Origin of the sequence: Amycolatopsis sp. WAC 04197, assembly GCF_003947475.1 — a bacterium.
GTDB lineage: Bacteria > Actinomycetota > Actinomycetes > Mycobacteriales > Pseudonocardiaceae > Amycolatopsis > Amycolatopsis japonica.
Map to the genome: position 1 here is coordinate 786,414 of NZ_QHJK01000001.1, position 56,960 is coordinate 843,373.

Annotated in this window: 54 protein-coding genes and 3 tRNA genes (2 of these 57 cut by a window edge); 39 read left to right on the forward strand and 18 right to left on the reverse strand. The window is 67.8% G+C overall.

Features of this window, described 5'->3' with window-relative positions:
• Positions 1-124 carry the 3' portion of a GNAT family N-acetyltransferase gene (locus DMC64_RS03910; RefSeq protein ID WP_233629555.1) on the forward strand. 392 nt of this gene lie to the left of the window's left edge, so the window shows 124 of its 516 coding nt (coding positions 393-516); its start codon lies off the left edge, out of view; its stop codon occupies positions 122-124.
• On the opposite strand, the gene DMC64_RS03915 is transcribed toward DMC64_RS03910, so the two are convergent.
• The 3 genes from DMC64_RS03915 to DMC64_RS03925 are packed head-to-tail and all read right to left on the reverse strand — an operon-like array spanning position 109 to position 2,442.
• Complete coding sequence (locus DMC64_RS03915; RefSeq protein ID WP_125732105.1) at positions 109-531, reverse strand: PPOX class F420-dependent oxidoreductase; 423 nt, start codon at positions 529-531, stop codon at positions 109-111. The genes DMC64_RS03910 and DMC64_RS03915 overlap by 16 nt on opposite strands.
• A gap of 17 nt (positions 532-548) precedes the next feature.
• Positions 549-1,763, reverse strand: coding sequence for a DUF4241 domain-containing protein (locus tag DMC64_RS03920; RefSeq protein WP_125732107.1), 1,215 nt, complete (start codon positions 1,761-1,763; stop codon positions 549-551).
• 40 nt (positions 1,764-1,803) lie between these two features.
• Positions 1,804-2,442, reverse strand: coding sequence for a TetR/AcrR family transcriptional regulator (locus DMC64_RS03925; protein ID WP_125732110.1), 639 nt, complete (start codon positions 2,440-2,442; stop codon positions 1,804-1,806).
• Positions 2,443-2,538: 96 nt separating this feature from the next.
• Here DMC64_RS03925 and DMC64_RS42640 point away from each other — a divergent pair, with 96 nt between their 5' ends.
• A complete protein-coding gene (locus tag DMC64_RS42640) occupies positions 2,539-2,682 on the forward strand; it encodes a hypothetical protein (protein WP_158634204.1) in 144 nt (47 codons plus the stop codon).
• Between the two features lie 47 nt (positions 2,683-2,729).
• A complete protein-coding gene (locus DMC64_RS03930; RefSeq protein WP_037332786.1) occupies positions 2,730-3,110 on the forward strand; it encodes a VOC family protein in 381 nt (126 codons plus the stop codon).
• A 60-nt stretch (positions 3,111-3,170) separates the two neighbouring features.
• Here DMC64_RS03930 and DMC64_RS03935 read toward each other — a convergent pair whose 3' ends face one another.
• Genes DMC64_RS03935 through DMC64_RS03950 form a run of 4 tightly spaced genes read right to left on the reverse strand, consistent with a single transcriptional unit; the run spans position 3,171 to position 5,659 of the window.
• Positions 3,171-3,560, reverse strand: a complete 390-nt coding sequence (locus DMC64_RS03935) for a VOC family protein (RefSeq protein WP_037332784.1) — start codon at positions 3,558-3,560, stop codon at positions 3,171-3,173.
• A complete protein-coding gene (locus DMC64_RS03940) occupies positions 3,557-3,847 on the reverse strand; it encodes a helix-turn-helix transcriptional regulator (protein ID WP_037332783.1) in 291 nt (96 codons plus the stop codon). Before DMC64_RS03940 ends, DMC64_RS03935 begins: the two co-directional genes overlap by 4 nt.
• A gap of 43 nt (positions 3,848-3,890) precedes the next feature.
• A complete protein-coding gene (locus DMC64_RS03945) occupies positions 3,891-4,535 on the reverse strand; it encodes a response regulator transcription factor (protein ID WP_037332781.1) in 645 nt (214 codons plus the stop codon).
• Positions 4,526-5,659, reverse strand: coding sequence for a sensor histidine kinase (locus DMC64_RS03950; RefSeq protein ID WP_125732834.1), 1,134 nt, complete (start codon positions 5,657-5,659; stop codon positions 4,526-4,528). The genes DMC64_RS03945 and DMC64_RS03950 overlap by 10 nt, the downstream gene beginning before the upstream one ends.
• A gap of 153 nt (positions 5,660-5,812) precedes the next feature.
• Here DMC64_RS03950 and DMC64_RS03955 point away from each other — a divergent pair, with 153 nt between their 5' ends.
• Entirely contained in the window at positions 5,813-6,463 is a 651-nt protein-coding gene (locus DMC64_RS03955) for a DedA family protein (protein ID WP_125732111.1), read from the forward strand.
• 44 nt (positions 6,464-6,507) lie between these two features.
• Here DMC64_RS03955 and DMC64_RS03960 read toward each other — a convergent pair whose 3' ends face one another.
• The 6 genes from DMC64_RS03960 to DMC64_RS03985 form a co-directional block, all read right to left on the reverse strand.
• Positions 6,508-7,668, reverse strand: coding sequence for an alkaline phosphatase PhoX (locus DMC64_RS03960; RefSeq protein ID WP_037332776.1), 1,161 nt, complete (start codon positions 7,666-7,668; stop codon positions 6,508-6,510).
• The gene (locus DMC64_RS03965; protein WP_125732113.1) at positions 7,665-8,168 is read right to left on the reverse strand and encodes a helix-turn-helix transcriptional regulator; all 504 of its coding nucleotides are present in this window, start codon (positions 8,166-8,168) and stop codon (positions 7,665-7,667) included. Before DMC64_RS03965 ends, DMC64_RS03960 begins: the two co-directional genes overlap by 4 nt.
• A complete protein-coding gene (locus DMC64_RS03970) occupies positions 8,165-8,365 on the reverse strand; it encodes a hypothetical protein (RefSeq protein ID WP_125732115.1) in 201 nt (66 codons plus the stop codon). The genes DMC64_RS03965 and DMC64_RS03970 overlap by 4 nt, the downstream gene beginning before the upstream one ends.
• A 166-nt stretch (positions 8,366-8,531) precedes the next feature.
• Positions 8,532-10,934, reverse strand: a complete 2,403-nt coding sequence (lon, locus tag DMC64_RS03975) for an endopeptidase La (protein ID WP_125732117.1) — start codon at positions 10,932-10,934, stop codon at positions 8,532-8,534.
• A gap of 166 nt (positions 10,935-11,100) precedes the next feature.
• Positions 11,101-11,949 (reverse strand): SAM-dependent methyltransferase, encoded by an 849-nt coding sequence (locus DMC64_RS03980; RefSeq protein ID WP_125732119.1) that lies wholly within the window; start codon positions 11,947-11,949, stop codon positions 11,101-11,103.
• 19 nt (positions 11,950-11,968) lie between these two features.
• The gene (locus DMC64_RS03985) at positions 11,969-12,907 is read right to left on the reverse strand and encodes a GNAT family N-acetyltransferase (RefSeq protein ID WP_125732121.1); all 939 of its coding nucleotides are present in this window, start codon (positions 12,905-12,907) and stop codon (positions 11,969-11,971) included.
• A gap of 280 nt (positions 12,908-13,187) precedes the next feature.
• Here DMC64_RS03985 and DMC64_RS03990 point away from each other — a divergent pair, with 280 nt between their 5' ends.
• From DMC64_RS03990 to DMC64_RS04015, 6 genes are all read left to right on the forward strand, one after another.
• Complete coding sequence (locus DMC64_RS03990) at positions 13,188-15,803, forward strand: bifunctional diguanylate cyclase/phosphodiesterase (protein WP_125732123.1); 2,616 nt, start codon at positions 13,188-13,190, stop codon at positions 15,801-15,803.
• A gap of 79 nt (positions 15,804-15,882) precedes the next feature.
• Positions 15,883-15,955, forward strand: a tRNA-Thr gene (locus tag DMC64_RS03995).
• A 49-nt stretch (positions 15,956-16,004) separates the two neighbouring features.
• Positions 16,005-16,077 (forward strand) — tRNA-Met (locus DMC64_RS04000).
• A gap of 45 nt (positions 16,078-16,122) precedes the next feature.
• Positions 16,123-16,287, forward strand: coding sequence for a 50S ribosomal protein L33 (gene rpmG, locus DMC64_RS04005; RefSeq protein WP_005152047.1), 165 nt, complete (start codon positions 16,123-16,125; stop codon positions 16,285-16,287).
• Between the two features lie 88 nt (positions 16,288-16,375).
• The gene (locus DMC64_RS04010) at positions 16,376-16,825 is read left to right on the forward strand and encodes a MaoC family dehydratase N-terminal domain-containing protein (RefSeq protein ID WP_072028953.1); all 450 of its coding nucleotides are present in this window, start codon (positions 16,376-16,378) and stop codon (positions 16,823-16,825) included.
• Complete coding sequence (locus DMC64_RS04015) at positions 16,822-17,226, forward strand: MaoC family dehydratase (RefSeq protein ID WP_125732125.1); 405 nt, start codon at positions 16,822-16,824, stop codon at positions 17,224-17,226. Before DMC64_RS04010 ends, DMC64_RS04015 begins: the two co-directional genes overlap by 4 nt.
• Before the next feature lie 75 nt (positions 17,227-17,301).
• Here DMC64_RS04015 and DMC64_RS04020 read toward each other — a convergent pair whose 3' ends face one another.
• Positions 17,302-18,234: an SGNH/GDSL hydrolase family protein gene (locus tag DMC64_RS04020; RefSeq protein WP_125732836.1), complete on the reverse strand. Its 933-nt coding sequence runs from the start codon at positions 18,232-18,234 to the stop codon at positions 17,302-17,304.
• A gap of 118 nt (positions 18,235-18,352) precedes the next feature.
• On the opposite strand from DMC64_RS04020, the gene DMC64_RS04025 reads away from it, so the two are divergent.
• Entirely contained in the window at positions 18,353-18,568 is a 216-nt protein-coding gene (locus DMC64_RS04025) for a hypothetical protein (RefSeq protein ID WP_037332758.1), read from the forward strand.
• 37 nt (positions 18,569-18,605) lie between these two features.
• Here DMC64_RS04025 and DMC64_RS04030 read toward each other — a convergent pair whose 3' ends face one another.
• Both DMC64_RS04030 and DMC64_RS04035 read right to left on the reverse strand, forming a co-directional pair.
• Positions 18,606-19,502: a TIGR03619 family F420-dependent LLM class oxidoreductase gene (locus DMC64_RS04030; RefSeq protein WP_125732127.1), complete on the reverse strand. Its 897-nt coding sequence runs from the start codon at positions 19,500-19,502 to the stop codon at positions 18,606-18,608.
• A complete protein-coding gene (locus DMC64_RS04035; protein WP_125732129.1) occupies positions 19,499-20,728 on the reverse strand; it encodes a pyridoxal phosphate-dependent aminotransferase in 1,230 nt (409 codons plus the stop codon). Before DMC64_RS04035 ends, DMC64_RS04030 begins: the two co-directional genes overlap by 4 nt.
• 207 nt (positions 20,729-20,935) lie before the next feature.
• Between DMC64_RS04035 and DMC64_RS04040 the strand changes: the two genes are divergently transcribed.
• From DMC64_RS04040 to DMC64_RS04065, 6 genes are all read left to right on the forward strand, one after another.
• Positions 20,936-21,008: transfer RNA gene (locus tag DMC64_RS04040), tRNA-Trp, on the forward strand.
• Between the two features lie 27 nt (positions 21,009-21,035).
• Entirely contained in the window at positions 21,036-21,488 is a 453-nt protein-coding gene (gene secE, locus DMC64_RS04045; protein WP_037332751.1) for a preprotein translocase subunit SecE, read from the forward strand.
• A 76-nt stretch (positions 21,489-21,564) separates the two neighbouring features.
• Positions 21,565-22,419: a transcription termination/antitermination protein NusG gene (gene nusG / locus DMC64_RS04050; RefSeq protein ID WP_125732131.1), complete on the forward strand. Its 855-nt coding sequence runs from the start codon at positions 21,565-21,567 to the stop codon at positions 22,417-22,419.
• A gap of 78 nt (positions 22,420-22,497) precedes the next feature.
• Complete coding sequence (gene rplK / locus DMC64_RS04055; RefSeq protein ID WP_005152062.1) at positions 22,498-22,932, forward strand: 50S ribosomal protein L11; 435 nt, start codon at positions 22,498-22,500, stop codon at positions 22,930-22,932.
• 82 nt (positions 22,933-23,014) lie between these two features.
• On the forward strand, positions 23,015-23,728 hold the full coding sequence (gene rplA, locus DMC64_RS04060) for a 50S ribosomal protein L1 (protein WP_037332749.1): 714 nt from the start codon (positions 23,015-23,017) through the stop codon (positions 23,726-23,728).
• A gap of 77 nt (positions 23,729-23,805) precedes the next feature.
• The gene (locus tag DMC64_RS04065; protein WP_037332746.1) at positions 23,806-24,570 is read left to right on the forward strand and encodes an alpha/beta fold hydrolase; all 765 of its coding nucleotides are present in this window, start codon (positions 23,806-23,808) and stop codon (positions 24,568-24,570) included.
• Positions 24,571-24,735: 165 nt separating this feature from the next.
• On the opposite strand, the gene DMC64_RS04070 is transcribed toward DMC64_RS04065, so the two are convergent.
• Positions 24,736-25,581, reverse strand: coding sequence for a hypothetical protein (locus DMC64_RS04070; protein ID WP_125732133.1), 846 nt, complete (start codon positions 25,579-25,581; stop codon positions 24,736-24,738).
• Positions 25,582-25,910: 329 nt separating this feature from the next.
• Here DMC64_RS04070 and rplJ point away from each other — a divergent pair, with 329 nt between their 5' ends.
• The 13 genes from rplJ (at position 25,911) to DMC64_RS04135 (ending at position 38,969) form a co-directional block, all read left to right on the forward strand.
• The gene (gene rplJ / locus DMC64_RS04075; protein WP_016331060.1) at positions 25,911-26,462 is read left to right on the forward strand and encodes a 50S ribosomal protein L10; all 552 of its coding nucleotides are present in this window, start codon (positions 25,911-25,913) and stop codon (positions 26,460-26,462) included.
• A gap of 48 nt (positions 26,463-26,510) precedes the next feature.
• Positions 26,511-26,903, forward strand: coding sequence for a 50S ribosomal protein L7/L12 (gene rplL, locus DMC64_RS04080; protein WP_125732136.1), 393 nt, complete (start codon positions 26,511-26,513; stop codon positions 26,901-26,903).
• A gap of 499 nt (positions 26,904-27,402) precedes the next feature.
• Entirely contained in the window at positions 27,403-28,572 is a 1,170-nt protein-coding gene (locus DMC64_RS04085; protein ID WP_125732138.1) for an ABC transporter ATP-binding protein, read from the forward strand.
• Between the two features lie 38 nt (positions 28,573-28,610).
• Positions 28,611-29,363, forward strand: coding sequence for an ABC transporter permease (locus DMC64_RS04090; protein ID WP_125732839.1), 753 nt, complete (start codon positions 28,611-28,613; stop codon positions 29,361-29,363).
• A gap of 3 nt (positions 29,364-29,366) precedes the next feature.
• A complete protein-coding gene (locus DMC64_RS04095; protein ID WP_016331063.1) occupies positions 29,367-30,203 on the forward strand; it encodes an ABC transporter permease in 837 nt (278 codons plus the stop codon).
• Complete coding sequence (locus DMC64_RS04100; protein ID WP_125732140.1) at positions 30,200-31,537, forward strand: MCE family protein; 1,338 nt, start codon at positions 30,200-30,202, stop codon at positions 31,535-31,537. The genes DMC64_RS04095 and DMC64_RS04100 overlap by 4 nt, the downstream gene beginning before the upstream one ends.
• A gap of 169 nt (positions 31,538-31,706) precedes the next feature.
• The gene (locus DMC64_RS04105) at positions 31,707-32,738 is read left to right on the forward strand and encodes an MCE family protein (RefSeq protein ID WP_125732141.1); all 1,032 of its coding nucleotides are present in this window, start codon (positions 31,707-31,709) and stop codon (positions 32,736-32,738) included.
• Positions 32,735-33,721: an MCE family protein gene (locus tag DMC64_RS04110; protein ID WP_037332735.1), complete on the forward strand. Its 987-nt coding sequence runs from the start codon at positions 32,735-32,737 to the stop codon at positions 33,719-33,721. Before DMC64_RS04105 ends, DMC64_RS04110 begins: the two co-directional genes overlap by 4 nt.
• Positions 33,718-34,896, forward strand: a complete 1,179-nt coding sequence (locus DMC64_RS04115) for an MCE family protein (RefSeq protein WP_125732143.1) — start codon at positions 33,718-33,720, stop codon at positions 34,894-34,896. The genes DMC64_RS04110 and DMC64_RS04115 overlap by 4 nt, the downstream gene beginning before the upstream one ends.
• Positions 34,896-36,098 (forward strand): MCE family protein, encoded by a 1,203-nt coding sequence (locus tag DMC64_RS04120; protein WP_125732145.1) that lies wholly within the window; start codon positions 34,896-34,898, stop codon positions 36,096-36,098. The genes DMC64_RS04115 and DMC64_RS04120 overlap by 1 nt, the downstream gene beginning before the upstream one ends.
• Complete coding sequence (locus tag DMC64_RS04125) at positions 36,098-37,363, forward strand: MCE family protein (protein WP_037332727.1); 1,266 nt, start codon at positions 36,098-36,100, stop codon at positions 37,361-37,363. The genes DMC64_RS04120 and DMC64_RS04125 overlap by 1 nt, the downstream gene beginning before the upstream one ends.
• 31 nt (positions 37,364-37,394) lie before the next feature.
• Positions 37,395-37,916: a hypothetical protein gene (locus DMC64_RS04130; protein ID WP_037332725.1), complete on the forward strand. Its 522-nt coding sequence runs from the start codon at positions 37,395-37,397 to the stop codon at positions 37,914-37,916.
• A 162-nt stretch (positions 37,917-38,078) separates the two neighbouring features.
• Positions 38,079-38,969: a hypothetical protein gene (locus tag DMC64_RS04135; protein WP_125732147.1), complete on the forward strand. Its 891-nt coding sequence runs from the start codon at positions 38,079-38,081 to the stop codon at positions 38,967-38,969.
• Positions 38,970-39,154: 185 nt separating this feature from the next.
• On the opposite strand, the gene DMC64_RS04140 is transcribed toward DMC64_RS04135, so the two are convergent.
• The gene (locus DMC64_RS04140; protein ID WP_233629557.1) at positions 39,155-40,321 is read right to left on the reverse strand and encodes a hypothetical protein; all 1,167 of its coding nucleotides are present in this window, start codon (positions 40,319-40,321) and stop codon (positions 39,155-39,157) included.
• Positions 40,322-40,968: 647 nt separating this feature from the next.
• Between DMC64_RS04140 and DMC64_RS04145 the strand changes: the two genes are divergently transcribed.
• From DMC64_RS04145 to DMC64_RS04185, 9 genes are all read left to right on the forward strand, one after another.
• Positions 40,969-44,469, forward strand: coding sequence for a DNA-directed RNA polymerase subunit beta (locus tag DMC64_RS04145; RefSeq protein ID WP_037332717.1), 3,501 nt, complete (start codon positions 40,969-40,971; stop codon positions 44,467-44,469).
• 91 nt (positions 44,470-44,560) lie between these two features.
• A complete protein-coding gene (locus tag DMC64_RS04150; RefSeq protein WP_125732149.1) occupies positions 44,561-48,472 on the forward strand; it encodes a DNA-directed RNA polymerase subunit beta' in 3,912 nt (1,303 codons plus the stop codon).
• Positions 48,473-48,642: 170 nt separating this feature from the next.
• Positions 48,643-50,391: an SdrD B-like domain-containing protein gene (locus tag DMC64_RS04155; RefSeq protein ID WP_233629558.1), complete on the forward strand. Its 1,749-nt coding sequence runs from the start codon at positions 48,643-48,645 to the stop codon at positions 50,389-50,391.
• 188 nt (positions 50,392-50,579) lie between these two features.
• The gene (locus DMC64_RS04160; protein ID WP_233629559.1) at positions 50,580-51,704 is read left to right on the forward strand and encodes a serine hydrolase; all 1,125 of its coding nucleotides are present in this window, start codon (positions 50,580-50,582) and stop codon (positions 51,702-51,704) included.
• A gap of 677 nt (positions 51,705-52,381) precedes the next feature.
• Positions 52,382-54,226, forward strand: a complete 1,845-nt coding sequence (locus DMC64_RS04165) for a selenium-binding family protein (RefSeq protein WP_233629560.1) — start codon at positions 52,382-52,384, stop codon at positions 54,224-54,226.
• Positions 54,227-54,307: 81 nt separating this feature from the next.
• Positions 54,308-56,068 (forward strand): hypothetical protein, encoded by a 1,761-nt coding sequence (locus tag DMC64_RS04170; protein ID WP_125732153.1) that lies wholly within the window; start codon positions 54,308-54,310, stop codon positions 56,066-56,068.
• Between the two features lie 25 nt (positions 56,069-56,093).
• Positions 56,094-56,327 carry a hypothetical protein gene (locus tag DMC64_RS04175; RefSeq protein ID WP_016331078.1) on the forward strand — a complete coding sequence of 78 codons (234 nt, stop codon included), beginning with the start codon at positions 56,094-56,096 and terminating at the stop codon, positions 56,325-56,327.
• Between the two features lie 26 nt (positions 56,328-56,353).
• Positions 56,354-56,587 (forward strand): hypothetical protein, encoded by a 234-nt coding sequence (locus DMC64_RS04180; protein ID WP_125732155.1) that lies wholly within the window; start codon positions 56,354-56,356, stop codon positions 56,585-56,587.
• A 55-nt stretch (positions 56,588-56,642) separates the two neighbouring features.
• Positions 56,643-56,960: the 5' portion of an MmpS family transport accessory protein gene (locus tag DMC64_RS04185; RefSeq protein WP_125732157.1), read on the forward strand. It continues 174 nt past the right edge of the window; 318 of the gene's 492 nt are visible here — the first part of the coding sequence; it begins with the start codon at positions 56,643-56,645; its stop codon lies beyond the right edge, outside the window.

The window sequence follows — 56,960 nt, forward strand, 5'->3', positions numbered from 1 at the left end:
GCCGTGGAACAGCGGTTCCCTGCGTGCGGCCGAGAAGGCGGGCTATCGCTGCGAAGGACTCCTGCCCGCCCATCACGAGATCGGCGGCGTCCTGAAGGACATGCTCCTCTACGTGTCGCCGTGAACCGCCCGCCTCGACGGATACCAAGCCTCCCCCGCGGGTTCGCCAGCCATGTTCCAGCTCCACGAAACCTTCGGCGTCACGCGCGAGTAGATGCCCGGGCCGACGATTCCCATCCGTTCGATCGGGTCGGCGGCCTCTCCGTAGATCCGGACACCGCGCGCGATGAACGGGTCGAGTGAGACGAGGTCGTCGACGAGCAAGGCGACTTTACGTTGTCCCGCTTGGATATTGCGGAACTTCCGGGTCGCCAGGACCGATGCGCCCGCGCCGCCCACCCAGAAATCCGTTCCGTCGAACTCGAACGCCAAGGGGACGACGTCGGGCTGTTCACCGTCCTCCGACAGGGTCGCGAAGCGGGCCAACGGTTGCGAGCGCAGGTACGCGATCTCTTCTCCGGTGAAGGTCATGGCGCCATGATCCCCGCTCAGGCCGTGAGAATCCGGGCGCGGTTCAGGATCAGCATGTCGGTGACGAAGCAGACCGGCGTGCCGTCGGCCGCCCGGCCGATCCAGGTCGGATAGCTGCCGTCTCCCCAGCCGGTGGTGAACGCGATGATGTTGCCGTCGGCGCCGTCCGGCGTGACGTCGATATGCGGATCCACTTCCTCGAACTTCTCGAGCAGCTCGTCGTCCATCTCCTCGGGAAGGGCGTCGGCGTCGGTGAAGCAGCCAGTGCCGCTGTCCACGCCATAGCCGTAGAACTCCCCGTCACCGAGGAAAAGCGCGTTCTGCCCGGGCCACAGCGCCGCTTCCCAGGTGGTGACGGGGACGTCGGCGACGACGAGTTTCGCGGCCACGACCCGTTCGTGGGACGGCTCGTCGACGAACCGGATCACCGAGACCACCACCCGGTACTCGCCGGGAGGCACGGTGACCGTGAAGTGCGCGGCGTCCGAATCCAGGAAGGCCGGATCCGCCGCGACGAGCCTGCCGCTGGTCATGCGGAGCTTCCCGGCGTCCCGAAGGCCGGTCTCGACGACGCCGTGGCCACCGCTCAGGGAGAAACGCGTACCCGCCGTGAACATTTCGTCGATACCGAAGGGGCGCAAGGGAACGGAGGGCCGCCAAGGGCGTTCCTCGACCGGAACCGGTGGATCGGTGACCGGGGCGTCCGGCGTCCGCAGGGTCAGCTCCTTCGAATTCGTGAAGGGTTCCCAGTCGCCGAAGGCGGGCTTCGGCATCCTCAGCTCGGACAACGCCTTTCGCACGCGGCCGCTGCTGGAACCGCCGCCGTAGCCACGAGGAGCCTTGTGCATCCAGCCGTCGCCGTCGGGGCCGAAGGACAGCTCGACACGGCCGGCGTTCTGCTCGTCGAATTCCTCCTGGTCATCGAAATGGTAGGTCCACTGTTCGACCTTCACGAGGAACAGCGAGCCGTCTTCGAGCACTCGGAACTCAAACAATCCACGGCGCCTGCTCCGCTCGTCGAAGTGCGCGGAGCGGGCGAAGTGGTGCTTCCAAGCGACTTCGACCAGTACCAACGGAACTCCCGAGTCGGGACGCACCAGCGCGACGGCGTACTGCTCCCCGGCGGCGTCACGTTCCCGCGCGATGCCGGGGGAGAACCTTCCGATCAGCGCGCGGGCGGCCGGGTCCCAGCCTTCGCAGTAGACGACGTCGAGCAAGGTCCCCTCAGACATGGAGCGAAACCTAGCGGTTACCCCCGACAAAACCCAGGGGCTATTCGCGGATCGCGTAGTCGCCGAAAGCGGGCTCCAGCAGCTCGAAAGCCCGCTTGGTCGCCTTCGCCAGCGCTTCGGCGATCTCGTCGTTGCTCTCGCCGGCGTGGGAACGCCGGAGGACCTCGCGAAAGAGGACGCGGTCGATCGCGTTGAGCTCGGCGGCGGCCATGACGGGGGTGACGTCGTCCGCGTCGGCTCCGGTCTCGGTCGCGAGCAGTTCGGCGAGCGCGGCTTCGCGCAGTTCGTGCAGTTCACGCAGCCGTGCGGTCAGGGTCGGGCTCTCCAGCACCATTTTCGCGAAGACCGGCCCGGTGAAGCCGATCACGGGAGAGTGCTCCGCCACCGCGTCCAGGAAGGTACGCCGTAGCGCGGCCAGCGCCGACTCACCCGGCTTCCGGTCGCGGACGGCGTTCGCCAGCCCGTTCGTGAACTCCTCGTGCTGGTCGAGCGCCAGGTCTTCTTTGCGCGCGAAGTAGTTGGTGACGGTCTTCTTCGCGACTCTCGCCGCGGCGGCGATCTCGGCGATCGTCGTCTCCTCGAAGCCCTTCTCGATGAAGAGAAGCGTCGCCTGGTCGGAGATCAGCTGCCGTGTCTCCTGCTTCTTGAGCTCCCGAAGGCCCACATCCGCGCTGGTCATGAGCGAAGTTTACCACCGTCGTAAAAATATCCTTGACTTCCGATAGGTTGGGTGTAAACTTACGTCCGTGCTACCGACCACGAGAGAAGAGGCTCCTTGACCGCTCGAATCCCCCAAGGCGACGAAGGCACCAACCGCGCCCAGGCCCGTCGGAACGACCGCCGTCATCAGCAGCCGTTCCCCGGCCGCTCGATGCCGGTGCGCCGCTCGATCGGCGTCCCGCGCCGCCGGTCGTACTGACCGCTCAGCTCATCCGAAAACTCAACGCCGACCGAAGGGGATAGCCCATGAACGTCCTTGCCTCCACCATCTCGTTGACCGTCGACGACGTCACCGCGTCCAGCCGTTTCTTCACCGAGCACTTCGGCTTCACCGAGCAGATGGCCGCGGAGGGTTTCGTCTCCCTCGGGCACGAAACCGCGAAGGTGAGCATCGTCCTGCTTCAGGCGGGGATCGAGGTCTTGCCGGAGAACCTGCGGCAGCAGCGCGCGTCCGGCGTGATCGTGGCCTTCACGGTCGAGAACCTCGAGGCCGAGGAGAAGCGCCTGCGCGACGAAGGTGTCGAGATCACGTTGCCGCTGCGGGAAGAGCCGTGGGGAGAGCGTCTCTTCATGGTCACCGACCCGAACGGCGTGCCCGTGGAGCTCGTGGAGTGGGTGCAGCAGTAGGGAAACGTCAAAGCGGGGCTTGGCCCACAGTGGGTCGAGCCCCGCTTTGCCTCGCCGGGTCTACTTCATCGTGGCGAGCTGGATCAGGTTGCCGCAGGTGTCGTCGAAGACGGCGGTGACCACGGGGCCCATGTCCACGGCGTCCTGGGTGAACTCGACGCCGAGCCCCTTGAGTCGCTCGACTTCGGCGTACACGTCGTCGACGGCGAACTGGGTGAACGGGATGCCGTCGTCGGCCAGTGCCTTCTTGAACGGCTTCGCCGCGGGGTGCCCGTCCGGTTCCAGTAGCAGTTCGACGCCGTCGGGATTGGCCGGGGAGACCACGGTGAGCCAGCGGGCGTCCCCGGCGGGTACGTCGTTTTTCTTGATGAATCCCAGTTTTTCGGTGTAGAAGTCGAGGGCCTTCGCCTGGTCGTCGACGAAGACGCTGGTGATGTTGATCCGGATCACGGGTTCGGTTCCTCTCGGTCGATGGGCCACCGCTCGACGATCGACCGCAGTGGGCTCGTGTCGATGTGGTGGAACTTGTAGCGGCCCTGTCGCCGGGTGCGCACCAGGCCCGCCTGTTCGAGCATCGCGAGATGCTGCGAGATGGCCTGACGTGACGAGGACAAGCCATGCTTCATGGTCAGCCTGCCGCAGATCTCGAACAGGGTCTGACCGTCCTTTTCGGTCAGCTCGTCCAGGATGGTGCGTCGCGTCGCGTCGCCGATCGCCTTGAACAGGTCGCCGTCCACGACTCAGTTATAGGCAAGTCGTCACTTGCCTGTCAACTCGGGGTCAGGACCCGAGGTAGCGCAGGATGGCCAGGACGCGACGGCTGTAGCCGGCGGTGCTGGCCAGTTCGAGCTTGTCGAAGAGGGCGTTCACGTGCTTCTCGACAGCGCTCAGCGAGATGAACAACGATTCGGCGATTCCGGGATTCGTGTGCCCCTGCGCCATTTTCTCCAGCACTTCACGTTCGCGGACGGTCAGTTTCGCGAGCGGATCGGTGTGCGTGGTGCGCGCGAGCAGCCGTCGCACCACTTCCGGATCGAACGCGGCACCGCCCGCGGCCACCCGTTCGAGCGCGTCCAGGAATTCGCCCACCTGGGCGACCCTGTCCTTCAGGAGATAGCCGACGCGTTCACCGTCGCCGGTGATCAGCTCGGCCGCGTAGCGCTTCTCGACGTACTGAGAGAGCACCAGTACCCCGATCTCCGGCCAGCGTTTCCGGATCTCGAGCGCCGCGCGAAGGCCCTCGTCGGTGTGGGTCGGCGGCATCCGGACGTCGGTGACGATCACGTCCGGCCGGTAGGCGGCCGTCGCCGAGAGGAGCGCGTCGCCGTCGCCGACCGACGCCACGACCTCGTGCCCCTCTTCGACCAGCAGCCGGACCAGCCCTTCGCGCAGGAGGGTCGAGTCCTCCGCGAGGATCACTCGCACGGCAGCACCGCGGTCACCACGGTCGGGCCGCCGAGCGGACTGTCCACTGTGAACCGTCCGTCCGCCGCCGCGACGCGCATCGCGAGGCCGGAAAGCCCGCCGCCCGACTTCCTCGCCCCGCCCGTGCCGTCATCGGTGATCCGTACCCGCACCCTGCCCCCGTCCCGCTCCACTTCGATGTCGATCCGCGTCGCCGCGGCGTGCTTGATCGTATTGGTGACCGCCTCCGAAGCGACGAAGTAGACGACGGTCTCGATGGCCGCCGGTGGCCGTTCCGGCAGGTCGACCCGCAGGTGGACCGGGATGCCCGAGCGTTCCGCCAGCGCCTCCAGCGCGGGATGCAGTCCGTCCGAATCCAGTGCGATCGGATACACCCGCCACGAGACCTCTCGCAGGTCCACCAGGGCGCGCTGGGATTCCTCGTGCGCTTGCCGGAGCAGATCCGACGCGTGTTCCGGGTCGGTCGCGCGACGCGCCCGGCCGAGCAGCATTCCGAGCGCGACGAGCCGCTGCTGGACGCCGTCGTGCAGGTCCCGTTCGATCCGGCGACGCTCGCCGTTGACCGCCTCGACCACTTCCGCCCGGCTGGTCGTGAGTTCGGAGAGCCGCCGGCGCAACTGTTCGCTTCTGCTGGGGCCGAAAAAGCGCTTCGCCAGCCTGGCGTCCAGCGTCGCGGCTCCGATAAGTCCTTGCAAGGCAAGGAAAACGAGCAACCCGCCGAAGAGGACCGTGGTGACCGGGTCGTACCAGTCGGCCGGTGCTCCTCCTCCGGGCGACTGACCCTCGAAGAGCTGAGCGGCGATGATCACCCCGGATCCGGCGCCCAGCAGGATCAGGACGAAGATCGCGGCGCAGAGCAGCCCGATGACGCATCGCGGGATGAGATAGGCCATCGCACGGTGATCGGTGTAGTTCGTGGCGTTCTCTTCGCCGAAGTACTTCTCCAGCCGCCGCCGTTCCACTTCGGACAGCGCACGCGCACCGGCCAGGACGGGCTGCCGCAGCGCGGGAACTGTGAGCGCGAGGCCGCCGAAGAGCACATAGAAGAACTCCGCGACCGCGGTCATGGCGCCGATCGCCAGACCGAGTGTGCCGCGGAGTGCTCTGCGCAGGTAGCGGCGCATCGACGGCGGAATGGGCATAACGCGAGGTTAGCGGGGTAGCCGGAGATCGGTACTGCGGTTTACCGCAGTGATTCGTGCCGCTTCACCCCAGTGTGCGGAACCCGGGCGATTCGTACGTTCGTTGACATCCGCAGACGACCACGAAAGGCCGCCATGAACCTCCTCCTCGCCCAAACCGCCAGTGAACCGATGGGAGGACTCGCCGGCTGGGCGGTGTCACTGATGGACGCGCTGGGCGGTCCGGGAGCGGCGATCATCGTCGGCCTGGACAACCTCTTCCCGCCGATCCCCAGCGAACTGGTGCTCCCGCTGGCCGGGTTCTCCGCCAGTCAGGGCACGTTCACGCTGATCGAGGCACTGGTGTGGACGACGTTCGGCTCGGTCGCGGGCGCGATCATCGTGTACTACCTCGGCCTGCTGCTGGGCCGTGACCGAACACGGCGCTGGATGGCGAAGATCCCGCTGGTCAAGGCGTCCGACTTCGACAAGACCGAAGCCTGGTTCCGGAAACACGGCACCAAGGCGGTGTTCTTCGGCAGGATGGTGCCGATCTTCCGCAGCCTCATCTCCCTGCCCGCCGGAATCGAACGCATGCCGTTCTGGCGGTTCCTGGCCCTGACCACGCTGGGCAGCCTGATCTGGAACACGGTGTTCGTCCTGGCGGGCTACGCCCTCGGAGAGAGCTGGCATCTGGTCGAGGAATACGCCGGGTTCTTCCAGTACTTCGTGATCGCCGCCGTCGCGATCGCCCTGACCCTCTTCGTGGTGAACCGGCTGCGGGAGAAGAACCGCACCAACGCCTGAGCCGTGCGGGGGCGCCGGGCCGTCGACGCCCCCGCACGCCGGTTTCAGGAACGGAAGGGGCCGGTCACCTCGTAGGTGATCCCGCCCGAGGACGAACCGGAGGTACCGCGTTGCGAGGAGAAGTACAGCCGGTTCCCCGCCGGAGTGAACGCGGGGCCGCAGATCTCCGACGAGCTCTGGCCGTTGATCCGCAGGAAGGGGGCCACGATGTCGTTCGGGGTGATGATGCAGATCTCCATGTTGCCGCCGTCTTCGGCGACGTAGAGGTCACCCGACGAGGTCCCGGTGACGTTGTCGACACCCGTCAGCGGGGCCGAGCCAGGGCTGACCAGCGAGTCGTCGTAGGCCAGCTCGTAGGTGCTGTTCGTCAGGTTGAGCTGCCAGACGCGGTTGTCGCCCTTGGTGGTGAACCACGCGGTGTCGTTGGCGTAGTGCAGTCCTTCGCCGCCGTTGAACCGCTTCGCACCGGACACCTGGTTACGGGTGGCGGTGGGGGAGCCGTCGGGGTCGGGGACGTTCGCCCAGGTGAAGCTGCCCGAGGTCGCCGTGCCCGCCTTGAGCACCTGCAACGTCCCGGCGGAGAGATCGCCCCAGGTCGTCGGGACGAAGCGGTAGAAGCAGCCGTCGGAGGTGTCTTCGGTCAGGTAGACGACCTTGCGCACCGGGTCGGCCGCTGCGGCCTCGTGCTTGAACTTCCCCATCGCGGGCCGCTGGACGGCGGCCGTGGCCGGGCCGTTCGGCTGGCATTCGTAGACGAACCCGAGGTCGATCTCCTCGCAGGAAAGCCAGGTGTTCCAAGGAGTCTTGCCGCCCGCACAGTTCTGGCGGGTGTTCGCCAGGATGCGGTGGGCGCCGGTGATGTTCCCGCTCGCGTCGAACTTGACCGCGCTCGCGCCCCCGCCGGGGGTGATCTCCGAGTTCGACACGTAGATCCAGCCGCTGCCGTCGGCGAACACCGCGCCGCCGTCCGGGGCGCTGTGCCAGGTGTACCCGGTGCTCGCGACCTTCTGGCCGGACCTGGCGATGACACGGCTGGTGAATCCCGCCGGCAGCTGGATCCCGTTCGCGTCGGCGGCCTGGAGCGCGCCGTACGGGCTGGGTCCGTTCTGGGCGGGCGCGGCGAGAGCCGCTCCCGAGAGCCTGTTTCCGAACGCCGTGACACCGGCGCCGACCACGGCCGCGCGCAGGAAATTCCGTCGCTTCACTCGTGCCTCCGAGACATCCGCTGATGTGGTGGTGCGGGATGGAGCGGGTCGGAGAGTACGGGCGGAACGGGACATCCAGGTGAATTCGCGGCGTATTCACCGCGAGGAGGGAACTTTCGTAGGGAACCTTCGTGCAGCACTATTTCTTTCGCTTTGCGCAGGCCCGGTGCTTCGGAGCCACCGCGCTGTGCCGCGATTTCCAGTGCGACGAGTATCCGGTCGAGCGGCGCGCATCCGCCATTGCGGTGGTGCCGACGTCCGATCAGGTGACGCCAGTCGGCGAGATACTCGTCGACCCCGCGCTCGTCGGGGACCGTCCGGAGCAGGGCGCGCAACAGGACTCGCATCTGGTTTTCGTTGCCCGGCAAGGTGTTCCGGGCCAACAGGTCGGCCAAGGTGCTGCGGGACCAGCCGGTCGCGGCGGCCAGTGCGCGGATGCTGAGGCCGCTTCGGTCACGGAGTTCGCGCAGCCGCGCCATGAACTCCGTTTCCGTGTTCATCGGGGTGCCTTGGCGGGCGCGGGGTGACGGAGAACGGCGCCGAACAGGGTGATGGCGATCCCCGCGGCGATAGTGGCGCTGGTGCCGGCGAAGGTCAGCGCCGCGGTGAATCCAGTGAGAATGCTCAGACAGACGATCTGACCGGCCGAAACGCACCTGCGCCTCGGCCGCAACGGGGAAAGAATTCCTTGACTCATGACCTTGCCCTCTCAAGGATCACGCACCCCGGCTGGGTGGCACGCAATGTACGTTATCAAAACGTGATAGGGAGTTTAAGGCGAGTCAATGTCCGGGTTCGTCCGGATTTCGGCAAGCCGAAAGCCCCGGACCCACGAGGGGATCCGGGGCTTCGGCCTCGCGCCGTTACGCCGCTTGGGCGACCGGAGCCGTCGCCGGGGCCAGCGCGATGTCCAGCACGTCGCGGACGTTCGCCACGGCGTGGACGTCCAGCTGGGCCAGCACTTCGGCCGGGACGTCGTCCAGATCGGGCTCGTTGCGCTGCGGGATGATCACCGTCTTCATCCCGGCCCGGTGCGCGGCCAGCAGCTTCTGCTTGACCCCGCCGATCGGCAGCACGCGGCCGGTCAGCGACACCTCACCGGTCATCGCGACGTCCGACTTCACTACGCGGCCCGAAAGCAGGGACGCCAGCGCGGTCGTCATCGTGATGCCGGCGCTCGGCCCGTCCTTGGGCACCGCGCCCGCGGGGACGTGCACGTGGATGCCGCGGTCCTTCAGGTCGCCCACCGGGAGTTCCAGCTCAGCGCCGCGCGAACGCAGGTACGACAACGCGATCTGCACCGATTCCTTCATCACTTCGCCCAGCTGGCCGGTCAGCTGAAGCCCGGTGGAGCCGGACTCCGGATCCGCCAGCGACGCCTCGATGTAGAGGACGTCACCGCCGGCTCCGGTCACCGCCAGCCCGGTGGCCACCCCGGGGGTCGACGTGCGCTGGGTCGACGCGGGCAGCGAGGACTCCGGCAGGTGCCGCGGACGGCCGAGGTAGGTCTCCAGCCCGTCGGCGTCGATCGTCAGCGGCAACGCGACCTCGTCCAGCGCGACCTTGGTCGCCACCTTGCGCAGCACCTTCGCGATGGTCCGGTTCGCGTTGCGCACCCCGGCCTCCCGCGTGTACTCGGCGGCGATGCGGCTGAACGCGCCGTCGGTCAGCGTGACGTCGTCCTTGCCGAGACCGGCGCGCTCCAGCTCACGGGGGAGCAGGTGGTCACGGGCGATGGTGACCTTCTCGTGCTCGGTGTAGCCGTCGAGGGTGACCAGCTCCATCCGGTCCAGCAGCGGGCCGGGGATGGTCTCGAGCGCGTTCGCCGTCGCCAGGAACACGACGTCGGACAGGTCCAGTTCGACCTCGAGGTAGTGGTCGCGGAACGTGTGGTTCTGCTCCGGGTCCAGCACCTCCAGCAACGCCGCTGTCGGGTCGCCCCGGTAGTCGGCGCCGACCTTGTCGATCTCGTCGAGCAGCACGACCGGGTTCATCGAACCCGCTTCCTTGATGGCGCGGACGATCCGGCCGGGCAGCGCGCCGACGTAGGTGCGACGGTGGCCGCGGATCTCCGCCTCGTCACGGATGCCGCCGAGCGCGACGCGGACGAACTTGCGGCCCATCGCCTTCGCCACGGACTCGCCGAGCGAGGTCTTGCCGACCCCGGGAGGGCCGGCGAGCGCGAGCACCGCGCCCGAACGCCGTCCGCCGACCGGGCCGAGGCCCGACTCCGCACGGCGCTTGCGCACGGCCAGGTACTCGATGATGCGTTCCTTCACGTCGTCGAGGCCGGCGTGATCGGCGTCGAGGATGTCCCGCGCCGCGGCGATGTCGTGGACGTCGGTGGTGCGCTCGTTCCACGGCAGTTCGAGGACCGTGTCCAGCCAGGTGCGGATCCAGCCGCCCTCGGGGGACTGGTCGGAGGTGCGCTCCAGTTTGTCCACTTCGGACAGTGCGGCCTTCTTGACCGCGTCCGGCAGCTCGGCGGCCTCGACGCGGGCGCGGTAGTCGTCGTCGTTGGCCGTGCCGTCGAGCTCGCCCAGCTCCTTGCGGATCGCTTCGAGCTGACGGCGCAGCAGGAACTCCTTCTGCTGCTTCTCCATGCCCTCCTGGACGTCCTTGCGAATGGTGTCGGTGACTTCGAGCTCGGCCAGCTGCTCGCGGCTCCATTCGAGGGCCTTCTCGAGCCGCGCCGAGACGTCGAGGGCGGAGAGCAGTTCGAGTTTCTGCTCGGTCTTGAGGTACGACGAGTTGCCCGCCAGGTCGGCGACCGCGGACGGGTCCTCGACCTCCTGGACCGCGTCGATCATCTGCCAGCCGCCACGCTGCTGGAGGATCGCGAGGACGACGCTCTTGTACTCGGACGCGAGTTTCGCGGAGTTGTCGTCGGTGGTCTCGGTGGCGACCTCGGCGTGGACCCAGCGGGCGGCGCCGGGGCCGTCGGCGATGCGGCCGACGACGGCGCGGCGGGTGCCGCGCAACAGCACCGCGGTCTTGCCGCCGGGCACGCGCCCGATGCGTTCGACGGTCGCGATGGTGCCGAGTTCGGCGTATTCGCCGTGGACGCGGGGGACGATCAGCACCTCGGCCTTGGTGGCGGCGCTGGACCGGATCCCCGGGAAGGAAGCCTGGGCAGGCGTGTTGGCCTGGGCGGACTCCACCGCGGCGCGCGTCTCCGTGTCGGCGAGGTCGAGCGGGACGATCATGCCCGGCAGCACGACGTCGTCATCGAGCGGGAGGACGGGCAGGAGGCGGTTGTCGGTCATCTGTGCACTCCTCGGTTAGTTGAGTCTGCCTAGCTCAACTCTCCGATCGACCCGTTTGTTTCCTTCCCGCGTTCGCCGTCAGCGATCACTCTTTCATCCGACCTCTGCTCGGTTCGCGTCGCCTTTAGCCCCCTAAACGCGACGCGAACCGGCGAGAGGTCGGAGGTCAGGGGTGCACCGAGACACCGCACCAGGCGAACGGCCGGGCACCTTCCTCATCGCGGCGCAGCTCTCGCACGGGTCGCCAGTCGGGCAGATGGACGACGCCGGGCTCCAGCAGCGGCCAGTCCCCGAAGAGCGGCTCGATCTCTTCGCGGTCCCGCATCCACACCGGGTTGCTCGTCTTCCGGTACTGCTCGACCATCCAGTGCAGCCCGTCGGCGTCCTCGCCGGTCTGGCCGCCGAAGCTCATGTGCGAAAGCCCCAGCCAGCTGCCCGGCGCGAGCGCGTTCCGGTACGTCGCGACCAGCGCGGGCGGATCGTCGTGCGGGCCGGCGAAATGCAGGACGGCCATCATCATCAGGCACACCGGCTGGTCGAAATCGATTAGCCGCAGCGTCTCCGGATGCCGCAGGACGTCCTTCGGCCGCCGCATGTCCGCCTGGACGATCCCCGCCCAGTCGGTCGCCTCGTGACGTTCGAGGATCAGCTCCGCGTGCGCCACCGCCACCGGCTCGTAGTCGACGTACACGACCTTCGCCGTGTCGCCCGGCTCCAGTTCTTCCTGCACGATCTCGTGCACGTTCCCGGCTGTCGGGACGCCGGACCCCAGATCGATGAACTGCCGGATCCCCGCGTCCAGCGCCGCGCGCACGACGCGGTTCATGAACTCGCGGTTGTGCCGCGCGCCCGGTTTGACCCAGCGCCACTGCTTTTCCAGCGCGCGGGCGAACTCGCGGTCGACCGCCCAGTTGTGGGTCCCGCCGAGGAACCAGTCGTAGATCCTCGCCGCGGACGGCTTTTCGGTGTCGACCCCGGTCGGCGCCACCGGGGCCGCGTCATCGTCCCTCTTCACGAAAACGAGCCTATCCGGATCAAGGCACCGCGGGGCGCCGCCGCCAGTACGTCCAGAGCGGCCGGTAGCCCTGCGCGTACCAGAACGGCGTCGAGCGCGGATTGGCCAGCGCGTGGTGCAGCAGCACGGCGTCGGTGCCGCATTCGTCGAAGACCTGGTGCGCGTGCGCGGCGAGCGCCGTCCCCACCCCGCTCGACCGTGCCTGCTCGGCCACCGCCAGCGACGACAGGTAGCCGACCTTCTCGGCCGCGACCCGGCCGCGGATCCACGCCGTGTCGCCGGGGAACTGCACCCGCACCATGCCCAGCGGACGGCCGTACAGCTCGGCGATCCACAACGTCGGATTTTCCCGGCCCAACTGTTTCGACAGATCCGCCGTGATCGTTTCCTCCGCACCCTCGCGCAAAGTGACAGAACCGAACTGCGCGTCATAACGCTGCAATTCCAGTTCGAGTGCGACGGCGGTTTCGAGATCATCCGCTTCGGCGGGCCGGATGTGCACCCCGGGAGTGGCGGGCGGTCCGGTCACGGCGAGCCGGTCGGCCGGGCGGACCGCGATCACCAGCACCGGTGCGAAGCCGCGGCGCAGCAATTCGGCCGAGCCGGGGGAGTCCCGGCTGGGCCGTACGACGGTCGCCGCCGTCTCGACATCCCCAGGTGGGGCCACGGTCTTCAGATGTTCATCCCATCGGGTGAGTAATGCGTCGAGAGCGGCTTCCGGGCGGGGGCCGGTGAGGCGGGCTTCGAGGCGATGCTCGACGAGGGCCCGCCACGGAGAGTCAACGGAATCGGGACCCGCCTCGGTCCGTACCGACAATCCGGCGGCGGCCGAGTCGCCGGCCGTCGCGGAGAGTGACACGGAGCCCTCGACAGGCTCCAGTGCAGGCATTTCGGGGAGCAGGGCGTCCACGGTGGCGAGCCGCTCGGCGTGCCCGGCGGCGATGGCGTGGCTATTCATAGGGCTATTCAAGCCCCTACTGACGGGTCCGCCGGGAACTTCACGAGATTGGCCGGAGCGTGGCGCCAGGTGACTTCCGGTAGTCGGAAGGAACGCGAATAACGCTCCCATTTCACCCCTTGGTCCACGCAGGTCAGCGCGACGCGCCCATTGTTAACCCTGGGGTGATCTCATACTGTCTCGAATGGGACTTGGGTACGCCCTCCGGGGTACTGTATTGCCCTCGTCCCCGAGGTCGCGGTAGGACAAGACCGGTTGGGCAGCCGGGAAGGAAGGTCGGATGCCGGACACGAACGGCAGGCCCGGGAGCGCCGCACAGGCGGCAGCGGGCAAGGGAGGCGCCGTTACGGAGGCTCGTACCGACGAGCGACGGTTCCGCGTCTACACCTTCGCGGTACTCACCATGGGCATCGCCGCCGCGGCCGCGGTCAGCCTCTGGCTGGACTTCGAGGCTTCGGACGATCTGCTGTGGATCGGGCCGATCCTCGCCCTCGCGTTCCTGCTCGCCGAACAGCTCGGCATCAACGTCGACGTCCGCAGCGGCATCTCGTGGACGATCTCGTTCACCGAGATCCCGCTGGTGATCGGTTTCTTCGTCGCTCCCTTCGAAGTCGTGCTCGCCGCGCATCTCGCGGCGGGGATCGGGACCTTGCTGGCCCGCAAGGTCGCGGGCCGCGTGCTCTACAACGCCGGCGCCTTCCTGCTGGAGATCACCGGCGCGTTCGCCGTGGCAGGACTGGTGAAACAGGCCTCCGGCGCCCACGACATGACCTGGATCGCCGCGCTGGCCGGGACTTTGACCGCGCCGCTGGTCAGTACGCTGCTCGCGCTCGCCGCTGTCCGCGTGCTGCGCCGCCGTATGCGCGTCAGCACCGCGATCCGGCTGACCGGCCGCATCCTCGTCGTCGGCTTCGTCAACGCTTCGGTCGGTCTTTCCGGTTATTTGGTCATTTCTGGGACGCCGAAGGCCTGGCCGCTCGTGCTCGCCGTCTTCCTCGGCCTCACCGCGTTGTACTGGGCGTACTCGGATCTGCTGCGCGAGCAACGCGACATGGAAGCGCTGTCCGACGTCAGCCTGATGGTCGCGCGGTCCGGTCAGCAGGCCGCCGCACGGCCCGCCGGGCGCGCGGACGAACTCGTCGGCGGCGTCGATGTCCGCGAGTGGGCGACCATCGCCGAACGCATCAAGGACCAGCTCGCCGCCGGTCGCGTCGTGCTGAGGCTTCGACTGGAGCCGAAGGACACCATGCGGATGGTCGTCGCGGGCGACGAACTGCCCCCCGTCGACCCGGCCGCCGACGATCCGCTGCTGCGCCTGCCCGGCGCGCACGTCCGCCACTTCCGGATCACCGAAGCCAATCCCGACGTCCGCTCCGCGCTGCTCGACCGCGGCGCGCAGGAGGCGCTGGTCGTCCCGCTGCGCAGTGCGAACCAGCTCCTCGGCGTCGTCGAAGCGCACGACAGGCTGAGCCGCTGGCGTGGCTTCGGCAAGTACGACGTCCAGCTGCTCGGCACGATGGCCAGCCACCTCGCGACGTCGCTGGACAACCGGCGCCTGCTCGCGACCCTGCGCCACGACGCCTACCACGACCCGCTGACCGGTCTGCTCAACCGGCCGGGCTTCCGCCAGGTCGCCAAGGAACCGTTGCGGGAACAGGTCGACGCGGTCGTGCTCCGGGTCGACCTGGACGTCTTCTCCACCGTCAGCGACGCCCTCGGTTACGTCTGGGCCGATCGGATGGTCATCGCCGCGGGCCGCCGGATCCGCGACGCGCTCGGCCCCGACGTCCCGCTCGCCAGGCTCGAAGGCGCGTCGTTCGCGGCACTCCTCGTCGGCTGCGCGCCGGAACGCGCACAGGCCGCCGCGGAACTGCTCCGCGCGGAACTCGTCGCCCCGTACCCGGTCGACCGGCTCTCCGTCGAAGCCAACGCGATGATCGGCTACGCCACCTCGTCGGCGGAAGACGACGAGCAGGTCGACGTCGACGGGCTCCTGCAGCGCGCCGACGTCGCCGTCCGCGCGACCAAGGGCGGCGAAGAGGTCCGCGGCTACATGGCCAGCATGGGCCAGATCTTCATGCGCCGGTTCCAGATGGTCACGCAGTTCCGGCAGTCGCTCGAAGAAGGCCAGCTGAGCGTCCACTACCAGCCGAAGATCACCTTGCCGAACCGGCAGATCCAGGGCGTCGAGGCGCTCGTGCGCTGGGTGCACCCGGAGTTCGGCAGGCTCGGCCCCGACGAGTTCGTCCCGGCGATCGAAGCCGCCGGCCTCATCGGCGTCCTGACGTCGTTCGTGCTCGAAGAGTCGTTGAAGCGCGTGCGCAAGTGGCTGGACGAGGGCCTGCGCATCTCCGCCGCGGTGAACCTGTCCGTGCGGAACCTGGCCGACGAGGACTTCCCGACGAAGGTCGCGCGCGAACTCGACCGCTTCGGCATCCCGCCCGAGCTGCTCACCTTCGAGCTGACCGAATCCGGTGTGATGTCCGACCCGCAGAAGGCGCTGCCGATCCTGCGGGAGCTGCACTCGCTGGGCATCGTGCTCGCCGTCGACGACTTCGGCACCGGCTACTCGTCGCTGGCGTACCTGCGGCAGCTCCCGGTCGACCAGGTCAAGATCGACAAGAGCTTCGTCCTCGGCATGGGCACCGACCTCGGCGACCTCGCGGTCGTGCGCTCCATCGTCGAGCTGGGCCACTCGCTCGGCCTCACGGTCGTGGCGGAGGGTGTCGAGGAGGACGTCGCGCGGGATCAGCTCGAAGCGATGGGCTGTGACGTCGCGCAGGGCTACCTCATCTCGCGGCCGCTGCCGGAGGACCGCCTCGAGGCGTGGCTGCAGGCCCGCACGGCGCGTTCGCCCGGACGCCACTCCGAGACCGTCCTCACCCTGCTGACCTGAGGTTTCGCGGTAACGGACCCCCCTGTTCCACCCCCTCGCGGGGACTTGCTAATCTTTCCAAGTCCTCGCGAGAGGCAAGGCCCCTTTAGCTCAGTCGGCAGAGCGTTTCCATGGTAAGGAAAAGGTCTACGGTTCGATTCCGTAAAGGGGCTCAGAACCTCAGCCGCGTCACGCAAGCGTGTCGCGGCCAGGTTCATGTAAGGCGGTGTAGCTCAGCTGGCAGAGCAAGCGGCTCATAATCGCTGTGTCGCCGGTTCAAGTCCGGCCACCGCTACGCGGTAATCCTGGGTATCCCAGGCCTAGTAGAGAAGGAAATGCTGTGGCTGCCACTGACGTGCGACCGAAGATCACGCTCGCGTGTGAGGAGTGCAAGCACCGCAACTACATCACCAAGAAGAACCGGCGCAACAACCCGGATCGCCTGGAGATGAAGAAGTTCTGCCCGAACTGCGGTACGCACCGGACTCACAAAGAGACCCGCTGAGCGTCTAGCGGTTCTACCTGTCTTACCCGAAGCCGCCCTGGTCACCAGGGCGGCTTCGGGTATTTTTCGGGTTCGGTAGCCTGCTCGGGTGGCCTTGGACCAGTCGTTCACCGGGCGGGTGTACCCGCCGACCAGTACCTATGAAGTGAGTCGCGAGAAGATCCGGGAGTTCGCCGACGCGCTCGGCGACGCGAACCCGCTCTACCGCGACCCCGAAGCGGCGAAGGCGGCCGGCTACCCCGACGTCATCGCGCCGCCGACGTTCCTGACGATCATCAACCTCGCCTCGATCAACGCGATCGTCTCGGACCCCGAGCTGGGTCTCGACTACTCGCGGATGGTCCACGGCGATCAGCGGTTCACCTACACGCGGCCGGTGCACGCGGGCGACGTCCTGTCGCTCACGACGCATATCGACAACATCATGGCCCGCGCCGGGAACGACTTCATCAACCTGCGCGCCGAGATCTCCGGCGCCGACGGCGGCCTGATCGCCACCACGAACGCCCAGCTCGTGGTCCGAGGGGAGGACGCGTGAGCACGTTCACCGTCGGGGAAGAACTGACGCCGCTGACCATCGACGTCACCCGTGACCAGCTGGTGCGCTACGCCGGCGCGTCGCTCGACTTCAACCCCATCCACTGGAACGAGGCCTTCGCCAAGGAGGTCGGCCTTCCCGACGTCATCGCGCACGGGATGCTGACCATGGCGCTCGGCGCGCGGCTCGTCACCGACTGGCTCGGCGACCCCGGCCGCCTCGTCGACTACTTCGCGCGCTTCACGCGCCCTGTGGTCGTGCCGAACGAGGGCGCCGCGACGATCGAGTTCACCGGCAAGGTCGCCGTGGTCAACGACGACGGCACCGCCCGCGTCGACATCACCGCCAAGTTCGAGGGCAAGGCCGTCCTGGGCAAGGCGCAGGCGGTCGTCCGCATCTGACGCCCGGGGGAGCAAGGGACCTTTGCTACCACTCGCTTAGCGTGCCTAAGTAAGTGATAGCAAAGGTCCCTTGCTCTACGCGAGCTTGAGCAGCTTCTCGAGGACCTCCGCCATCCCCGCCGCGCCTCGCGCGTTCGGGTGCAGCGGCGCCGCGGGCACCGACGGCGCGGGGCCTTCGACCCAGCGCCGGTTCGCGGCGCTGCACATGTCCCGCCCCTTGCTCGCGGTCGACATGTCGGCGAAGCCGGCTTCGTGCGCCTTCGCGGTGTCCTGCAACGCCGTGTTGAGCCGTTCGAGCGAGTCGCGGAAGTAGGCCACGTCCCCCGCGCCGACCGGCAGGACGGGCCAGCAACCGGCGTCGTCGTCCGGAAGCACTGTCGGGTACCCCACGACCACGATGCGCGCCGAAGCGGCCTTCGCGCGGATCTGGTCCAGGATCCCGCCGAGCCGGTCCGCCGCGGCGGTGATCCGTTCGGCGAGCTGGTCGCGTCCGCCCGCGGTCAGCTGGGTCTTGCAGGGCGAAGCGGTCTGCACCTGCGTCGCGCACTGGCTCGCGAAGCCGGCGAAGCCCACGTCGTTGCCGCCGATCCCGACGGTCACCAGCGTCGTGTCACCGTCGACGGCATCGAGCTGGGGAGCGTTCGTGCCGTCACGGGTCTTCTGCTCGCCGGTGAGGTGCTCGGTCGTGGCGCCGCCGCAGCTGACGTCGACGAACTCGGCCGGACGCAGCTTCGCGGCGAGCAGGCTCGGGTAGTTGTTGTCCGAGCGATCGCAGCCCGCCGGCGCGCCCACGGGCCGTCCGGTGCCCGGCGAAGCCGTGTAGGAGTCGCCCAGCGCCACGTACCGGCCCGCGCCGTCCGAAGTAGTGACCCCCGGCGGAGTCACCGCCGTTCCACGCTCCCAAAGGTGGTAAGCGATCCCCAGGACGGACAGCACGATCACCAGGAAGAGGCAGCCGCCGCCCGTTCTCCGCTGCGTCACCCGTTCGTTGTACGCGACCTGGGTCACGTTTGTCATCGGTCCGACCGTCGGTGAACTCAGCGTGAACGGGTGATCTCCGGTTGCCTGAGACGTGGATCACGTTCAGGGTGGTGCGCGTACCTGCCCCGAGGAAAGGCGGAAAACCGTGAGCCTGAACTTGAACAAGCTGGTGGACAAGGCATGGGAGGACAAGGGCATCGGTGAGCTGCTGGACGCGCCGCCGTCCGCGCTCGAAGGCCTGACCAAGAAGCACGACGAACTCCTCGCCGAGCTCAAGATCAAGACCATCCGGGATCTCGGCAACTGGAAGTACGCCGCGAAGGCCCACGCGCTCGTCCAGCTCGCCGACGGCGAATCCTGACCTTCTGAAGGCCCTTCCCGGCGAACGGGGAGGGCCTTCAGCCGTTCGGGACGAGGTCGCGCAGTTCGGCGGCGAGATCGAGGGCGTGCGTGACGTCCCGCGCGAGGTAGTGCGGGTCGATGAAGGCTTCGGCGATCCCGGTCTCGGCGGCCGCTTCCAGCTGGGCCGCGACGTCCTTGAGGTCCGTCCCCGGCTTCGGGTTGATCCGCAGCACCCGGCGCAGCGTGCCGGGGTCGCGGCCGGCCCTCTCGGCCGCGGTCACCACGGTGTCCCAGAGCTTCGCCAGATACGGCGCGGGCAGTCCCGCCGGGAGCCAGCCGTCCGCGCGACGGCCGACGCGATCCAGCGCCACCGGGGACAGCCCGCCGAGCAACACCGGCGGATGAGGGCGCTGAGCCGGGCGCAGCCCCACCTTCGACGCCGGGATCCGCCAGCGTTCGCCTTCATGCTCGACGGGGTCGCCGGTCCAGAACTTCCGGAGGACGTCGAGAAGCTCTTCCAGCTGTCCGCCACGCCCCTTCCAGGGTGTGCCTGTCGCCGTGTACTCGTCGCGAAGCCAGCCGATGCCCAGCCCGACGTCCAGACGGCCACCGCTCACCTGATCCAGTGAGGTGAGCATCCTGGCGAGCACCACGGCCGGGTACACCGTCCCGGTGAGCGTGCTGGTTCCCAGCCGGACCTTGTTCGTGACGCTCGCGGCGACGGTCAGCAGGATCAGCGGATCGGCGAACGTGACGAATTCGGGCGGGTACGGCCGTTCCGGTGTGCCGCCGGGGTAGAAATCCGATGGCGAGACCGGCGCCAGCACCCGATCCCCGACCCACAAGGACTCGTAGCCGAGCTCCTCGGCCGCCGCGGCGAAACCGGTGACGGCGTCCATCGACGCGAGGGGACCGTACTGCGGAAGAGCGATTCCCAGGCGCACCACGGTCACCGTGCTTCCGCGAGCAGACGGCCCATCCTGGCGATCCCCTCGGCGAGATCGTTTTCGTCCAGGGCATAGGAAATCCGGAAGTAGCCCGGCGTTCCGAACGCCTCTCCGGGTACGACGGCGACCTCGGCCTCACGCAGGATCAAATCAGCCAGCGCCACCGTGTCGGCCGGACGCTCGCCGCGAATCTCCTTGCCCAGCAACGCTTTCACCGACGGATAAACGTAGAAAGCGCCGAGTGGCACCGGAGTCTCGACTCCCGGGATCTCGGAAAGCAGGGACAGCGCCTTCTTTCGCCGGGCGTCGAACGCTTCGCGCATGGCGAAAACGGCGTCGAGCGGTCCGCTCACCGCGGCCAGTGCCGCGCGCTGCGCGACGTTGGAAACGTTGCCGCACATGTGGGATTGGTACGCGGTCGCCGCCTTGACCACGTCCTGCGGACCGAGCAGCCAGCCCACCCGCCAGCCGGTCATCGAGTACGTCTTCGCGACCCCGTTGAGGACGATCGTCCGGTCGGCGAGCTCCGGGACCAAGACCGGCATCGAAGGCGCTTCGGCGCCGTCGTAGACCAGGTGCTCGTAGATTTCGTCGGTGATCACCCAGAGGCCGTTCTCGTGCGCCCAGCGCCCGATCGCCTCGACCTGCTCGCGCGGGTACACCGCGCCGGTCGGGTTCGACGGCGAGACGAACAGCAGCACCTTCGTGCGCGGCGTCCTGGCGGCTTCGAGCTGCTCGACGGTGACCAGGTAGCCCGTCGTCTCGTCCGCCGTGACCTGCACTCCGACGCCGCCGGCGAGGGCGATCGACTCCGGGTACGTCGTCCAGTACGGCGCGGGCAGCAGCACCTCGTCGCCGGGGTCGAGCAGCGTCGCGAACGCCGAGTAGACCGCCTGCTTGCCGCCGTTGGTCACCAGGACGCGGCCGGGGTCGACCTCGAACCCGGAGTCGCGGACGGTCTTCGCCGCGATCGCCTCGCGCAGCTCAGGCAGCCCGCCCGCGGCGGTGTAGCCGTGATTGACCTTGTCGCGGACCGCCGCTTCGGCGGCTTCGAGCACGTTGGCCGGGGTGGGGAAGTCCGGCTGCCCCGCGCCGAACCCGATCACCGGACGACCCTGCGCCTTGAGCTCCCGGGCCTTCGCGTCGACGGCCAGCGTGGCCGACGGCGTGATGCCGCCGATGCGGGCCGAAACGCGGGCGGCGGGCGAAGACGAGGGTGCGGGAGCGCTCATGGCGACATCGTGGCACGATCATGGGGTCGGCCGTGGGGGAGTTTTCCCCGCGGAAGGCTGCTCCGCGCCGCTTTGAGGGGCGCGGTTGCGAAGCTGTTCGGGGGTTGCCGTAGACTTCTGGTCTCGGAACGCACTACGGTCATCCCCGCCACGGCGGTGGGGACGATGGAATGCGTCCTCGGGAGCTCCAGAGCATCGGGGTTCCAAAGGGGTGTAGCTCAATTGGCAGAGCAGCGGTCTCCAAAACCGCAGGTTGCAGGTTCAAGTCCTGTCACCCCTGCGTAAGCGAACTGGTGAAGGCGGAGGAGTGGTCGTGAGCGACAGCGACGCCAGCGGTGAGAAGGCGCAGGACGACGCCGGGCAGAAGCCCGACGAGCAGTCCCGCCCGGTGACCGCCGCTGCCCGGCGTGAGCGCCGTGCGTCCGCGCGCCCGTCCGGTAAGGCCGACGCCAAGTCGGACGACAAGACCCGCCCCGCCGGCAAGGCGAAGGCCGGGGACAAGACCGAGAAGTCCAAGGACGCCAAAGGCACGGCGACCCCGAAGCGCGACCGCAAGCCGAAGCAGGCGTCGATCTTCGCCCGGCTCATGCGCTTCATCCGTGAGGTCTGGGCCGAGCTGCGCAAGGTCATCTGGCCGAACCGCAAGCAGATGGTCACCTACACCGCGGTGGTGCTGGTCTTCGTGGTGTTCATGGTGGCGCTGGTGAGCGGCCTCGACCTGGCCTTCAAAGAGGTCGTCGGTGCCGTCTTCGGCAGCTGAGGCAGCCGTTCGCGGTGCCTGAGGGCATCGCACGGTGGCCTGCGCCACGGCAACCGATCAACTGAGAGGACGGAACGTGACCTCCGAGAACGGCACAGCAGCCGGTCATGAGCTGACCGAGCTTTCCGACGAGCAGGTGCACGCGGCACTCGGCGACGAGCAGTCCGAGCACCTGGACTCCGTCGAGGTGCCCGCCGCAGGCGACGAGGTCGACGAAGCCGGAGATGTCGCGGAGGCCGACGAGGCGTCCGCCGGGACCGACGACACCGAGGACGACGACACCGCCGCCGAGCCCGAGGCCGACGAGAACGTCGACCCGGTCGCCAAACTGCGCGCGGAACTCAACGCCGCTCCCGGTGAGTGGTACGTCGTGCACTCGTACGCGGGTTACGAGAACAAGGTGAAGACCAACCTCGAGACCCGGACCCAGACGCTGGACGTCGAGGACTACATCTTCCAGATCGAGGTCCCGACCGAAGAGGTCACCGAGATCAAGAACGGCCAGCGCAAGCAGGTGCAGCGCAAGGTGCTGCCCGGCTACATCCTGGTCCGCATGGACCTGAACGACGCCTCGTGGAGCGCGGTGCGCAACACGCCGGGTGTCACCGGGTTCGTCGGCGCCACGTCGCGTCCGTCGCCGCTGACCGTGGACGAGGTGCTCAAGTTCCTCGCGCCCAAGGTCGAGACGGCCGCCCCCGCCAAGCCCGGCAAGGGCGAGGCCGCTTCCGCCGAGTCGCAGCTGGGTGCCCCCGCGGTCGAGGTGGACTTCGAGGTCGGCGAGTCGGTCACCGTCATGGACGGCCCGTTCGCGACGCTGCCCGCGACGATCTCCGAGGTCAACGTGGACGGACAGAAGCTGAAGGTCCTGGTGTCGATCTTCGGCCGGGAGACCCCGGTCGAGCTGTCGTTCAACCAGGTCTCCAAGATCTGACGGCCGCCAGACGGCCGGCAGTCCCCGCGTACTGGCAGGTGTGCGGGGGACTCAAGTCAGTAAGAAGGAACAAACGAAATGCCACCCAAGAAGAAGAAGCTTGCGGCGATCATCAAGCTGCAGATCAAGGCGGGTGCGGCCAACCCCGCGCCGCCGGTCGGCCCCGCGCTGGGTCAGCACGGCGTCAACATCATGGAGTTCTGCAAGGCCTACAACGCCGCGACCGAGTCGCAGCGCGGGGACGTCGTCCCGGTCGAGATCTCCGTGTACGAAGACCGCACGTTCGACTTCAAGCTCAAGACGCCGCCGGCCGCGAAGCTGCTGCTGAAGGCCGCGGGCGTGGAGAAGGGTTCCGGCGAACCGCACAAGACCAAGGTCGCCAAGGTCACCTGGGACCAGGTCCGCGACATCGCGAAGACCAAGGAATCCGACCTGAACGCGCACGACATCGACCAGGCCGCGAAGATCATCGCCGGCACCGCCCGTTCGATGGGCATCACGGTCGTCGACTGAGTTCCACCCGGCACCACCGTGGGAGAGCCAAGTGCTGGCTCCAACACCACACTGATCCGTTGAAGAGTTAAGGACAGAAGCAATGCCCAAGCACAGCAAGGCCTACCGTCAGGCTCTTGAGCTGGTGGACCGCGAGCGGCTCTACGCCCCGCTCGAGGCCGCCAAGCTGGCCAAGGAGACCTCCTCCAAGAAGATGGACGCCACCGTCGAGGTCGCCATGCGCCTCGGTGTCGACCCTCGCAAGGCCGACCAGATGGTCCGCGGCACCGTGAACCTGCCGCACGGCACCGGTAAGACCGCCCGCGTCATCGTTTTCGCCGTTGGTGACAAGGCCGCCGAGGCCGAGGCCGCCGGCGCGGACGTGGTCGGCACGGACGAACTGATCGAGCGCATCCAGGGTGGCTGGCTCGAGTTCGACGCCGCGATCGCGACGCCGGACCAGATGGCCAAGGTCGGCCGTATCGCCCGCATCCTCGGCCCGCGTGGCCTGATGCCGAACCCGAAGACCGGCACCGTGACCCCCGCGGTCGCGAAGGCCGTCTCGGACATCAAGGGCGGTAAGATCAACTTCCGCGTGGACAAGCAGGCCAACCTGCACTTCGTCATCGGCAAGGCCTCGTTCGACACCGACAAGCTGGTGGAGAACTACGCGGCCGCGCTGGACGAGATCCTGCGTGCCAAGCCCTCGTCGGCGAAGGGTCGCTACCTGAAGAAGGTCACGATCTCCACGACGATGGGCCCGGGTGTCCCGGTCGACCCGGCCCGCACCCGCAACCTCCTCTCCGAGGACGCGTGAGTCTGAGTTAGACATCACTGAGAAGGGGGCGGTCCCGCTACGGCGGGGCCGCCCCTTTTTCGTGTTTGCTGGAGGGCATGCCTACCTTCGCGTCCTTCGACGGGCTTCAGCTGAGCTACACCGTGTGGGAAGGCCGTGGGCGCCCGGTACTGCTGCAGCACGGTTTCGCCGCGGACACGAACGCCAACTGGATCGCTCCCGGCGTCGTCGACACCCTCCAGGACGCGGGGCTGACCGTGATCAGCCTGGACGCGCGCGGCCACGGGCGGTCGGCGAAACCGCACGACGAGGCGAGTTACGGCGACGACGCGATGGTGCGTGACGTGTCGGCGCTGCTCGACTCCCTGGGGCTGGACGAGGTGTCGATGGTCGGCTACTCGATGGGCGCGATGATCGCGCTCGGCGCGGTGGCCGCGGACCCGCGGATCCGGTGTCTCGCGATCGGCGGGGTCGGGTCGGGGATCGTCGACTTCGGCGGCGTCGACACCCGTGTCGTCACGCCTGAGGCGATCAGCGAGGCGTTGCTCGCTTCGGATCCCTCGACGCTTCCGCCGTCCTCGGCGCCTTTCCGGGCGCTGGCCGACGCGTTGCGGGCGGACCGGATCGCGCTGGCGGCCGTCGCGCGCGGGACGGCGAATCCGAAACTGGACCTGACGGCGATCGCCGTGCCGACCCTGATCCTCGCCGGGGACACCGACCCGCTGGCCGCGGAACCCGAACGCCTGGCCGCCGCCATCGCCGGCGCCCGCCTCGTCCGCGTGCCCGGCGACCACATGGCCGCCGTCATGCACCCCGCCTTCGGCTCCGCCCTTGCCGGCTTCCTGACTTCGCACGACCTCTGACGCGACCTGCGTTTAGCCCCCTAATCGCGATCCGGCGCCCGCACCTGCGTTTCGCGGGCTAATCGCGATCCGGGGTGCGGACCTGCGTTTCGCGGGCTAAACGCGATCTGGCGGGCGCGTCGCCTTTCGCGGGCTAAACGCGATCTGTGGGTGAAGACGTTCAGGTCAGTTGCTGGTGGGCGGGGCGGGGCAGGGCTCGGGAGAGTTCGCGTGCCCGGTGATCAGCCACTGGCCCATCTCGACTTCCTGCAGGGTGAAGCTGCCCAGCAGAGGGCCGCCGCGGATGTTGTACCAGCACGAGTGGATCGTCAGGTTCTGTCGCGGGACCACGCTCGAGATCGGGCGCACCGCGTAAATGTACGGCGTGATGTCGGTGACCTTGGCGTTCAGCGCCGGAACGGCGGTCGCGCAGTCCGGATAACCGAGGTCGCGGGCGAACTGGGCCTGCGCCTGTTCGCTCATCGACAGGCAGACCTTTTCGACGCGGGTGGCGGGCGGGTACGGCTTGCCGATCGTGTCGTAGATGGCTCGAACGGCTTCCCACGGATTGGTCGAAAGCACCTGGTTGGTGTGGTGCTTGCCGCCGCCGCCCTGGACGAACGTCGCCGTGTCCTGCCCGGCGTCGCTCGGGAAGATCTGCCGGTAGACGATGGTGGCGCCGACGCAGAGCAGCACGATCACGATGATCCAGGCGAGGAGCTTCCCGCCCAGACGTCGCAGCCAGCGCGGCATGCGCGGGCGAGGGGCGTGCACGAGTTCGCCGGGCGGCGGCCCCGGAGGCGCCGGTGGCTGTCCTCCGTAGTACTGGGTCGCGGGCTGCGTGGTCTGCGACGGCACGAGCCCCTGCTGCTGTGCCTCGGTGAACTTCAGATAGTCCTGGAACTGCTGAAACTGCTGGAACTGGCGCAGTTGCTCCTCATCCAGCCGGGGCGCGGGCTGACCTCCCGCCTTGGGCTCGATGTCCGTGCCGGGCTCGCTGCCCGGCTTTCCGTCATCACGCTGCTCCGCCACGTCACCATGATGCCTCGCGAGGCCTCCCGCGCACTCCGCCGGTCGCGTTTAGCCCGCTAAACGCGATTTGAGAGGGGGGTGCTGCGGAGGGTGAAAGAGGGTCACGTACTCTTGTCAAGGTTCTACCGAAGACCGCTGGTCTTCTCCTGGTCATACGGCCTGGAGAACGAAGGCCCCGCTAGGGCGGGCGACCCGCGCAGGAGGAACGAGGCTCGCCCACGACGCATGTCGTCGTGTGCCCTGACGCCCCGCGCCTGTCTGCGCTGGGGCGTTTCGTCGTTTCAGGGCTCTCAAGGCCAGTGGACCACTAGCCAAGAGAGGAGGCGACCATGGCGAAGCCCGACAAGGAGGCGGCCGTCGCCGAGATCGCGGAGAGCTTCCGCAGCAGCTCGGCCACAGTCGTTACCCAGTACACCGGCCTCTCCGTGTCCCAGCTGTCCCAGCTGCGCCGCGCTCTCGGCACCAATGCCAAGTACCGGGTCGCGAAGAACACCCTCGTCAAGCGTGCCGCCACGGACGCCGGCATCGAGGGTCTCGAGGACCTGTTCGTCGGCCCGACCGCGATCGCCTTCGTCGAAGGTGAGCCGGTTGACGCCGCGAAGGCGCTTCGCGATTTCGCGAAGGACAACAACGCGCTTGTGATCAAGGGCGGCTACATGGACGGCAAGTCGCTGTCCGTGGACGAGATCTCCAAGATCGCCGATCTCGACAGCCGTGAGGTCCTGCTCGCCAAGGCGGCGGGCGCGTTCAAGGCGAAGCTGTCCCAGGCCGCCGCGCTGTTCCAGGCGCCGGCGTCCCAGGTCGCCCGCCTGGCTGCCGCGCTGGAGGAGAAGCAGCGCAACGCCGGTACCGAAGCAGCCGAAGCACCCGCCGAGAGCTGAACACCCCCCACCCCGAACTTTTAGTTCGTTTCAGAGAGGAAAGCCACCATGGCGAAGCTGAGCACCGCCGAGCTGATCGACGCCTTCAAGGAGCTCACCCTTCTTGAGCTGTCCGAGTTCGTGAAGGAATTCGAGGAGACCTTCGACGTCACCGCCGCCGCCCCGGCCGCCGTCGTCGCCGCGGCCCCGACCGCCGGTGGCGCTGCCGCCGACGCGGGCGCCGAGCAGGACGAGTTCGACGTCGTCCTCGAGTCCGCCGGTGACAAGAAGATCCAGGTCATCAAGGTCGTCCGTGAGGTCGTCTCGGGTCTGGGCCTGAAGGAGGCCAAGGAGCTGGTCGAGGCCGCTCCCAAGGCCCTCCTGGAGAAGGTCGACAAGGAGGCCGCCGAGGCCGCCAAGGAGAAGCTCGAGGCCGCGGGCGCCAAGATCGCCATCAAGTGATCTCGGGCGCGTCAGCGCCTACCGCAGCACCGTCGAAGGGGCGGGCATCCACACGGGTGCCCGCCCCTTCGCTGTCCCCGCCGACCTGCGTTTAGCCCCCTAATCGTGACGCGTAGCAAGGCTAAGCATTTGGGCGCGCCCAGGGTGTCAGATCGCGTTTAGCCCGCGAAACGCGATCTGTGCGGCGCGGAGGGCGACGGGCGGCCTGACCTGCGTTTCGCGGGCTAAACGCGATCCGGCCTGGGCCGGGGCAGGTCGTGGATCTGCGCACGGGAGTGACGTGCACTACGGTGCTGCAAGCGGTGCACGGGCAGGCGGCGGGCTGTGCGAAAAGTTACCCGCGGGTCTGGCCAGAAAAGAAAACTGGTGAGTAACCTGTTCGCACTCAGCTCGTTGCACCTGGTTGACGCGGGTATCGCTGCGCGAACGCATGCGTCCTCTCGGGCCAGTGGCACGGGAAGGCAGTGCGCGACGACGCGGAACAGCTCCTGGAGGTGCGATGGGTGCCGAGGTGGTCATCGAAGGTCTTTCCAAGTCCTTCGGTAAGCAGGCCATCTGGCGGGACGTCACGCTGACCCTGCCTCCGGGCGAGGTCTCGGCGATGCTCGGTCCGTCCGGAACCGGTAAGTCCGTCTTCTTGAAGTCGATGATCGGTCTGCTCAAGCCGGACCGCGGCCGGTGCATGATCAACGGCGTCGACATCGTGACGTGCTCCGAACACCAGCTCTACGAGGTGCGCAAGCTCTTCGGCGTCCTCTTCCAGGACGGCGCGCTCTTCGGCTCGATGAACCTCTACGACAACGTGGCCTTCCCCCTGCGGGAGCACACGAAGAAGTCGGAGACCGAGGTCCGCCGGATCGTGCTCGAGAAACTCGAGATGACCGGTCTCAACGGCGCCGACAAGAAGCTGCCCGGCGAGATCTCCGGCGGTATGCGCAAACGCGCCGGTCTCGCCCGCGCGCTGGTGCTGGACCCGCAGATCATCCTGGTCGACGAGCCGGACTCCGGTCTCGACCCGGTCCGCACCACGTACATCTCCCAGCTCTTCCTCGACGTCAACGCGCAGATCGACGCGACGTTCCTGATCGTCACGCACAACATCAACCTCGCCCGCACCGTCCCGGACAACCTGGGCATGCTCTTCCGCAAGGAACTGGTCATGTTCGGTCCGCGCGAGGTGCTGCTGACCAGCGAGGAGCCGGTCGTCAAGCAGTTCCTCAACGGCAAGATGGACGGCCCCATCGGCATGAGCGAGGAGAAGGACTCGGCTCAGCTCGCCGCGGAGCGCGCGATGTTCGAGGCCGGTCACCACGCGGGCGGTGTCGAGGACGTCAGCGGGGTGCCGCCGCAGATGCAGCCGACGCCCGGCGTGCCCACCCGGATGGGCGCGGTCCGCCGCAAGGACCGCGTCATGCAGATCCTGCACGGCCTGCCGCCCGAGGCGCAGCAGAGCATCATCGAGTCGCTTTCCCCGGAGGAGCAGCAGCGCTACGGCGTCCGCCCGCAGCGTCTCGCCACCGCCGGCCACCGGTCGGCGCCGGTCGACAGCTCGATCCCGAACCACCACCAGGGCCAGCTGCCCGACGACCAGGTCGCCCACATCCCGCATCCCGGGAGAGCGGGCAACCACCGCTTGCGGCCACAAGATCCGGGGTCAGGTGGCGCGTGAGCTCTCCCGCTTCATCGGCGAAGATCCCCGGAATCGGCATGGTGCGCGAGACCGGGAACCTGTTCGCTCTCGGCCTCGACATCGTTCGTGGCATCTTCCAGCGCCCGTTCCAGCTGCGGGAGTTCATCCAGCAGGCCTGGTTCATCGCGAGCGTCACGATCCTGCCGACGGCGCTCGTCGCGATCCCGTTCGGCGCGGTCATCTCGCTGCAGTTCGGGTCACTCGCCCGCCAGCTCGGCGCCCAGTCCTACACGGGCGCCGGGTCGGTGCTCGCCACCGTGCAGCAGGCCAGTCCGCTGGTCACGGCGCTGCTGGTCGCGGGCGCCGGCGGTAGCGCGGTCTGCGCGGACATCGGCGCGCGGACCATCCGCGAGGAGATCGACGCCATGGAGGTGCTCGGCGTCTCCGCGGTGCAGCGGCTGATCGTGCCGCGTGTACTCGCGATGATGCTGGTGGCGCTCCTGCTGAACGGCATGGTCAGCGTCATCGGCGTGCTCGGCGGGTACTTCTTCAACGTCGTCCTCCAGGGCGGGACGCCGGGCGCGTACCTGGCGAGCTTCTCCGCGCTGGCCCAGCTGCCGGACCTCTGGGTCGGCGAGCTGAAGGCGCTGATCTTCGGCTTCATCGCCGCGGTCGTCGCCTCCTACCGGGGACTGAACCCGTCCGGCGGCCCGAAGGGCGTCGGCGACGCGGTGAACCAGTCGGTCGTCATCACGTTCCTCATGCTGTTCGTGGTGAACTTCGTGATCACGCTGATCTACCTGCAGATCGTGCCCGGAAAGCTGGACTGACGCATGACCTTCCTCCAGGGCGCCAAGCGGGTCGCCAACCGTCCTTTGCAGACTCTGGACAACCTCGGTGACCAGATGTCGTTCTACGGCCGCGCGTTGCTGTGGACGCCGAGGACGCTTCGCCGCTACATGAAAGAAGTCCTGCGGCTGCTGGCCGAAGTGAGCTTCGGTTCCGGCTCGCTCGCCGTCATCGGCGGCACGGTCGGCGTGATGGTCGGCCTGACCCTGTTCACCGGTGTCCTCGTCGGTCTCCAGGGTTACTCGGCGCTGAACTCGATCGGCACCTCGGCCTTCACCGGCTTCCTGACCGCGTTCTTCAACACCCGCGAGATCGCCCCGCTGGTCGCCGGTCTCGCGCTTTCGGCGACCGTGGGCGCGGGCTTCACCGCCCAGCTGGGCGCCATGCGGATCTCGGAGGAGATCGACGCGCTCGAGGTCATGGGCGTGCCGAGCCTGCCGTACCTGGTGACGACGCGGATCATCGCCGGTTTCGTCGCGGTCATCCCGCTGTACGTCATCGGCCTGCTGAGTTCGTATCTCGCGTCGCGGTTGGTCGTTATCTACATCTACAACCAGTCAGCGGGTACCTACGACCATTATTTCGACCTGTTCCTACCACCACAGGATGTGTTGTATTCGTTCATCAAGGTGCTGTTGTTCAGCGTCTTGATCATCCTGTCCCATTGCTATTTCGGATACCGGGCCTCCGGTGGCCCCGCCGGTGTCGGCGTGGCGGTCGGTAAAGCGGTCCGGCTGAGCATCGTCACGGTGTCCATCATGAACTTCTTCATCGGTTTCGCGATCTGGGGAACCGACGTCACGGTGAGGATCGCAGGATGATCGCGACAGTCCGGCGCAGGCTACTGGGTCTGCTCCTGGTCGCCGTGCTCATCGGCGGAGTGGCGCTGAGCATCGCGCTGTACCAAAAGGCGTTCACGCCCGTCGTCAGCGTGAAGCTCCAGTCGGGCAACATCGGGAACCAGTTGCTGAAGCAGTCCGACGTGAAGGTCCGCGGCCTCATCGTCGGTTCGGTCAAGGACATCACCGCGACCCCGGACGGCGCCGAGCTCACGCTCGCGCTGAATCCCGAGTCGGCGAAACTGATCCCGCAGAACGTTTCGGCGCGATTCCTGCCGAAGACGTTGTTCGGTGAGCGTTTCGTCTCGCTGGAGATCCCGGACGCGCCGTCGGAGAAGACGATCGCCGAAGGCGACGTGATCACTCAGGACCGTACGTCCGGCGCGGTCGAGCTGGAGCAGGCCTTCGCTCATCTGATGCCGGTCTTGCAGGCCGTCCAGCCGCAGAAGCTGTCGAGCACGCTCTCGGCGATTTCCACCGCCCTCAACGGCCGCGGTGACCAGCTCGGCGACACCCTCGCGCAGCTCGGTGACTACGTCGGGCAGCTGAACCCGCACGAGCCGAAGCTCCAGCAGAACCTCAAAGAGCTCGCGAAGTTCTCGGACAACCTCAACGCCGTCGCCCCGGACCTGGTGCAGACCTTGGACAACCTGAGCACCACCACCCGCACCGTGGTGGACCAGAAGATGAACCTGGCGAACCTCTACGGCAGCGTCACCCAGGCTTCGGTCGATCTGCAGACGTTCCTGCAGAACAACGCCGACAACCTGATCCGGCTCGCCGACACGGCCCGCCCGACGGCGGAGCTGCTCGCGAAATACGCGCCGGAGTACCCCTGCGTGATCGGGCAGATGGCGGCCAACCTGCCGAAGATCGACAAGGCGCTCGGCAAGGGCACCGACCGGCCCGGTCTGCACGCGACCATCGAGGTCACTGTCAACCGCGGGCCGTACCTGCCGGGCAAGGACGAGCCGCGGTTCGAGGACAAACGCGGTCCGCGCTGCTACGACCTCAAGCAGTTCCCGGACCCGTTCCCGCAGTACCCGCCGGACGGTCCGATCAAGGACGGCAGCACGGTCAAGCAGCCGGCACGTTCGGCGAACGACGGCCTTTCGCCGTCGAACGGCTTCGCGAACGTCGGCGGTTACAACGGCGGGGGAGCGCCCGGCGGTAGCCCGTCCTACAGCGCGTCCGAATCGGACTTCCTCGCGCAGCTGATCGCCCCGCAGGTCGGCATGTCCGCCTCGGACGTGCCCGGCTGGGGATCGCTGCTCGTCGGTCCGCTCTATCGCGGGGCGGAGGTGCACGTCCAGTGAGGGGATTGGTTCTCGCGCCCCGCTGCGAAAAGGTGATCGACACGCGCGCGCCCCGGCCGAAGGCCTCGCTATCGCGGAGGCAGGCCGCCTTCACCGCGCGACCGCCGGTCATGGGCGGTAGCCGCGGCCTGGCTACGCGATCGCGATCGCGCGCGAACGGGGGGAAGGCATGAGGGGATTGCTCGCTCCGCTGATCAAGCTCTGCGCCTTCATCGTGGTCACCGTGCTGTTCACGACCATCCTCGGGATCAGCATCGCCAACGTGAACACCACCAGCACCAACGCCTACAAGGCGCGGTTCAGCGATGCCACTCTGTTGCTGCCCAACGACGACGTCCGCATCGCCGGCGTCCGGGTCGGGCAGGTCAAGGACGTCCGCATCGTCGACCGCCGCCAGGCCGAGGTCGAGTTCGAAGTGGACGCCGGACGCAAACTGCCCGCCGGGGTCACCGCGCAGATCAAGTTCCGGAACCTGGTCGGCCAGCGTTACGTCTCGCTCGGGCAGGGCACCGACTCCTCCGGCAAGACCCTGGAGCCGGGCGGGAACATCCCGCTGGAGCGGACCACGCCCGCGCTCGACCTGACGCAGCTGTTCAACGGGTTCAAGCCGCTCTTCACCGCGCTCAACCCGGACGACATCAACAAGCTGTCCTACGAGGTCATCCAGGTCCTGCAGGGCGAGGGCGGCACCGTCGAGAGCCTGTTGAAGCACACCGCGTCGCTGGCCACCACGATCTCCGACAAGGACAAGGTGATCGGCCAGGTCATCGACAACCTGAACTCGGTGCTAGACACGGTCAACGCGCACACGCCGCAGCTGAACGACCTGATCGTCAAGCTGCAGCAGCTGGTCTCCGGGCTGGCCGCGGACCGCGAGCCGATCGGCGACGCCATCGACTCGCTCGGCACCCTCGCCAAGACGACCTCCGGTCTGCTCGGTGAAGCCCGCGAGCCGCTCAAGCAGGACATCGCCGCGCTCGGCACGCTGTCGAAGAACCTCAACGACAGCCAGCCGATCGTCGAGCACTTCATCCAGTTCCTGCCGCAGAAGGTGACGGCGCTGACCCGCACCGCCGACTATGGCTCCTGGTTCAACTTCTTCGCCTGTGAGATGACGGGAGCCGTCGCCCTGCCTCCGCTGATCAACGAGCCGATCAACCTGCCGCTGCTGCCGGTGAACCGGGCGAGGTGCACGGCATGAAGTCGTTCCGGAAACGCAATCCGATCCCGATCGCGCTCGTCGGCGTCTCGGTGCTGCTGCTCGGTTTCATCGCCGCGCTGAACTCCGAGGACCTGCCGGTCATCGGTGGCGGGACGACCTACACCGCGGACTTCAGCGAGGCTTCGGGCCTGCAGGAGGACAACGACGTCCGGGTCGCCGGCGTGAAGGTCGGGAAGATCTCCGAGATCAAGCTCGACGGCGACAAGGTCCGGATCTCGTTCAAGGTCAAGGACGCCTGGCTGGGCGACAAGACCAGCGCGGCGATCAAGATCAAGACCGTCCTCGGCCAGAAGTACCTGGCGCTCGACCCGCAGGGGCAGCGCACGCTCGACCCGAGCGCGACCATCCCGCGTGAGCGCACGATGTCGCCGTTCGACGTCCTCGACGCCTTCCGCGGCCTTTCGCAGACCGTCGACGACATCGACACGACGCAGCTGGCGAAGAGCTTCGACGTCATCACGGAGACCTTCGCCGACACCCCGGCCGACGTGAAGGGCGCCCTGACCGGCCTTTCCCGCCTCTCGGACACCATCGCCAAACGCGACTCGCAGCTGTCGAGCCTGCTCGCGAACACGCGGCAGGTGTCGCAGACGCTCGTCGACCGGGACGCCGAGTTCCAGAAGCTGCTGGCCGACGGCAACAAACTGCTCGGCGAGGTGGCCAAGCGCAAGGAGGCGATCTCCGCGCTGCTGGACGGCTCGCGCAACCTCGCGACCCAGCTCAAGGGCCTGGTCGACGACAACGACGCGCAGCTCGACCCGGTGCTCGCCCAGCTCGACCAGCTGACCTCGATGCTGCAGCGCAACCAGGACGCCCTGGGCCAGGGCATCGCGCGGTTCGCGCCGTTCATCCGGGTGTTCACGAACACGATCGGCAACGGCCGCTGGTTCGACAACTACATCTGCGGACTGGTCCTGCCGTCGTTCGGGCCGATCAACGACAAGGGGTGCTACGAGAAATGAGTACCCGTCTCGGTTCCAGCCTCGCGCGCGGCTTCACCATCGCGATCGTGCTCGCGCTGGTCGTCGCCGGCGCGCTGTGGTGGACGCTCAAGGACGCGGGCCGCAACCACGTGACCGCGTACTTCGCGGGCACCGTCGGCCTCTACGAAGGCAACAGTGTCCGCATGCTCGGCGTGGACATGGGCACGGTCACCAGGATCCAGCCGATGGGCAACCAGGTCCGCGTCGACCTCGAATACGACCGTTCGGTGGCGGTGCCCGCGGACGCGAAGGCGATCATCGTGTCGCCGTCGCTGGTCAGCGACCGCTACGTGCAACTCGCCCCCGCGTACAAGGGCGGCCCGCGGATCGCCGACGGCGCCGTCATCGGCCTCGACCGCACCGAGGTGCCGCTGGAGGTCGACGAGCTCGCCGCCAGCCTGTCCCGGGTCAGCAAGTCGCTCGGGCCCAACGGCGCCAACAAGAACGGTTCGCTGTCGAACCTGCTCGACACCGCCGCGAAGAACTTCGACGGCAACGGGCAGGCGCTGCACGACACGATCACGAAGCTCGGCCAGGCCGCGGGCACGTTGTCGGGTAACAAGGACGACCTGTTCAAGACCGTCGAGAACCTCGGCTCCTTCTCGAAGACGCTGGTGAACAGCGACAAGCAGGTCCGCGACTTCGAACGACAGCTCGCCGACGTCAGCGGATTCCTCGCAGGGGAGCGGGAGAACCTCTCGGCGACGGTGAAGCAGCTGTCCGACACGCTCACCGCGGTGCAGGCGTTCATCGAGAAGAACCGCGACCGGCTCAAGTCCAATGTGGACAAGCTGGCCAGTGTGACCAAGGTGCTCGTGGACCAGCGCGGCGCGCTCGCCGAGATCCTCGACGTCGCCCCGGTCGGCCTCGGGAACCTGGTCAACACCTACAACGCCTCGTCGGGCACGCTCGACGCGCGGGCCAACCTCAACGAGCTCACCCAGCCGCCGCTGGTGATGGTGTGCAACCTGCTCAAGCAGACCCCGGACGCGCTCGACGCGCTGGGCGACGCGTGCAAGGGTGTCGCCGGGCTGGTCGACGGGCTGGTGCCGTTGCCGTCCATCGCCCAGGTGATCCAGTCGTCGCAGGCGGGCCAGCTGCCGCCGCTGCCGCTCCCGATCGCGGGTCAGCTCTACGGAACGGCGGCCAAGTGATGAACAGGAAACTTGCTTTCGCTGCCGTCGGGACCGTCGCGGCGCTGACGTTGAGCGGCTGCGCGTTCAGCGGGATCTACGACGTCCCGCTGCCGGGCGGCGCCGAACTCGGCGACCACCCGTACACCGTCAAAGTGCAGTTCCGGGACGTCCTCGACCTGACCCCGCAGGCCGGGGTGAAGGTCAACGAGGTCGCCATCGGCCGGGTCGAAGCGATCGGCCTGACCCAGGACGGCTGGAACGCCGAAGTCACCCTCCGGGTCAACGGCGACGTGAAACTGCCGGCGAACGCGCTCGCCAACGTCAAGCAGTCGAGTCTCCTCGGCGAGAAGTACGTCGAGCTGGCCGCACCCGCCGACGGACAGGGCAAGCTCGCCGACAACGCGGTGATCCCGCTGGCCCGCACGAACCGCAGCGTCGAGGTCGAGGAACTGCTCGGCGCGCTTTCGCTGCTGCTCAACGGTGGTGGGGTGGAACAGCTCAACACCATCACCAAGGAGCTCAACAACGCCACCACCGGCCGCTCGCCGGAGCTCAAGGCGCTGCTGAACAACACCAACGAGCTGGTCACGAACCTCGACAAGCAGTCCGCGAACATCACGCGGGCGCTCGACGGGCTGAACCGGCTCTCGCTCACGCTGAACGGCCAGAAGGACAAGCTGGTCGGCGCGGTCGACAACCTCGGCCCCGGGCTCGGTGTGCTGGAGCAGCAGCGCGGTCAGCTGGTGACCATGCTGAACGCGCTCAACCACCTCTCCGGTGTCGCTGTCGACACGGTGAACAAGAGCAAGGAAGACCTCGTCGCCGACCTCAAGGCACTGCAGCCGACGCTGCAGAAGCTCGGCGAAGCGGGCGCGGATCTGCCGAAGGCGCTGGAGATCCTGTTGACCTTCCCGTTCAGCGACGCCGCCTATGACGGCGTCAAGGGCGACTACTTCAACCTCTTCGCGAAGATCGACCTGAACCTGAACGAGATCCTCAAGAACCTCGGCCGCAGCCGTCAGAACCCGCTCCAGGACGTCGTCCCGGTGCCGGGTCTCACCGGCGGGACGGAGGGACCGGGGGCGAATCCGCCGCTGCCGATCCCGGACAGCGTCGGCGGTGTCGCCGGTGGCCAGGCGAGCGCGCCGCAGGGTGGCGGGCAGCCGCAACAGACCGGACCCGCCGGTATCTTCGGCGTGCTTTCGGGAGGTGCCGGCTGATGCTGGTCCGTAGGACGAAGATCCAGCTGGTCGCGTTCGCGATCATCTCCGTGGTCGCCATCGTGTACGCGCTGATCCGGTTCGCCGGGCTCGGCCAGGTCTTCGGCGACGAGGGCTACACGGTGAAGCTGCAGCTCAAGCAATCCGGCGGCATCTTCACCAACGCCGAGGTCACGTACCGCGGTTTCAACATCGGCCGGGTCGGCGAGCTGCGCCTGACCAAGACCGGGCTGGAAGCCGATCTCAACATCTCGCCGGACGCCCCGCAGGTGCCCGCCGATCTCGACGCCGTCGTCGCGAACCGGTCGGCGGTCGGCGAGCAGTTCGTCGACCTGAAGCCCAAGAGCGACAAGGGACCGTTCCTGAACGCGGGTTCGGTCATTCCGGCCGACAAGGTCAAGACGCCTGTGCCGACCGAGCAGCTCATCGGCGACCTCGACAGCCTCGCGGCCTCGGTGCCGACCGACTCGCTGCGCAAGGTCGTCGACGAGTCGTACAACGCCTTCAACGGCACCGGCCCGGACCTGCAGCGGCTGCTCGACACCGCGCGGAGCTTCACCACGACCGCGCAGGAGTACCTGCCGCAGACGATCCAGCTGCTGGAAAAGGGCGGGCAGGTCCTCGAAACGCAGAACGAGATGTCGAGCTCCATGAAGTCGTTCAGCGCGGACCTCAACAAGCTCTCGGGCACGCTGAAGAACTCCGACGCCGACATCCGGAAGCTGATCGGGATCACCCCGCAGGTGGCGAACCAGATCAGCGAGGTGCTCGCCGAATCCGGACCGGGGCTGGGCGCGCTGACGGCGAACCTGCTCACGACGTCGAACCTGCTGGTGACCCGGCTCGACGGGCTCGAACAGGGTCTGGTGACGTACCCGATGCTGGCCGCGGGCGCGAACAGCGTCGCCAACGACGGCACCGCGCACCTGGGCCTCGCGCTCAACCTGTTCAACCCGCCCTCGTGCACCAAGGGCTACATCGGCCTCGACAAGTACCGCGAAGGCACCGACACGACGCCTCGCGCGCCGAAGGACGACGCGTACTGCGCCGAGCCGAAGGGCAGCCCGATCAACGTGCGCGGTTCGCAGAACGTGCCGTACAACGGGGTTCCGCAGATCCCGTCGGAAGGCGACGTCGCGGCGAACGCGGGCCGTTCGGCCGAGGAGCTGGCCAGCCTGCGCGCGGCGCAGGGCATGCCGAGCGTCCTGCAGAGCCCCGGGGTCAGCCTGCCCACCCTCGGCACGCTGCTGGGCCTGCCCGGCTGAGCCCGAGACCGTATACCTACCCTGGAGTGTCATGAGTTCTTCTCGATCGCGGACCCTGGTACTGGGGGCGGCGGCGTTCGCGCTGGCCGCCTTCCTCGCCGCGGCGATCTTCGGTGTCATGTGGGCCGTGGCCGCGTCGGACGACAACGCCGACCTGGCGCGCTCGCGGGACGACGTGGTCAAGGCGGGCGGCACCGCGATCAAGGCGTACACCGAGGTCGACTTCGAGAACCTCGACGAGTTCTTCAACAAGCAGAAGGCCGTCTCCGACGAGAAGATGAGCCAGCAGCTGGCCCAGCTGGAGCCGACCTACCGCAAGGCGCTCGGCGACGCGAAGACCAAGGTCGTGACCACGATCCAGGACATCGCGGTCGAGGAACTCGACGACCACGAGGGCAAGGCGAGCTTCCTCGCCGCCATCTCCACCCAGGTCACCCAGGGCGACAAGGCGAGCTCGAAGGCGTTGCGCCTGGAGGTCTCGATGACCCGGGTCGGCGATGAGTGGAAGCTGTCCGGCATCGACAACGTGCCCCTCGTCGCGGCCGGTCAGTAAGAGCGTCACCTAGAATGGAGCCACGTAGTGCCCCCCTCCCGTCGCCAGCCCCCTCGCAGCACTCCGCCGGTGCGCCGCCCCCGGGTGGCCGGCCTGCGACGGCCCGGTGCGTCTCCTGCTTCCGCTCCTGTTTCTCCGGTTTCGGACGCGCCTGTTTCGGAGGTGCCTGCCTCGGAGGTCGAGGTCGAGGAGACGCCGGTGGCGAAGCCGGCGCCGGTCCGCCGCCCGTCGCCGCGGCCGGCTCCGGTTCCTGAGCCGGAGCCCACGCCTGAGCCGGAGCCTGAGGTCGAGTCCGCTGAGTCCGTCGAGGCCGCTGAGGACACCGAGGTCGCTGAAGAGCCTGAAGCTCCCGAAGAAGAGGTCGTCGCGAAGCCGACCCCGCGTGCGAAGGCCCGCGCGGTCGCCGAGGAGAAGCCGGACGACCTCGAAGAGGCCGAAGCCGAGGTCGACGAATCCTCGAAGGACGAGAAGAAGCCGGGCTCGAAGCAGCTGATCCTGGCGGGCGCGCTGGTCGTCGTCGGGTTGCTGCTGGCCGCGACCGCGGTGCTCTTCAAGATCCAGGCCGACGACGTGTCGAGCTCGACGAACAACACGGCGCTGCTGGACGTCGCGAAGACCGCGCAGGTCAAGGACCAGGTCGCGAAGGCGACCGAGGCGCTGTTCTCGTACGACTACAACAACATCGCGAAGACCGAGACGGCGGCGGCCGATCTACTGGTCAACGACGACGTGCGGGCGAAGTACAACCTGCTGATGGGCGAGGTCAAGCGGCTGGCCCCGCAGCAGAAGATGGTCGTGACCTGCAAGGTCACCCGCAGCGCCGTCATCCGGCTGGAAGGCGACCGGGCCGATGTGATGGTGTTCGTCGACCAGAGCTCGACGCGGGCCGACACGAACAAGACCACCGCGGGGAGCGCGCAGCTGCATTTGAACGCGGAGCTGCAGGGCGACAAGTGGAAGATCACGGCGATGAACACCTACGCCGCTCCGCCGAACCCCACCGCTTCGTCGGCCCCCGCTTCACCCCCGGCCTCCCCGGCCCCCTCGAAGTGACCCACCCGGATCGCGTTTAGCCGGCTAAACGCGATCCGCCTCCGCGACGCCCCGTCGTTCCGTGAAGGCCTCCTTAAGGGACCCAGAGTCCCTCAAGGAGGCCTTCACGGCTTTCCGGCCGCCCGACCCCGCTGACCTGCGTTTCGCGGGCTAAACGTCACGCGTCGGCGCGTGGACCAGGGGGCTCAGGCGCCACCACTCGACCGGAGCTTGTAGCTCGCCGTGCGTGCCTTCTTGGCCATCTTCGGGTCCGGGTGGTCCGTGCCGACGACGTTCAGGAGTTGGAGCCGGTCCGGATGGCCGGAGGACGTCAGCAGGTCCACGATGTCGAAGCGGTCGTCCATGTCGGCGAGTTGATGGACGAACGCGCCGAGCGCGTGCATCGCCGCGTAATGGTCGGCCATCCCGAGGACGACCTCGTCGCGGGTGATCGTTTCCCGGTCGACCGCGCCACGTTCGGACAGCCACATCGCGGCGGCCGCGCCGACCAGACCGCCTTCGGCCCGGACCCCCGCAGCGGTCTCCAGACCGATCTCACCGGTCTCTCCGAGCGCGATCAAGGCGAACAGCCGTTCTACGGGGAGCCGCGCCGTGCGGAGGAACGCGCTCGCCTCGGCCGCCGCGTCGGAGGGGGACCGATGCCGGACCCAGGCCTTCAGCTCCGCGTCGATGACCCCCGGCCCGGACGCGGCGAGGCGTGTGCTCAGCTCGCCGAGACTCTGCTCCGCCGCCTCACCGATGACCGGTGCGTCCATTCCGGCCTCGCGGAGCGCCCTGTTGATCGCCCAGACGGCGATCGGGGTGAGGCTGAGTACGTGCGGGGAGGGATCGGGTTTTCCGGCGATCTCGGCGATCAGCGCGAGCCCGGCCGGGTCCGCGGTGCCCTTCTCGATCGCGCCGAGCCGTTCCAGCAGATCCAGCGCGACGCTCGTCGCGTACCGCGTCGATTCGCCCGGCGCCTGCGCGAGCTCGATGGCTTCGAGAAGGAGCTCGACCGGCATGGCGACCGGACCCGACCGGTAGAGCGTGAGTGTGATCGTCGCGACCAGTCCGAAGGGCAGAGGCTCGGCCTCGCCGATCGTCGAATACAGCCGCTCCCAGAGCCGGAGGGCGTCGTCGACGAGCGTCGCGTTCTCCTCGACGGGCACATGCCTGCCGTCGACGACGCGGACCAGCCCGGCCACCTCCGCCCACCGGGCAATCAGCGGGTCGTCGCCGGCTGACCCGGCGACGTATCCGCGGACCTCGCCGAGAAGGGGGCTCCGCTCCGCGGCCTGCCGCAACTCGGCTTCCGGCCGCATGGAGACCGGGGGCATCTCGGCACTGGCGTCCTGCTCCCACGTTTCGCTCACGCCGCCCAGTCTGGCAGCGCCCGCCCGGTGCGCGTCGCGATTAGCCCGCGAAACGCAGGTGCGCCGCGTCGCCTGTGCGCCGCACCAGACGGCCCACCGGTCACAACGGTCACACGGCCCGGGTCCGCCCTGGGCGCCCCGCCGAGCGCCTGGCCCGACCCGGTGACCGTCCGGGAAGCCCCGACGGCCGGATCGCGTTTAGCCCGCTAAACGCAGGTCGGCGCGCCGGGGCCGCCACCTGCGGGTACCGGGCGGTAACCAGGATGATCGTCCTGTGAAGCGCCCGGCGCGGAGCTACTTCCACGCTGCGCCAACCGGCGGGACCACCGCGCGGCATCTTGACTCAGAGCCCCTGTGGGGTCACGCTTACTGGCAACGGTGAGAACCGGCGGTGCCCTTGCGGGAGGGACGGCCCGGGGAGGCCGAGGAGAGGCATACCTGAAGACGTTGCGAAGCAGGCTGGGCCCCATCGGGAGCGCCCCCTGGACAGACCGCGACGTTCGGGCTAGACTGCTTCTTTGCGCCGCCCTCTTTCAGGCTGCCCGGAGCCGGTAGTTAGGATAGTGGGCACACGGCACCCTTGACAGTTCGCATCAGCTGTTGCTGACGCGGCTGCTCACCGCTCATTGTCCCCGGAAGGACGCATCTTGGCAGTCTCTCCCGCGAACCAGGCCACTGCTGCGACCACCTCGGCTGTATCTCGCTCGGAGTCCACGGGAATCCCGGGAGCCCCCAAGCGGGTCTCCTTCGCAAAGATTCGCGAGCCGCTCAGCACCCCGAACCTGCTCGACGTGCAGATCAGGTCCTTTGAATGGTTCACCGGCGACGAGGCGTGGTTCGAACGCCGCGTCGAAGAAGGTGAAGAAAACCCGGTCGGCGGCCTGGAAGAGGTCCTCAACGAGATCTCGCCGATCGAAGACTTCTCCGGATCCATGTCGCTGTCCTTCTCCGACCCGCGCTTCGACGAGGTCAAGGCCTCCGTCGAGGAGTGCAAGGACAAGGACATGACGTACGCGGCCCCGCTGTTCGTGACCGCCGAGTTCGTGAACAACAACACCGGCGAGATCAAGAGCCAGACGGTCTTCATGGGCGACTTCCCGGTGATGACCGACAAGGGCACCTTCGTCATCAACGGCACCGAGCGTGTCGTCGTGTCCCAGCTGGTCCGTTCGCCGGGTGTGTACTTCGACACCAGCGTCGACAAGACCACCGACAAGGACGTCTTCAACGTCCGCGTCATCCCGAGCCGGGGTGCCTGGCTCGAGTTCGACGTCGACAAGCGCGACACCGTCGGCGTCCGCATCGACCGCAAGCGCCGCCAGCCGGTCACCGTGCTGCTGAAGGCGCTCGGCTGGACCACCGAGGCGATCCGCGAGCGTTTCTCCTTCTCCGAGACGCTGCTCGCCACCCTCGAGAAGGACCACACCGCCGGCACCGACGAGGCGCTGCTCGACATCTACCGCAAGCTGCGCCCGGGCGAACCGCCCACCAAGGAGAGCGCGCAGACGCTGCTGGAGAACCTGTTCTTCAAGCCGAAGCGCTACGACCTGGCCAAGGTCGGCCGGTACAAGCTGAACAAGAAGCTCGGCCTGACCACGCCGTACGACACCGGGACGCTCACCGAAGAGGACATCGTCTCGACGATCGAGTACCTGGTCCGCCTGCACGCGGGCGAGGACAAGGCGACCGTCGGCGACCAGGTCATCCCGGTCGAGACCGACGACATCGACCACTTCGGCAACCGTCGTCTCCGCACCGTCGGCGAGCTCATCCAGAACCAGATCCGCGTGGGTCTGTCCCGGATGGAGCGCGTCGTCCGCGAGCGGATGACCACCCAGGACGTCGAGGCGATCACGCCGCAGACCCTGATCAACATCCGCCCCGTCGTGGCGGCGATCAAGGAGTTCTTCGGCACGTCGCAGCTGTCGCAGTTCATGGACCAGAACAACCCGCTGTCGGGGCTGACGCACAAGCGTCGTCTGTCCGCCCTCGGCCCGGGTGGTCTGTCGCGTGAGCGCGCCGGCATGGAGGTCCGTGACGTCCACCCGTCGCACTACGGCCGCATGTGCCCGATCGAGACGCCGGAAGGCCCGAACATCGGCCTGATCGGTTCGCTCTGCTCGTACGCGCGGGTCAACCCGTTCGGTTTCATCGAGACCCCGTACCGCAAGGTCGTCGAGGGCCGCGTCACCGACCAGGTCGACTACCTCACCGCGGACGAGGAAGACCGTTACGTGAAGGCGCAGGCGAACGCGCCGATCCACGACGACGGCACCTTCGTCGAAGACCGCGTCCTGGTCCGTAAGAAGGGCGGCGAGGTCGAGCTGATCGACCCGCTGGACGTGGACTACATGGACGTCTCGCCGCGGCAGATGGTCTCGGTCGCGACCGCGATGATCCCGTTCCTCGAGCACGACGACGCGAACCGCGCGCTCATGGGCGCGAACATGCAGCGTCAGGCCGTTCCGCTGCTGCGCAACTCGGCCCCGCTGGTCGGTACCGGCGTGGAGCTGCGTGCCGCGGTGGACGCCGGTGACGTGCTCGTCGCCGAGCAGGCCGGTGTGGTCGAGGAGCTCTCGGCCGACCTGATCACGATCATGCACGACGACGGCACGCGGAAGAGCTACGGACTGTACAAGTTCCGTCGCTCGAACCACGGCACCTGCTTCAACCACCGCCCGATCGTCAACGAGGGCGACCGGGTCGAGCAGGGTCAGGTCATCGCCGACGGCCCGTCCACCGAGAACGGTGAGATGGCGCTCGGCAAGAACCTGCTCGTCGCGGTCATGCCGTGGGAGGGCCACAACTACGAGGACGCGATCATCCTCTCCGAGCGCCTGGTGCAGGACGACGTGCTCACGTCGATCCACATCGAGGAGCACGAGATCGACGCCCGCGACACCAAGCTGGGCGCCGAGGAGATCACCCGGGACATCCCGAACGTCTCCGAGGAGGTCCTCGCCGACCTCGACGAGCGCGGCATCATCCGCATCGGTGCCGAGGTCCGCGACGGCGACATCCTGGTCGGCAAGGTCACGCCCAAGGGCGAGACCGAGCTGACCCCGGAAGAGCGCCTGCTCCGCGCGATCTTCGGTGAGAAGGCCCGCGAGGTCCGCGACACCTCGCTGAAGGTGCCGCACGGCGAGACCGGCAAGGTCATCGGCATCCGCGTGTTCTCGCGTGAGGACGACGACGAGCTGCCCCCGGGCGTCAACGAACTGGTCCGCGTCTACGTGGCCCAGAAGCGGAAGATCCAGCCGGGCGACAAGCTCGCCGGCCGCCACGGGAACAAGGGTGTCATCGGCAAGATCCTCCCCGCCGAGGACATGCCGTTCATGGAGGACGGCACGCCCGTCGACATCATCCTGAACACCCACGGTGTCCCGCGTCGTATGAACATCGGCCAGGTCCTGGAGCTTCACCTGGGCTGGCTGGCGTCGCAGGGGTGGAAGATCGAGGGCAACCCGGAGTGGGCGAAGAACCTCAACGAGGAGCTCTACGACGTCGACCCCGGCACGAACACCGCGACCCCGGTGTTCGACGGCGCCAAGGAAGAGGAGCTCACCGGGCTGCTCGGCGCGACCAAGCCGAACCGCGACGGCGAGCGCATGGTCAAGCAGAACGGCAAGGCCACGCTGCTCGACGGCCGCTCCGGCGAGCCGTACCCGTACCCGGTCTCGGTCGGCTACATGTACATCCTGAAGCTGCACCACCTGGTCGACGACAAGATCCACGCCCGGTCCACCGGCCCGTACTCGATGATCACGCAGCAGCCGCTGGGTGGTAAGGCGCAGTTCGGTGGCCAGCGGTTCGGCGAGATGGAGTGCTGGGCGATGCAGGCGTACGGCGCCGCATACACCCTGCAGGAGCTCCTGACGATCAAGTCGGACGACGTGGTCGGCCGCGTCAAGGTGTACGAGGCCATCGTCAAGGGGGAGAACATCCCCGAGCCGGGTATCCCCGAGTCGTTCAAGGTGCTCCTGAAGGAGCTCCAGTCGCTCTGCCTCAACGTCGAGGTGCTGTCCAGCGACGGCGCCGCGATCGAGATGCGCGACTCCGACGACGAGGACCTCGAGCGTGCCGCGGCCAACCTCGGCATCAACCTGTCCCGCAACGAGTCGCCCTCGGTGGACGACGTCGTGCACTGACCCGCGATGAGGCGGGAGCCTGCCTCCCGTGGGCTCCCGCCTCCGCTCGCCAACTCCTCTAGTCGCATCAACCCCAAGGGGATGTAAAGACGTGCTGGACGTCAACTTCTTCGATGAGCTCCGCATCGGCCTCGCCACCGCCGACGACATCCGTCAGTGGTCCTTCGGCGAGGTGAAGAAGCCGGAGACCATCAACTACCGGACGCTCAAGCCCGAGAAGGACGGCCTCTTCTGCGAGAAGATCTTCGGCCCGACCCGGGACTGGGAGTGCTACTGCGGTAAGTACAAGCGGGTCCGCTTCAAGGGCATCATCTGCGAGCGCTGTGGCGTCGAGGTCACCCGCGCCAAGGTGCGCCGTGAGCGGATGGGCCACATCGAGCTGGCCGCTCCCGTCACCCACATCTGGTACTTCAAGGGTGTTCCTTCCCGCCTGGGCTACCTGCTCGACCTGGCGCCGAAGGACCTCGAGAAGATCATCTACTTCGCGGCCTACGTGATCACCGGTGTGAACACCGAGCTGCGGCACAACGACCTGCCGACGCTGGAGAACGAGATCGGCGTCGAGCGCAAGAACCTCGAGACCAAGCGCGACGCGGACATCGAGGCACGGGCGCAGAAGCTGGAAGCCGACCTGGCCGAGCTGGAGGCGGAGGGCGCGAAGTCCGACGTCCGCCGCAAGGTCAAGGAAGGCGGCGAGCGCGAGATGCGTCAGCTGCGTGACCGCGCCGGTCGCGAGCTGGACCGTCTCGAGGAGGTCTGGACGACCTTCACCAAGCTCGACACCCGTCAGCTGATCGCCGACGAGCTGCTCTACCGCGAGCTCGTCGACCGCTACGGCGAGTACTTCACCGGCGGCATGGGCGCGGAGGCCATCCAGAAGCTGGCCACCGAGTTCGACGTCGCCGCGGAGGCCGAGAGCCTGCGCGACACCATCCGCAACGGCAAGGGGCAGAAGAAGCTCCGCGCGCTGAAGCGGCTCAAGGTCGTCGCGGCCTTCCAGGCCACCGGCAACGACCCGCGCGGCATGGTGCTCGACGCCGTCCCGGTGATCCCGCCGGACCTGCGCCCGATGGTCCAGCTCGACGGTGGCCGCTTCGCCACCTCCGACCTGAACGACCTCTACCGCCGGGTCATCAACCGGAACAACCGGTTGAAGCGGCTGATCGACCTCGGCGCGCCCGAGATCATCGTGAACAACGAGAAGCGGATGCTGCAGGAGGCCGTCGACGCGCTGTTCGACAACGGCCGCCGCGGCCGCCCGGTCACCGGTCCCGGTAACCGCCCGCTGAAGTCGCTGTCCGACCTGCTCAAGGGCAAGCAGGGCCGGTTCCGTCAGAACCTGCTCGGCAAGCGTGTCGACTACTCGGGCCGTTCGGTCATCATCGTCGGTCCGCAGCTGAAGCTGCACCAGTGCGGTCTGCCGAAGGACATGGCGCTCGAGCTGTTCAAGCCGTTCGTCATGAAGCGGCTGGTCGACCTGAACCACGCGCAGAACATCAAGTCCGCCAAGCGGATGGTGGAGCGGTCGCGGCCGCAGGTGTGGGACGTGCTCGAAGAGGTCATCACCGGCCACCCGGTGATGCTGAACCGTGCGCCGACCCTGCACCGCCTCGGTATCCAGGCCTTCGAGCCGCAGCTGGTCGAAGGCAAGGCCATCCAGCTGCACCCGCTGGTCTGTGAAGCGTTCAACGCGGACTTCGACGGTGACCAGATGGCCGTGCACCTCCCGCTTTCCGCGGAGGCGCAGGCCGAGGCCCGCATCCTGATGCTGTCGGCGAACAACATCCTTTCGCCGGCGTCGGGCCGCCCGCTCGCCATGCCGCGTCTGGACATGGTGACCGGTCTGTTCCACCTGACCCGGTTGAACGAGAACGCCGAGGGTGCGGGCAACGCTTACTCGTCGCCCGCCGAGGCGATCATGGCGTACGACCGCAAGGCGCTGAGCCTGCACGCCCCGATCAAGATCCGCGTCACCGACCGTCAGCCCGCCAAGGCCGACGAGGCGAGGCTCGCGGAGAACGGCTGGGAGCCGGGCAAGGCGTGGCTGGCCGAGACCACCCTGGGCCGCGTGCTGTTCAACGAGCTGCTGCCGGCGGACTACCCGTTCATCAACGAGCCGATGCCGAAGAAGCGTCAGGCCGCGATCGTGAACGACCTCGCCGAGCGCTACTCGATGACCCAGGTCGCGCAGACCCTGGACCGCCTGAAGGACGCCGGTTTCTACTGGGCGACCCGTTCGGGTGTCACGGTCGCGATCTCCGACGTGCTCGTCCCGGCTGGCAAGAAGGCCATTCTGGACGAGTACGAAGGCAAGGCCGACCAGGTCGAGAAGCGGTACCAGCGTGGTCAGCTGTCGCACGCCGAGCGCAACAACGAGCTCGTCAAGGTGTGGACGCAGGCCACCGAAGAGGTCCACAAGATCATGGAGACGGCGCTGCCGGACGACAACCCGATCGCGATGATCGTGAAGTCGGGCGCGGCGGGCAACATGACGCAGGTCCGGTCGCTGGCCGGTATGCGTGGTCTGGTGTCGAACCCGAAGGGTGAGTACATCCCGCGTCCGATCAAGGCCAACTTCCGTGAAGGCCTGTCGGTGGCGGAGTACTTCATCGCGACGCACGGTGCCCGTAAGGGCCTGGCGGACACGGCGCTCCGTACCGCCGACTCGGGTTACCTGACCCGTCGTCTGGTGGACGTGTCGCAGGACGTCATCGTCCGCGAGATCGACTGTGGCACCACCCGCGGTATCAACATGCCGATCGGCGAGGACATCGGCGACGGCAAGGTCCTGCGCGACCAGCACGTCGAGACCAGCGTGTACGCGCGGAACCTGGCGACCGACGCGGTCGACGCCAAGGGCAACGTCGTGCTCAACGCCGGTGACGACATCGGTGACCCGGCGATCGACAAGCTCATCTCGAGCGGGATCTCCAAGGTCAAGGTGCGTTCGGTGCTGACCTGCGAGTCGGCCGTCGGTATCTGCGCCACCTGCTACGGCCGGTCCATGGCGACCGGTCAGCTCGTCGACGTCGGCGAGGCCGTGGGTATCGTCGCGGCCCAGTCGATCGGTGAGCCGGGTACGCAGCTGACGATGCGTACGTTCCACCAGGGTGGTGTCGCCGGTGACGACATCACGACCGGTCTGCCCCGTGTCCAGGAGCTGTTCGAAGCCCGGGTCCCGAAGGGCAAGGCGCCGATCGCCGACGTCGATGGCCGCGTGCGCATCGAGGAGAGCGAGCGGTTCTGGAAGATCACGCTGATCCCGGACGACGGCAGCGAAGAGATCGTCTTCGACAAGCTGTCCAAGCGTCAGCGGCTCGCGAACACCCCGAACGGCCCGCTGGGCGACGGTGACCGTGTCGCGGTCGGCCAGCAGCTGCTCGAAGGCACGCCGGACCCGCACGAGGTCCTGCGGGTCATGGGGCCGCGCGAGGCGCAGATGCACCTGGTGGACGAGGTCCAGAAGGTGTACCGGGCGCAGGGTGTGTCGATCCACGACAAGCACATCGAGGTCATCGTGCGGCAGATGCTGCGCCGCGTGACGATCATCGACTCCGGTGCCACGGACTTCCTGCCGGGCGAGCTGCCCGAGCGGACCAAGTTCGAGGCGAAGAACCGCGCGTCGGTCGCCGAAGGCGGCGAGCCGGCCTCGGGTCGCCCGGTGCTGATGGGGATCACGAAGGCCTCGCTGACCACGGACTCGTGGCTGTCGGCGGCCTCGTTCCAGGAGACCACGCGTGTCCTGACCGACGCGGCCATCAACGGCCGCTCGGACAAGCTCGTGGGCCTCAAGGAGAACGTGATCATCGGTAAGCTGATCCCGGCCGGTACCGGGATCAACAAGTATCGCAACATCCAGGTGCAGCCGACCGAGGAGGCGCGGGTCGCCGCTTACGCGATCCCGTCCTACGACGACGGCTACTACACCCCGGACGTGTTCGGCTCCACGCCGGGCGCCGCGGTGCCGCTGGACGACTACGACTTCGGCCGCGACTTCCGCTGACCGAAGCGAAAATCCACGAGAAGGGCCCTCGCCGATCCGGCGGGGGCCCTTCCCGTTTCCGGAGTACCCGAAATGAGTACAGACCTCTGACGAATCCGGTTAAGGTGATCCGGTTCTACGCGATTCGGGGGCTATGCGCATTTCCATCTGGTAATCAGGGGTGACTCTGCGTGAACAAATCGCCAAGTGGTAGATCCCGCTCACGTACTGGGGCGATCTATCTCGCGACCTTCGCCGCGGCAGCGGCATTGACCGGCGTATTCGCCGCGCCCGCCGGAGCGGATCCGGCACCTTCTTCACCGCCGTCGAGTGCGCCGGCGACATCCGAAGCACCGGCGAGTTCCAGCGCGCCGCCTAGTTCGTCGGCTGCGGAAAGCGTGCCTCCGGCGGCGCCGAAGCCGCAGGCAGAGCGGACGAAGCTCGAAGCGTCCGTTGTCTTCGAAAAGCAGGAGTATCGGACCGACGAGAACGTCCGATTCACCTTGAAAATCAAGAACATCAGCGAGATCCCAGCGGTCGATGTGAAGGTGTCACAATCCATCACCGACCCGGCCGATCTGTCGGTGTCGAGTTGGGGCGATCTGGGCTGGGGTAAAGAGGGCGTGGATATCGCGCCAGGCGCGACAGTCGAGGTGGCTGCCACCGGGCATATCCAGGGCATCGACAAGGACAAGGCCGTCGTCCGCGGCAATCTCTTCGATGTGACCGGGTTCGGCGTCGGCGGCTTCTACGGCGACGTCACCGTAGCCAAGGTCACCGGGCACGCGACGGGATTCGTGTTCGGTGACAAGAACGGCAACGGCCGCGCCGACGACGGCGAACAGCTGTCCGGCATCACCCTGATCCTGGAGTACTCCGGGGCCGTCAAATACGAGGCCACGAGCAACGACGCGGGGAAGATCGACTTCGGCGAAGTCCCGGTCGCCAGGTACCGCCTCGGCGGCGCGGAACTCAAGGGCTGGCACTTCCCGTTCGAGTTCGTGCAGATCGGAACCGAACCGAAGGAGTTGCTCATCCGGGGGGCGCCACCGCTGAACGGTGCGTTGAAGGCATCGATGGCCTTCACTCAGGACAGCTACAAACCCGGCGAGCTCGCGCATGTCTCCGTGACCCTGACCAACTCCGGCTCGATTCCGCTCACGGGCATCGTCGCGGCTTGCGACCGCTATGGAGCCGACTATGCCCTGAAGGGCCGAGACAGCTGGGGAGATCTCGGTTATTTCGGGGCAGGTGTGACGATCGCGCCCGGTGAGACGCGCAGGATCGACGTGTCCGAAAAGGTGCCGGACGCCGCGCTCAACCGCGGCGTGGTCACGGTGAGCTGTGACTTCGGCTATCGCGAGGTCGATGTCGACGGTCACGCTCTGGCCCATGACCAGGCAGCGGTTCCGGGCGGGTTGGCCACCGTCGTCGGTGACGTGGTTCAAATCGCCGGTCAGGGTGAGCCGAAGGGCGTCAGCGGAATCAAAGTCGTGCTCGTCTCCGATGGAAAATGCCCCGTCATCGGCGAGCGTACGACCGACGCTGACGGTCGCTTCGAGTTCCGCAAGGTGGCGCCAGGGCCCGAGTACAAGCTGTACTTCCTGACGCCGCAGGGTTGGCGGATCCGGGGTGAGAACCCGATGCAGATCCAGGTTGTCGGGCCGGAGGACAAGCCCTTCCCGCACCGGATCTTGGCCGAGACCGGCGAGGCGTCCGCGCCCACCGTGCCCACGCAGCCCGTGGACTGCGGCAAATCCGAAACCCCGGCGCCGACGACCACGCCCGCAGGGCAGGGCAGTGGCGGCGGTCAAGGTGGTTCGGGGCTGGCCAGCACCGGTGCCGACGTGATCTGGCTCGGCGCGCTCGCGCTCGCCGCGCTGGGCCTCGGAGCGGTTCTGGTCTTCGGCTCCCGCCGCCGTCGTCAGCCTGCCGAATAGCGGCCATCACCCCGAGAAAGCCCCCGGTCCTCCCAACCCGGGGGCTTTCCCTTTGCCCGCCCCGACCTGCGTTTAGCCCCCTAATCGCGATCCGGCCGACGATCGGCGCGGTATCCGCCTGGATGCGCGACGGATGGCGGGCGATCCCGGGGCCGCCGGTCTAAAGGATGGTCGATATGGAATCCCTTGTGACAGAAGAGAACTCGGCCACGAAGAACCTGCGGTCCGCCCTGGACGACGTCCACCGGGCGGGAGTACCGGGGGTGTTCGCCGAGGTGCGGGCGGATGGGCGGATCTGGCGCGGTGCCGCCGGGGTCGCCGACCTCGAAACCGGGCGCCCCGTCGGGACCGGGATGCGGCAGCGCGTCGGCAGTATCACCAAGACCTTCGTTTCCGCCGCGGTTCTGCGTCAGGTCGAGGCGGGGCGGCTCGACCTCGACGCGCCGATCGGCGACTTCCTGCCGCTGTTGGTCCCTGGCGAACGCGGCCGGGAGATCACGATCCGCATGCTGCTCAACCACACCAGCGGCCTCGCCGAGTACCTCCCCTACGCGTTCCCGTCGCTTCAGAAGCTCGCTCCCGAGAGCCTCGACGACAATCGGTTCCAGGAGTTCCGTCCGGCCGAGCTGATCGCGCTCGGTGTCGGCGCGCCCGCCACCGGCGAGCCGGGCAGCACTCCCGGCGTCTACTCCAACACGAACTACCTGCTGCTGGGCGAACTGCTGGAGCACCTGACCGGTGTCCCGATGGAGGAGCACATCTCCCGCGCCATCATCGAACCCGCGGGTCTCGCGAACACCGGCTTTCCCGCCGGTCCGCGTATCGAGGAGCCGCACTCGCGGATGTACGAAGCGCTGTTCGGCGTGATCGATCCGCCGCGCGACTACAGCGTTTACAACATGTCCTGGGTGATGGCCGGCGCCGGACTGGTCTCGACCGTCGACGATCTCAACCGCTTCTACCGCAAACTGCTGGACGGAGAGATCGTCAGTCCGTCTTCGCTGGCGGAGATGCAGCGTCTGGTGCCGGTCATCGCGCAGGACGGGCGGCTGATCGACTACGGGCTCGGCCTGTACAAGACCGAGATCCCGGGGCACGGCGTCTTCTGGGGTCACGACGGCACGGTCTGGGGAGCATTGACGATGGCCTGGGCCGGCGCCGACGGTGGACGGCAGTTCTCCGCCGCGATGAACCTCGTGCGGTGGCGCAAGCCGGACCCCGAAGGAACCCCGCACCCCATCGACGACGCCCTGGCGACCCTCAAGCACCAGGCCCTCTGCGGCCCCACCTCCGACCTGCGTTTAGCCCCCTAATCGCGATCCGGCGCCGACCTGCGTTTCGCCCCCTAAACGCGATCCGGAGCGGGCGGGCGCAGGTCGGGGCCGGGGCGTAGCGCGAGGAGCGGCGCGAAAAGCTCCGATGGCAACTTCGTCCCTGAAGGCTTCTCGGCACCTGAGTTCCCGGGATTGAGTAACGAAATCATAACGCCGCGATGAGGGTCGCGAGCAAGGTTACTGGTCCGTTGTGACCTGCCGTAGTGCCGCCAAGTGGTCTAATTCCCACTGCTCGGAAAACCGCCACCCGTTCGGCCCAATGGCCCATCCGCATCGTGGGAAAATCACCCGGCCGTGGCATGTCTCATTCTTTGATCACGAGATTGACACTCCGGCGGGTTCACACGAGTATTTCGCCCATGCAATCCCCAGTCGCCTTGGTGTGGCGCCGGCACGTTGACTTGCGGCAGCAAGCAAGCGCGCTGTGTATGGATTCCTGACCTATTCCGGGTTTGTCGCGACGCAGGCTGATTCGCGTATCCGAAACGGATGCGCCGGTTCCCGTGCGCTGACGTTTTCCACTGTGCCGCAACGGTTCCCTGTGCGAACCGGCGGTTGATTGCTTTCCCCTTCGGTCCGTGCGGTGACGCCTGCGCGGAATAGGGGAGAGGTGTGCCGATTGTCTGGCGCTTCGGTAGCGAAAACAGGGAGAAAGAATGCTATCCAACTCGCCCAAGTGGCGAAAAGTGGTGATAGGCGCCTTGGCGGCGGCACTCGCCGCGGGCACGGTGACCTATACCGGCTCCTCGACGAGTGCCTACGCCGACGTCCAGGTCGTCAAGGACGCGAAGAAGGCGGCCGACGGCAAGGAGTACTGGGTCCAGAACCATCTGGTGTCCAAGGACGTCGCGGCGTCCCGGAGCGCGGACGGCAAGCGCAAGAAATGGCTGCTGGTCTGGGCCGGTGACGAGAACATCGCCGACACCCTGGTCAAGGACATCAAGAACCTGCCGGGCTCGCTCGGCGGCGGCCTGAACAAGATCAAGAACGCGTTGCCCGGTCCGGACTTCCTCGCCGTGATCGACGCGACGCAGGGTTCGCCGACCTACGGCAAGGTCGTCAACACCGCCACAGTCGGCCCGCTCGTCGAGAACGAGCCGCACCACATGCAGTACGTGTGGCACAAGGGCGACACGATCTACGCCGGCGCGCTGTTCGCCGCCGCGACGTACGCCTTCGACGTCTCCGCGTTGCCGCAGCTGAAACTCAAGGGCGTCAGCCTCCCGACCCAGACCCTCGGCGGTTCCGTGCCGGACGCGTACTGGGTGCTCAAGGACGGCACCGCCTACGGCACGTACATGGGCGGGCCGGTCGTGCCCGGCCCGCACACCTACGCCAACGGTTCCACCGTGGTGGGCAACGGTTTCGCCGGCAGCCCCGGTGAGGTCGTCCGCTTCGACCAGAACGCGCAGGTGCTTTCCGAGTCCCCGGCCGCCACACCGCAGGGCGACAACAAGAAGCTGTGCGACAACCTCCCGCAGCTGGACAAGCCGACCTGCGCCAACCCGCACGGCATCCAGGCACGCGAGGACCTCAACACCCTGGTCACCAGCGACTACGCCGAGCCGCGGAACATCATCCTCGACCCGGTGAAGCAGCCGTCGCCGTATCTGCGACGGCCGACCGTCCGCACGTGGGACATCTCCGACCGCAACAAGCCGAAGCTCAAGGCGGTCTCGTACCTGCCGGACGGCCCGAGGGCCGATCCCGCGGACCCGCTGCACGCGGAAAGCCGCGCGGTCATGGAGACCACGGTGACCAACCTGCCGGGGCACAAGGGCGCGTTCGCCCAGACCATGCAGGGCGGCGCGGTGTTCTACACGCCGGACATCACCGCCAAGGAGCCGCACTGGATCCAGGTGTTCGACGACGGCGCGGCGAACAAAGCGATCCACCCGAACAACGATTCCAATGGTGGCGGGTCGAACGGCGGCTGGATCCAGACCAGTCCCGACGACAAGTACCTCTACCGCGCGATCACCGGCCGGTCCAAGGGCGCGCTCGGCCCGGACGACCCCGGCACCACCGGTGGCGTGTACGTCCTCGACATCCAGAAGCTGCTCGCCGCCGGCGACAAGGTCGAGAACATCAAGGGCCGGATCGACACGAAGGAGAAGTCCCAGCAGGGCGGTGGCGGCGACCTGCCGACCGTCGTCGGCGCGGCGCCGATCAACCCGGGTACCTCCGGCGGCGGCCCGCACTGGGGCGCGTACGACAACTTCGTGCTCGGTGACGACGGGTACTACCACGAAACCGACAAGCCGCAGCACCTCGCGGTGTCGAACTACTTCGTCGCACGGTCCGGTTTGGACGGTGACCACAAGGTGAACCTGCTCAACCTCGGCGAGGACGGGAAGGTCGCGGTCGACCAGAACTTCCGTGACGAGTTCACCGGGCAGGTCGGGATCAACTTCAACCGGAAGACCTGGCCGCACGGGTCCTTCGGCAACGCCAAGCCGCACTCCGAACTGTTCGTCGTGGCGGACGCGGATCTCAAGTAACCCTGTTCGGCGCGGAAGGTCGTGGGTGGCGGGCACACTCCGCCACCCACGGCTCCGCCGATCTGCTCGGAGAAGGTCCCCATGGATCACCACGTCATCCCGGCGAGCTCGGGTTCGGCCGGAGCCGACATCGCCCTCGTCCTGCTCCGGCTCGGACTTCTGCTGGCGACCGCTTTCCTCGCGGGCACAGGGATCCTGCGCCCGCTGGTGGGTGAACTGCCCAGCCGTCTTCGCCTCACCATCGCCGCCCTCGGCGGGATTTCCGCCGTGCTCGCCGCGATTTCCGCCTTCGCGACCGACGTCAACGTCATCGCGCTGATCGTGCATCTCGTGCTGGCGCTGGCGATTCCCGTGCTGATCCGCTGGCCGTCGGCAGGCCGCTGGGCCTCGCTCGCGCTCGCCGCGTTGGTCGTGCTCGAAACGTCGCTCGGACGGACAGGCGTCGAATTCGCCATCGACACCGTCTACGTCGCGGCCGCGGCCTTGTGGTTCGGCGTCACCGTTCTCTCCATCTGGGTGCCTGCCGGGCAATGGCGCCAGACGAACTTCCGGCTCGGGCCGCTTTCCCTGACGCTGGGCGGACTTCTCGTCGTGGCGGGGGCGGTCCAGCTGTTCTCCTCCGGTCTGGGGTTCGACCGCCGGATCTACGGCACGCTCTTCGGTCTGACGTTGCTGGTGATCGCTCTGCTGCCGGTTGTCGCCACCGTCCTCGCGGGTTTCTTCTTCTCGGACAAGGAATCCACGCGTGCCTATCGGTTCGGCGCGGCCGCCGTGGCAGTCGGTTTCGTGGCCTGGAGCGCCCTCGCCGCCATTCCCGAACCGCCCAAGCTGCCGACTCCCGGCGTCGCGCTGCTCGCCGACGCCGCCCTGGGCGAGCAGCGGTTCCCCGTACTGGTGAGCCCGCAGCGGCCAGGCAAGAACCTCGTCCATTTCCCCGCGAGCGCGGGAGAAGACCTGTCCGCCGGAATCGAAGGTGGCCTGATCGGCAAGGCCATCGTGCGCCCCGGCGCCGAAGGCACCTGGGCCGAGGTCGACCTACCGAAGGGCCGCAGCGACCTCATCATCAGCCGGGGCGGGGAGAAGACGACGATCGAGGTCGACGCGGGGGAGGAGCCGGGCCTCGCCATCGAAGACGCGGACGCGCCCGAATGCGCTTCGGCCGCCTTGGGCGGCTTGATCGCCGACCGCCGCGAAGTCCTCACGTCCTGCCCCGCGGACGCGCTTTCCAGTGAGGACAGCGGTTCTCTGGTCAAACTCGTCGAATTCCTCGCCGGACGTAAGCCTTCCGCGCTCACCCTCGTCGAGGACACTTCGCCGCGCAGTGTGGCCGCCGCGAAGCTGGTCCGCGAGACCGCCGCGAAGACCGGGCTGCCGGTGCAGACCGAGGCGGGACCGAACACCGCACTGCTCGTCGTGTCCGGCTGGGCGGGCGGCTACACGGCGATGACCCGCGCGGCCGAGTCCCAACGGCTCAAGCCGACCCACCAGTACGGCCTGTACCTGGCGCCCTGGCTGCTGAACGGGCCGATCGTCAACTCCGTCGCGAGCTCCTCGATACCGCTGAGGTTCGACCCGCGCGAGCAGGTCGCCGTCAGCTTCGCCGTCGCCGCGGGCAACGCCTTCGGTGGCGAAAGTCCCACCCTCGGCGGGTTCCGGAGCTGGCTGGGCGACCAGTGGCGGTCGATCAACGGCGACGTCCAGATCTTCGCGGCGGCGCAGGTCAACGCTATGCCGATGTACCCGGGCGAACCGCACGCCGTCGGGATGATCGCCGACCGGAACTACGCGGGGCAATGGATCCCCGACGGAACGATCGTGCCGATCAGTTCGGTACTGCGGTGATTTCACCAAAAGAATGGGAGAAGAAATGAAGCGAATCGCGGCCCGTGTGCTGCTGCCACTCGCCGTCGCGGGCGCGCTGTCCGGACTCGCCGGCGGCGTCGCCTCGGCCGACCCGCTGCCGGGTCTGCCCACCGGTGGCGGAAATCCCGCGGTCTGGCTGATCCCGGGGCTGGACCTCGGTGGCCTGCTCGGACCGACCGTCCCCGTGCCGACCGACGTCCTCGCCCCGATCTACGGGATCATCACGCCCATTTCGTAAAACCGTTACCAGCAAAGGAGAATCTCATGAAGAAGAGCTTCGTCCGCGCGGTCACCGGCGCGGTGCTCGCCGGTCTCGTCGTGCTCGGCTCGGCCGCTCCGGCACTCGCCGCACAGGACGCCCCGAACGATGTCGTGGTCGTCGACGAACCGGACACGAGCGACCTCAACAACATCTGGACGTTCGCGCCGCTCGGCGTCCCGGTGCTGGGGCTGATCCAGTCGCTCAACGGCGTCCCCGGCCGGCTGCTGCCGTCCTGACTTCCCGTGGCGGCGCGGCTCACGGGCCGCGCCGCCGCTTTCGGTGAGGAGACCGATGGCCGACAGACAACTGATCGGGCGGATCGCCATCGCGGGGATCGTGGTGGCCGCGCTCGCGACCTGTGTGGTGCTGCTCAACGGCGGCGAGGAGCCGCAGGCCGAGACCGTGGCCGTGGTCGGCGAACCGACCGAGGCCGCGCCGTCGCGGGGCCCGGACCGCACGATCACGCGGACGCTCAGCCAGGCGCAGCCGCAGCCGGTGTCGAACGACTGGCGGATCGCGTACGAGCTCGCCGGGACGGGGACCGCGACCGTGGTCTACGACTCGAACGGGCTGGGGCTCGTGCACCAGGAGCTGCAGGTGACGCTGCCG

What these genes read in the sequence shown, in the direction of transcription:
- DMC64_RS03915 (WP_125732105.1), bottom strand. Translation starts at nt 531, where the DNA reads ATGACCTTCACCGGAGAAGAGATCGCGTACCTGCGCTCGCAACCGTTG.
- DMC64_RS03920 (WP_125732107.1), bottom strand. Translation starts at nt 1,763, where the DNA reads ATGTCTGAGGGGACCTTGCTCGACGTCGTCTACTGCGAAGGCTGGGAC.
- DMC64_RS03925 (WP_125732110.1), bottom strand. Translation starts at nt 2,442, where the DNA reads ATGACCAGCGCGGATGTGGGCCTTCGGGAGCTCAAGAAGCAGGAGACA.
- DMC64_RS03930 (WP_037332786.1), top strand. Translation starts at nt 2,730, where the DNA reads ATGAACGTCCTTGCCTCCACCATCTCGTTGACCGTCGACGACGTCACC.
- DMC64_RS03950 (WP_125732834.1), bottom strand. Translation starts at nt 5,659, where the DNA reads ATGCGCCGCTACCTGCGCAGAGCACTCCGCGGCACACTCGGTCTGGCG.
- DMC64_RS03955 (WP_125732111.1), top strand. Translation starts at nt 5,813, where the DNA reads ATGAACCTCCTCCTCGCCCAAACCGCCAGTGAACCGATGGGAGGACTC.
- DMC64_RS03965 (WP_125732113.1), bottom strand. Translation starts at nt 8,168, where the DNA reads ATGAACACGGAAACGGAGTTCATGGCGCGGCTGCGCGAACTCCGTGAC.
- DMC64_RS03970 (WP_125732115.1), bottom strand. Translation starts at nt 8,365, where the DNA reads ATGAGTCAAGGAATTCTTTCCCCGTTGCGGCCGAGGCGCAGGTGCGTT.
- lon (WP_125732117.1), bottom strand. Translation starts at nt 10,934, where the DNA reads ATGACCGACAACCGCCTCCTGCCCGTCCTCCCGCTCGATGACGACGTC.
- DMC64_RS03985 (WP_125732121.1), bottom strand. Translation starts at nt 12,907, where the DNA reads ATGAATAGCCACGCCATCGCCGCCGGGCACGCCGAGCGGCTCGCCACC.
- DMC64_RS03990 (WP_125732123.1), top strand. Translation starts at nt 13,188, where the DNA reads ATGCCGGACACGAACGGCAGGCCCGGGAGCGCCGCACAGGCGGCAGCG.
- DMC64_RS04035 (WP_125732129.1), bottom strand. Translation starts at nt 20,728, where the DNA reads ATGAGCGCTCCCGCACCCTCGTCTTCGCCCGCCGCCCGCGTTTCGGCC.
- rplK (WP_005152062.1), top strand. Translation starts at nt 22,498, where the DNA reads ATGCCACCCAAGAAGAAGAAGCTTGCGGCGATCATCAAGCTGCAGATC.
- rplA (WP_037332749.1), top strand. Translation starts at nt 23,015, where the DNA reads ATGCCCAAGCACAGCAAGGCCTACCGTCAGGCTCTTGAGCTGGTGGAC.
- DMC64_RS04065 (WP_037332746.1), top strand. Translation starts at nt 23,806, where the DNA reads ATGCCTACCTTCGCGTCCTTCGACGGGCTTCAGCTGAGCTACACCGTG.
- rplJ (WP_016331060.1), top strand. Translation starts at nt 25,911, where the DNA reads ATGGCGAAGCCCGACAAGGAGGCGGCCGTCGCCGAGATCGCGGAGAGC.
- rplL (WP_125732136.1), top strand. Translation starts at nt 26,511, where the DNA reads ATGGCGAAGCTGAGCACCGCCGAGCTGATCGACGCCTTCAAGGAGCTC.
- DMC64_RS04085 (WP_125732138.1), top strand. Translation starts at nt 27,403, where the DNA reads ATGGGTGCCGAGGTGGTCATCGAAGGTCTTTCCAAGTCCTTCGGTAAG.
- DMC64_RS04090 (WP_125732839.1), top strand. Translation starts at nt 28,611, where the DNA reads ATGGTGCGCGAGACCGGGAACCTGTTCGCTCTCGGCCTCGACATCGTT.
- DMC64_RS04095 (WP_016331063.1), top strand. Translation starts at nt 29,367, where the DNA reads ATGACCTTCCTCCAGGGCGCCAAGCGGGTCGCCAACCGTCCTTTGCAG.
- DMC64_RS04100 (WP_125732140.1), top strand. Translation starts at nt 30,200, where the DNA reads ATGATCGCGACAGTCCGGCGCAGGCTACTGGGTCTGCTCCTGGTCGCC.
- DMC64_RS04105 (WP_125732141.1), top strand. Translation starts at nt 31,707, where the DNA reads ATGAGGGGATTGCTCGCTCCGCTGATCAAGCTCTGCGCCTTCATCGTG.
- DMC64_RS04110 (WP_037332735.1), top strand. Translation starts at nt 32,735, where the DNA reads ATGAAGTCGTTCCGGAAACGCAATCCGATCCCGATCGCGCTCGTCGGC.
- DMC64_RS04115 (WP_125732143.1), top strand. Translation starts at nt 33,718, where the DNA reads ATGAGTACCCGTCTCGGTTCCAGCCTCGCGCGCGGCTTCACCATCGCG.
- DMC64_RS04120 (WP_125732145.1), top strand. Translation starts at nt 34,896, where the DNA reads ATGAACAGGAAACTTGCTTTCGCTGCCGTCGGGACCGTCGCGGCGCTG.
- DMC64_RS04125 (WP_037332727.1), top strand. Translation starts at nt 36,098, where the DNA reads ATGCTGGTCCGTAGGACGAAGATCCAGCTGGTCGCGTTCGCGATCATC.
- DMC64_RS04130 (WP_037332725.1), top strand. Translation starts at nt 37,395, where the DNA reads ATGAGTTCTTCTCGATCGCGGACCCTGGTACTGGGGGCGGCGGCGTTC.
- DMC64_RS04165 (WP_233629560.1), top strand. Translation starts at nt 52,382, where the DNA reads ATGCTATCCAACTCGCCCAAGTGGCGAAAAGTGGTGATAGGCGCCTTG.
- DMC64_RS04170 (WP_125732153.1), top strand. Translation starts at nt 54,308, where the DNA reads ATGGATCACCACGTCATCCCGGCGAGCTCGGGTTCGGCCGGAGCCGAC.
- DMC64_RS04175 (WP_016331078.1), top strand. Translation starts at nt 56,094, where the DNA reads ATGAAGCGAATCGCGGCCCGTGTGCTGCTGCCACTCGCCGTCGCGGGC.
- DMC64_RS04180 (WP_125732155.1), top strand. Translation starts at nt 56,354, where the DNA reads ATGAAGAAGAGCTTCGTCCGCGCGGTCACCGGCGCGGTGCTCGCCGGT.